Genomic DNA, 57,671 nt, shown 5'->3' on the forward strand with positions numbered 1-57,671 from the left:
ATCTTGCTGTTGACGATCAGGATGTACGGGTCGTCGAGGACGGCTTCCTGACGGTCGGCGTCGGTGACGAAGTACGGCGAGATGTAGCCCTTGTCGAAGCGCATGCCCTCGGTGAGCTCAAGCTCCAACCCGAAGGTGTTGCTCTCCTCGACCGTGACCACACCCTCCTTGCCGACCTTGTCGAGCGCCTCCGCGATCAGACCACCGATGGCGTTGTCGCCCGCGGAGATCGACGCCGTGGAGGCGATCTGCTCCTTGGTCTCGACCTCCTTGGCCTGCTTGGAGAGCTCCTCGGAGACGCGCTCGACCGCGACCTCGATGCCCTTCTTCAGGCCCAGCGGGTTCGCACCGGCGGCCACGTTACGCAGACCCTCGCGTACCAGGGCCTGGGCCAGGATCGTCGCGGTGGTGGTGCCGTCACCCGCGACGTCGTTGGTCTTCTTCGCGACTTCCTTGACGAGCTCCGCGCCGATCTTCTCGTACGGGTCCTCGAGCTCGATCTCCTTGGCGATGGAGACACCGTCGTTGGTGATCGTGGGGACGCCCCACTTCTTCTCCAGAACGACGTTGCGACCCTTGGGGCCGAGCGTGACCTTGACCGCATCGGCCAGCTGGTTCATGCCGCGCTCCAGGCCGCGCCGAGCCTCCTCGTCGAAGGCGATGATCTTCGGCATGGTTTCTGGGTCCTCCCAGTGGGATGGCAGGGTTCGATGGCCTGGCCACAACGACGCCCGCGACGGACGGTCCCCGACGGCACCAGAATGGGCGGATCGGGCAACCTCGCCGTTTCAGCCTTGGCACTCCCCAGGGGAGAGTGCCAAGTCCTGTTTAGCACTCGACATGGGAGAGTGCAAGCTCGCTCCCGTCGAGTGAGGCCTCGAGTCGCCTGCCTGTCACCCGCCCGTCACCCGCCCGTCGCTCCCGCCCAGTGGGGTACCGGGTCGCTCGATCGGGGGTGGTGGCGGTCGGTCAGTCGTCCCCGAGTCCCGCGGCCTCGAACGCACGCAGAGAGGGCTTGATCGTGGCGGTCGGGCCGCCGGTCTCGACGAGGGGGTCGAGGGTCTTCAGCCCGTCGCCGGTGTTGTAGATGACGGTCTCGGCGGCCGGGTCGAGCAGCCCCTCGCGCAGCAGGCGGCGCAGGTTCGCCACCGTGACGCCGCCGGCGGTCTCGCCGAAGACGCCCTCGGTGCGGGCCAGTAGCCGCATACCCTCGACGATCTCCTCGTCGGTGACGTCGGTGATCGCGCCGCCGGTGCGCCGCGCGACGTCGAGCGCGTAGGGCCCGTCGGCCGGATTGCCGATCGACAGCGACTTGGCGATCGTCGACGGCTTCACCGGGGCGACCGTGTCGCTCCCGCGGGCGAAGGCGGCGGCCACCGGGTTGCAGCCCGCGGCCTGCGCGCCGAACACCTTGTACGGCGTCGGCTCCACCAGCCCGAGCTTGCCGAGCTCGCCGAACGCCTTGTCCACCTTGGTCAGCAGTGAGCCGGACGCGATCGGCACCACGACCTGCTCCGGCAGCCGCCAGCCGAGCTGCTCGGCCACCTCGTAGCCCAGCGTCTTGGAGCCCTCGGCGTAGAACGGCCGGACGTTGACGTTGACGAATGCCCACTCGTACTCGCCGGCCAGCTCGCTGCACAGCCGGTTGACGTCGTCGTAGGTGCCCTGGATCGCGACGAGCGTCCCGCCGTACACGCCGGTGGAGACCGTCTTGCCCGCCTCCAGGTCGTGCGGCACGAGGACGACCGAGCGCAGCCCGGCACCGGCGGCGTGCGCGGCCACGGACTGGGCGAGGTTGCCGGTCGACGCGCAGGCCACGGTGGCGAAGCCGAGCTCGCGGGCGGCGCTGAGCGCCACCGAGACGACCCGGTCCTTGAACGAGTGCGTCGGGTTGGCGCTGTCGTCCTTGACGTACAGCGTCTTCATGCCGAGCTCGGCGGCCAGGCGCGGAGCCGGGCGCAGCGGCGTCCACCCGGCGCCGAGCGAGACACGCCGCGCCGGGTCGTGGCCCGCGGGCAGCAGCCCGACATAACGCCACAGGTTGCGCGGCCCGCGTTCGATGGACTCCCGGGTGACCCGGCCGAGCAGATCGGCGTCGTAGGAGATCTCCAGTGGGGCGAAGCACTCCACGCACACGTGGGTCGGGGAGAGCGGGTAGGTTGCGCCGCAGTGACGACAGGAGAGGCCGACGGCGGGATTCGCGACGTCGAGGGCGGAGGCGGAGGCGCGCTCGGGCGCGAGAGTCATAGAGGAGCTCCTCATCTTTCCCGCGTGGCGGTCTGCCGCGGGTCGGAATTAGCACCTGCCGCGCATCGGATGCGGGTGGTTGCCGGGGCTTCGCTGGGCCGTTCCCTCTGCCCCTCTGGATGAGCCAGATGAAGTTGTCTGTCCGTACTGTAGACCGTGTGCGGGCGATCGTGCAGCGGTGTTTCACGCTTCACGTTCGGGTAGGGCCTCACCGGCAGACCAAGGAGTCCATGACTGTGAGTATCCGCGTCGTCTACACCGATCTCGACGGCACGATGGTCGGCCCGAAGGGCTGCTTCTTCCGTGCCGAGGGTGGGGCGATCACCCTGGAGCCGGCGCGGGCGCTCACCGAGCTGCACGCGGCCGGCATCGCGCTGGTCCTGGTCAGCGGGCGGACCCGGCCTCAGCTCGTCGAGGCGGCGCAGATCTTCGGCGCGGACGGCTTCATCGGCGAGCTCGGCGCGATCGTCGGCTGGAACGACGGCCTGGACAGCGAACTGCTGCGCGGCGCGATGCCCCCCGAGTACGACCAGGTCCCCACCGAGCTGCTCGACCGGCTGATCGAGCGCCACCCCGGCCGGCTCGAGCTGCACACCCCCTGGCACGCCGGCCGGGAGGTCGACGTCATGCTCCGCGGGCGCATCGACGTCCCCGAGGTCGACGGCTGGCTCGCCGAGAGCGGCTTCTCCTGGCTGAGCATGCGCGACAACGGCCTGATCTCCCCCGCGCACATGCCCCACCTCGGCGGTTCGCCGCACGTCTACCATCTCGTCCCCGACGGCGTCGGCAAGGGCGACGCGGTCGCCCACGACCTCAAGCGCCGCGGCATCGCGCCCGCCGAGGCGATCGCGATCGGCGACTCGGCCAGCGACCTGGAGATGGCCGCGCACGTCGGCCGCATGCACCTGGTCGCCAACGCGCTGCGCCACCCCCACATCAGCGAGCACCTGGCCCGCTACGACAACATCACCGTCGAGTCGGGCCCGGTCGGCGCCGGCTGGGCCAGCGCCGTGCGCACCGCCCTCGCCGAGTAGGGTGCCGTCACGCTTTGTGATCTTTGTGTCGACCGCGGTGTCGGGTCGCTGTGGGTGAGGTCGCTGGTGGGGGTTGCAGGGCTGAGGGGCTACCTGTGTCGTTCTACCGGGTTCGGTGTCCGTTTCGTCCCGGCGATACAGGAGGACTCGTTCCCACGCATGCCCAGGAAATCTGGGTAACTCCGTAGCGATGTCCCCGGGACGCCTTCCGGACACCGGACGGACGACCTGCGGTCATGTCCGGCCAGCGCGGCGCCCGACGGGTGGGGCAAGCCCGGCCGGCGGGCCCGGCCACCCGCCCCGATGGCCTACCCTCCGCAGTGTGCAACGCATGCCGAGAGTCGAGCAGGGCGCACCCGCGCGCGCCTCGGCACAGGGAAGCAGGTCGCGGGGAGCCACGTCGCAGGGAGCTGCGGAATCGGGAACGGCCCGGGTGCTCGTCGCCTCCAACCGCGGCCCAGTGGCCTTCGCCGCCGGCGACGACGGGGAGCTGGTGCTGCGACGCGGCGCCGGAGGGCTGGTCAGCGGGCTGAGCCAGGCGGCGGCGGACGCGCCCGCCGAGGCGCTGCCGATGGTGTGGGTGTGCGCGGCCCTCGGCGACGCCGACCGGCGGGCCGTGCGCGCGACGCCGGGCGGCCGGCTCGACCTCGCCGGGCACGACACCGGCGGCACGGCCGTGCGGATGCTCGACGTCGAGCCGACGGTGTTCGACCGGGCCTACAACGCCATCGCCAACCGCACCCTGTGGTTCATCCAGCATCTGCTGTACGCACCGGCGACGCAGCCGGTGTTCGGGCCGGTGTTCCGTCGGGACTGGGCGGCCTACGAGGCGTACAACGACATGTTCGCGGAGGCCCTCGCGCACGAGGCCGCGCCGGGCGCCGCGGTGCTGGTGCAGGACTACCACCTGACCCTCGTCCCCGGGCGGCTGCGGGAGCTGCGACCGGACCTGCGCATCGCGCACTTCAGCCACACCCCGTGGGCGCCGCCCGAGTACTTCCGGCTGCTCCCGGACGACATCGGCGAGCAGATCCTGCGGGGCATGCTCGGCGCCGACCGCCTCGGCTTCCTCACCGACGCCTGGGCCGACGCCTTCGAGGACTGCGTGCGGGCCCTGCCGGGCGTCCGCGTCGAGCCACGGGAACTGCTCGTGGCGCCCCCGCCGGGAGGCTGGCCGTCCGGTGACCCCCAGGCACCGCGGACCGTGCGGATCGGTGTGCATCCGCTCGGGGTGGATGCCGACGAGCTGCGGGCGCGGGCAGGCGCGCCTGACGTCGCCGCCCGCGCCGCCGAGCTGCGCAGGGCGACGGCGGGCTGCCGGCTGATCGTCCGGGTCGACCGGACCGAGCTGTCCAAGAACATCGTCCGCGGCCTCGCGGCCTACCGCGAGCTGCTGCGCTCCCGCCCGCAGTGGCGCGGGAAGGTCACCCACCTGGTCTGCGCCTACCCGTCCCGGCACGATCTGCCCGAGTACCGCGAGTACACGGCCGCCGTGCTGCGCCTCGCCGCCGAGATCGAGGACGAGTTCGCCACCGAGGGCTGGCGGCCCCTGCGCCTGGAGCTCACCGACGACTACCCGCGCTCGATCGCGGCCCTCGCACTCGCCGAGGTCCTCGTGGTCAACCCGATCCGCGACGGGATGAACCTGGTCGCGAAGGAAGGGCCGGTGCTCTCCCACGACGGCGCGGCCCTGGTGCTGTCCCGGGAGGCCGGAGCCTGCGCCGAGATGGGCTCCGCTGCACTCGTGATCAACCCGTTCGACATCGAGGCGACCGCCGCGGCCCTGCACACGGCGCTGACGATGCCCCCCGCCGACCGCCGCCGCCGCGCAGACGAACTCGCCGCCGTAGCCGGCCTCCTCCCGCCGCGCATCTGGTTCACCGACCAGCTCGCCGCCCTCACCGCCGACTCCTAGCCCGTGCCTCGGGTTGCGATCTTTGCGTCGGCGTGTCGCGTCAGCGGTTCGAGGCCGTTCGCGGCGGCGGTCGGTGACAGCGTTCTGGCACTGTCACGGCGTTCCCTGCCAGAAACCTAGGGACAAACCGGACACGACACACGGGGAAACTGGCATCACGCTGCCTTCCCCGGCGGCCACTCCCCCTCCACGGGAAGTCCCCCGCCTCCTCGGCGTTCCGGTCGCCCCCCACACCGATATTGATCATGAACGGGTGGTGTCGGGATGCCGTAGGCGGGCGGCGGATGGCGGGCGGCGGGCGGAGGCGTCCACGCGAGGACGGCCCGACGGATCACACCTCGACACGCGGCCGAGGTGGACTGCCGACGGAGGTCGGTGACGCCGCCGCTGAGGCCGGCGGTGAAGTGGCCGCGGGCTGGCGCAGGTCGGCGGCGAAGCGTGCCGCCAGCTGGTGGCCAGGACGTTGCCACGACGACGTCCCGGCGCGCCGGCCGGTCGTTCGGGTCAGCCGCCGAGGCGGTCGAGGAGGACCTCGAGCAGGGTGACCATGCCGGTGGGGCCGGGGACGACGAGGTCCGCCGCCTCCCGTAGTACGTCCGGCACCTCGGGGCTGTCGCTGCACACGGTGATGCCGGGGATGCCGGCGGCGCGCAGCTCGTCCACGGCCGTGAAGGCCGGCAGGTCGCCGTAGTCGTCGCCGGCGACGAGCACCGAGCGGGCGCCACGGGCCGCGACGAGCTCACGCAGCGCCCCGCCCTTGTCGTGACCGGGCGGGCGCAGTTCCAGGACCTTCTTGCCGGGTGCGGCCTCCAGGCCGTGCTCCTCGGCGAGCGTCGTCAGCGCGGGGGCGAGCGCGCCGAGCGCCGCGTCCGGGTCGGCGGCCCGGCGCACGTGCACGACCAGAGCCTGGTGCTTGTCCTCGACGACGGTGCCGGGCGGGGCGTCGCGCAGCAGGTCGGGCAGGGCGGCGCGGACGGCGGCCACCCCGGGCAGCGGATCCGGACTGGTGATCTCCCGCGACCGCGAGTCCCATCGCTGCAGCCCGTACTGGCCGAGGATGATCAGTTCGCCGAGGTCAGGCAGCTTCTCCGCGCCGGTCAGCTCCAGCAGCGCGTCCACCGGCCGCCCGGTGATGATCGCGAGGGTGCCCACCCGGCGGGACAGCCCGCGCAGCGCCTCCAGCGCGCCCGGTGCGGGCACCGCGTCCGACGGGCGCGCGACGATCGGGGACAGCGTCCCGTCGTAGTCCAGCGCGATCAGGGCGCGGTCCGGCGCGGTAAGCAGGGCGGCGAGGCCGGCGCCACCGGCGGGGGTGCGCGGTGCGGGTGCGGGTGCGGACAGGCTGTGCGTGGATTCGGTCACGAGGCCTTCCCGGGTCGATGATGTCCGTCGAGATGGTCAGGGTTCGGCGGGGCGATCACGAGATCATTTTTCCGGGTCGGCGGGGAAGTCGCGAGTGATGACGAGGATGAGGGCACCGGGGACGACGATCCGGGTCTGCGAGCGGGGCACGATCTTCTCGATCCCGGGGACGGCGGCCTGCAGGGCCTTCGCGGCGTCCTCGTGCGTGTCGTCGTAGAAGATCGTCGAGACCGGGACGTCGTAGACCGACACGTAGTTGCCTTTGCGCTCGACCGGGAAACCGGCTGCCGCGACGCGGCGCGCCGCCACGTCGGCGAGCCCGGTGATCCGGGAGTTGTTCAGCACGACCACCGGGGCCGTGGGGCCTGGCTGACCCCCGGCACTCGCCGGGGCGGGCGGCGGCGTGTCGGTCGGTCGCGCCGCGCTCGATGCCGGCGGGCTCGGTTTCGGCGAGGCGGACGTGGGCCGAGCCGACGGCGTCGCCGACCGGGACGGCTCCAGCGTGGCGGCGTCGGGGGAGCGGGTCGGCGCCGCCACCGGCCCGCCGGAGCGCCCCGGGTCCGAGCCGCCGTTGACCAGGTTCACCAGCAGGATGCCAGCGAGGACGGCGAGGATCGCGACGGCAGCCGCCCACAGGCCGCGCAGCCGGTCGGAGCGCCGCGCCGGGGCTCGTCGCCGCCCCGGCGTGCTCGTGCCATGCACCATCCCCCGAACTACTCCTCGCTCCGGTCCCGCCGGTCCGATCGGGCCGCTCGACGCTGGTCGCGCAGCCGCCGAAGCCGGCGGACGAGCATCGGATCGGCGATCATCGCCGCCTCCGTGTCGATCAGCCGGTTGAGAATCTGGTAGTACCGCGTCGACGACAGGCCGAACTCGGCGCGGATCGCCTCCTCCTTGGCGCCGGGATGGCGCCACCACCCCTGCTCGAAGGCGAGGATGCGGCGGTCCCGCTCGGAGAGCTCCGCGCGCGCGGCGGCGCCCCCGGGGTGGGGTTGCTCGCTGGGCTGGGGAGCAGCCTGCACAGCGCGACCTCCTCAAGACGCGGCCGGGACGACGGGCACGGCCGGACGCACTGGTGCCACGCCCGGTATGGTTCGCCGCCCACTATTTCATCCTGTGGGTCCGACATCCCCGGTCGTCCCCGTCAGCACACGTTCCGGACCGTCTCGACCACGCCGCGGGCGACAGGGCACGGCACGCCCGTCGACGCCGGACCCGGTGTGCCGGCGCATCGGGGTCGGGCCGGCGCGCCCGGGCATCGGTGGTCGACTCCGTTCCAGGTCGCGTCTCGAGGTGAGATCTACTGACCGTCCGTGGCGACGGGCTCGCCGGGGCTGTCAGTAGGCTGGCGGGGTGAGCCGGCGCTTCACCCGTGTCACCGAGGACTTCGACTGCCTCGTCTGCGGGGCGGCCGTGCGCGGTGACGGCTACACCAACCACTGTCCCAGCTGTCTGTGCTCGCGCCACGTCGACGTGCACCCAGGCGACCGCGGGGCGGGCTGCGGCGGGGTGATGCGCCCGGTGGGCGTCGAGTTCGGCCCGCGCGAGACCGTTCTCACCCATGCCTGTGAGCGGTGCGGCGAGCGCCGCCGTTGCCGGACCTCGCCGGCGGACGACCGGGACGCGCTGTTCGCCGTCGCGTCCGCTGCGGCGACCGCGACGACTGGGATCTTCGCCCATCCCCGCACCCCCGTGGCACCCCCGAGGCGCCGCCGACGGGCGCCGGGCCACTGACGTCCCGCCAAGTCGCAGGCCGCGGGGTCCCGGCGGGCCCGCCGACGTCCCGCCGGGCTGGCGTCCCCAGGCCGCAGGCCACTGGCGACCCGCCAGGCCGCTGGCGTCCGGCGGCACCGCTTCACGTCGCGGATGCGCCGCACTTCGCGCCGCGCCGTGTTCCGGGTTCCGCCGCATCTCGCGGGACGCGGTGCGGTCGGGTGGCGCCGCTCGGATTGCCGAGGGTTCGCGCGGCCGGTGGCCGTGACCGCCGTCCTCCTCGGCAACCCGGCGACCGTACCGGCCGGGTCATCCCGGCGCGGCCGACCTCGGGGGTACCTCGGGGTGCCCGCGTGTCACCCGCGGGCACCCACGGGTGCCCGGCCTCGTCAGGGGTAGAGGCCGCGGGTGCGGTGCGCCTCGGCGACCCGGCTGACGCCGATGATGTGCGCCGCGCCGCGCATGCTGATGCCCTGTGTCGTGGCGAGCATGGCGACCTCGCCGTAGGCGCGCTCCATCAGCGCGCGCAGCCGGTCGTTGACCTCGTCCTCCGACCAGAAGTACGCCTGGATGTCCTGGACCCATTCGAAGTACGACACGGCGACGCCGCCGCCGTTGGCCAGGATGTCCGGCACGATCAGCACGCCCCGGTCATCGAGGATGCGGTCGGCCTCGGCGGTCACCGGGCCGTTGGCGCCCTCGACGATGATCGAGGCGCGGATCCGGTCGGCGTTCTCGACGGTGATGACGCCCTCGAGCGCGGCGGGGACCAGCACGTCGACGTCGAGCTCCAGCAGGTCGTCGTTGGTGATGGTGTCCGTGGCGGGGAAGCCGACGACGGTCTCCGCGCCGTCGGCGAGGTAGCGGATGAGCGCCGCCGGGTTGAGTCCCTGCGGGTTGTGGACGCCGCCCTTGACGTCGGACACCGCGACGACCTTGCACCCGGCGTCGTGCAGGTACTGCGCGGCCAGCGCGCCGACCTTGCCGAAGCCCTGGATGGCCACCGTCGTCGCGTGCGGGTCGCGGCCGGTCTGGCGCAGCGCGGCGAACAGCGCGAGCTGCACGCCTCGGCTGGTCGCCCCGGCCCGCCCGGCGGAGCCGCCGATCGACAGCGGCTTGCCGGTCACCACGCCGGTGGCCGTGTGGCCGGTGTGGGTCGAGTAGGTGTCCATGATCCAGGCCATGGTCTGCTCGTCCGTGCCCACGTCCGGGGCCGGGATGTCCTTCTCCGGCCCGATCAGCGGGACGAGCTCGGCCGCGTAGCGGCGCGTCATCCGCTCGCGCTCCTGACGGGAGAGCATCCCGGGCTCCACCGCGATGCCGCCCTTGGCGCCGCCGTAGGGGATTCCCATCAGCGCGCACTTCCAGGTCATCCACATCGCCAGCGCCTTGACCTCGTCGAGGTCGGTGCTGGGGTGGTAGCGGATGCCGCCCTTGCCGGGCCCGCGGGCGAGGTTGTGCTGCACGCGGTAGCCGGTCAGCACCATCATCTGGCCGTCGTCGCGTAGCAGGGGCACGCTGACGGTGATCGACCGTCGGGGCGTGCGGAGCAGTTCGTGCAGTCCGTCGTCGAGGCCCAGATGCCGGGCCGCGTTCGCCAGTTGAACGCAGGCCGTGTCCCATGCTGAGCCGGATCCGAGGATCACAGGCACCTCCGCGGCGCGTTTCGAGCCACCCTCCGCCGCCGGACGCGCCGCCGGGTCCGCCGGCCACGACACGCTCCGTTGCGTGCCATGGCAGTGACTCGATATGGCGGAAACAATAGGTGACACTGGCGGGCCCCCGCCGGGCGCATCGAGGGTGAGCCTCGACCCGCCCGGACGGGCGGGTACGGTCGCCCTCGTGCGCGCGGACAGGTCGCTCCCCCCGCCCGTCGCGGGCGGTACTCGGGGGGTGGCGCGCCCGGTGCCACGCGCGGTCGCGAGCGGCCCGGACGAGCCGGTGGCCACAGCCCGGAGTGGTCCGGGCACCGCCGGTCCCACCTTCGGGCGGCTGTGGGCGGGCTGGCTGGCGACCCGCGCGCTGCTCGCCGCCATCGTGCTGACCGGCCAGATGGTCGGTACCCAGCAGAACGTCCAGGGTGATCTCGACATCTACGCGGGCTGGGCGCACGGCCTCGCGCACGGCGGCGGGCTGCCGGCCGGCGATGACCGGTGGCAGTACCCGCCCGGCGCGGCGGTGGCGTTCGTCCTGCCGGAGCTGGCTCACACCCTTACGGCGGTGCCCTATCGGGCGGCGTTCGTCGTGCTGGCGCTGCTCGCCGACGCCGCGGCGACGGCCGCACTGGCCCGGCGGGACCGGCGGGCCGCGCTGGTCTGGGTGCTGGGGATCATCGCGCTCGGCCCGGTGGCGCTGGCCCGGTTCGATCTGCTGCCGGCGGCCGCGGCACTCGCCGCGCTGCTGGCGGTGGCGGCCGGCCGGCCGGGGCGGGCCGGGTTCGGCGTCGGGGTCGGCGCCCTGCTCAAGGTGTGGCCGGTGCTGCTGCTGGTCGCGCTGCCGCGGCCGGGCGCGCGGGTCGCGGCCCGGCTGGCCGGCGGGTTCGCGGGCGCGGTGGCGGCGCTGGCGGCGATCCTCGCGGCCACCGGTGCCCTCGGGGGCGTGTTCGGCTTCGTCGGCGCACAACGGGCCCGCGGGCTGCAGGTCGAGGCGGTCGCCGCGACGCCCTTCGTCGTCGCGCACATGCTCGGCGGGCCGGCACCCCGGTACTCGTATGGTGCCCTGCAGTTCGACGGTCCGCTCGCCCGCCAGGTGGCGGCCGTGTGCTCGCTGGTCGAGGTGGCGGTGATCGTCGCGGCGGCGGGCTGGTGGTGGCTGCGCGCGCGGGGGAGCACGGGGGCGTCGCCGGCCTGGCGGTCACTCGCGCTGGTCACTGTCGTGGTGGTGACCGCCCGGGTGCTCAGCCCGCAGTATCTGGTCTGGCTGCTGGCGCTGGCCGCCGCGGCGCTCGCCACCGACGCCCGCCCGCCGGGGTCAGGGCCGCCGCCGGGGTCAGGCCCGCCGCCGGAGTCAGGCCTGCTGCCGGCGTCGGGGGCGGACTCCGCGTCCGGGATGGAGCCGGCGCCGGGCTGGTGGCCGGGATCAGGGCGGCGGCTGGTGGTGGCGCTGCTCGCCGTCGCCGTGCTGTCCCAGGTCGTCTACCCGTGGCGGTATAACGACCTGATCCAGGGACGGATCGTGCTGTGTCTGGTGCTGGTGCTGCGCAACCTGGGGCTGCTCATGGTGTGCTGGTGGGCGGTGCGGGCCGCCGCCGCGCCGCGACAAGCGCCGCCGAGCCGGCCACGGCCGCGAGCCCCAGCAGCGTGACCAGCCCGGTCGCCCCGGCCCGGCCGAGCAACCGCCAGGTGGCCGCGAGCGGCGGCAGCGTCGCCAGGCACAGCCAGGCGGAGACGACGGCCGTGCCGGCGGCGGTGACGGCGCGCGCCCGGCCGGCCAGCAGCGCGGCGAGCAGCGCCAGCGCCGGCAGGCAGGACGCCAGGTACCACGGGTAGACGACTGGATTGCCCAGGGCCACCGCCAGCCCGCCGAGGCCTAGGACGGCGAGATCCGGCCGGGTGTCCAGCGCTGACGTCTCCTGCGCAACGGGGCCGCCGCCGCGGCGCCAGGCGCGCAGGACGAGGGCGGCGACGACGGCGGCCGCGGCCAGCAGGCACAGCGCCCGCGTCACCCGCAGCGTCGGGCCATGGCCGGGATGCGCGCCGACGAGGCCGAGCAGGCCGTTCACGAGCGTCGCGCACAGGGAGGCGGGGGCGATGCCGGTGCTCAGGGTGCCGGAGGTGGACAGCGAGTGGATCCAGGTCGGCCCGAAGCCGGCGGCGGCCGTGCACAGCCCCGTCGTGGCGGCGACGGCCACCAGGTCGCCGGCCAGGCGGGTGGCGCCGGCGTGCAGCGGCCGCGGCTCACGCCGGGCGGCCAGCAGATGGGCGACCATCAGCCAGCCGACGGCGAGCAGCGCGGTCGCCTTGACGTTGAAGGCCAGCGCCGCCAGCGCGGTCGCGGCGGCGCCGGTCAGTGGGTTCGACCCTGGCGGATCGCCCGCGCGGTCCACCACCAGCGCGGCGACGACCGCGGCGGCGACGAGGGCGTCCAGGTGCGCGCCGCCGACGAGGTGGATGACCACGACGGGATTCGCCGCCACCAGCACGGCGACCGCGGCGCGTGGCCCGGGCGCCGGGCCGGCGAGGCGCAGCGCCAGGGCGATCAGCGCGAGGGTGGCGAGCACCGCGACGATCCGCAGGACCACGACCGTTCCGGTCGGCCCGCCGCCGATGATCGCGGCGGCCCGCTCGACGGCCACCGCGGCGCCGCCGTACGGACTGTGGGTGAGCGACCAGCGCGGGTCGACGGCGTGGACGAAGGCGGGCCCCGACCCGTCGGCCGCGCCGGCGGTCAGCAGCGTCGCGATGCCGTGCGTCGCCGGGTCCAGGCCGAGTCGGGCCAGCTCGCCCTGACCGGCGTAGGCGTAGGCGTCCCGGCTGAACAGCGGCGGCCCGACGGCGAACGGCAGGCTCCAGGCCGCCGCGGCGGCGAGGCCCGTGCGGGTGCCGACCCGGCCGGCCAGCACCGCCCGGACCAGAACGGCCCAGCACAGGCCCAGCGTGATGACGCTCAGCGCGGAGACTCCGGCCAGAACGCCCCTCGTGGTCTCGCCAGGTGGTGCCGATGGAAGAATTCCCCACCAGAATGAGGGGTCGGTAACGTTCGGATCGCGTGGTCCGAGGCGTCCCTCGGCCACCATGGCCGCGAGCGCGGCGACGGCGCCGCCGACGACGAGGAGCAGGGAGGTCGAGTGTGACAGCACTCGCGGCAGCCGGTGCGCCCACCGAGGCGACGCCGGCGGAGCCTCGCGTGGCTGCACCACCGCAGACCCCCTTCATCGCTGTCGAACCTCCGCGGCGGCGCGGACCGCTCGCGCGGGGCGCGTTCGCCGTGGTCGCGGCGGTGCGCCGCTGGCCGTGGACGCTGACGGCCGCCCTGTGCCTGCTGTGCGCCGGGCTCGGCGTGACCGGCCCGGACACTCCCGCCCAGGACTACCGGGTGTGGCTGTTCCGCCATGGCGGGCCGGTCCTCTGGGACGATCAATGGTACGGCGGCCACACCATACCCGGGTACAGTGTGCTGTTTCCGCCGCTCGGGGCGCTGCTCGGGGTCGAGGTCATCGGCGCGCTGTCCTGCGTCGCCTCCACGATGATCGTCACCCGGCTGCTGCGCGGGCCGGGCCGGCGGCGGGGGCACGACCTCGTCCTGGTCTGGTTCGCCGTGGCGACGGTGGCGAACCTGGTCGTCGGCCGGATGCCGTTCGCACTCGGGATGGCCTTCGGCGGGCTGGCGCTGCTCGGCGCCCGCGAGCGACGCATCGCGCTGACCTGGACCGGGGCGGTGCTGTCGTCGCTGGCCTCGCCGCTGGCCGCCGGGTTCGTGCTGCTCGTCGGGTGTGCGCTGCTGCCGACGATCGGCTGGCGGCGGGTGCTGCCGTTCGCCGGCGCCGGCGCCGGCATCATCGTCGCGCTGGCCTTCCCCGAGGACGGCTACCAGCCCTTTCCCGCCCTGACCTACCTGTCGCTGCTGACCCTGATCGGCGTCGGTCTGCTCGTCGTCCCGCGCGAGGCCCGGCCGATCCGGCACGGTCTGCTGCTGTGGGCGGCCGCCGCCACCGTGTTCTTCGTGGTGCCGTCGCAGGTCGGGGGGAACATCACCCGGCCGGCGACGATGCTGGCAGGGCCTGCGGCGGCGCTGCTGCTCGCTGACCGGCGCCGGGTGCTCGCCGTGGTCGCGGTCCCGCTGATCGGCTGGCAGATCGGGCCGATCCACGGCGCGCTGCTCACCCAGGGCGATCCTTCGGCGAAGGCGTCGTACTACACCGGCCTGCTCGACTACCTGGACCGGGGCTCGCCGGTGCCGGCGGGACGGGTCGAGGTGCCGTTCACCCGGGCCCACTGGGAGGCTCGCTACGTCGCGCCGTCCGTGCCGATGGCCCGCGGCTGGCAGCGGCAGCTGGACAGCAAGTACAACGCGCTGTTCTACGACGGGACGCTGAACGCCCAGACCTACCACCAGTGGCTGCTCGCCCGTGGCATCCGCTACGTGGCGCTGCCCGACGTCGACCTCGACCCGTCCGCGGTCGCCGAGGCGAAGCTGCTGCGGGCCGGCCTGCCCTATCTCGACCTGGCCTGGCAGGACGCGCACTGGAAGGTGTGGATCGTCACCGACTCACCCGGCCTGGTGCGCGGGCCGGCGAGCCTGACCGAGCTCGGGGTGAGCTCGGTCGCGGTCGACTTCCACGCCCCCGGCATCGCCACCGTGCTCGTCCACTTCACCCCCTACTGGCGGCTGACGGACGGCCGGGCCTGCGTGTTCCGCGCCGCCGGCGGGTGGACGGGCATCCTCACCGAGTCGTCCGGACCGGTGCGGCTCTCGGCGCGGCTCTCGGTCGACGGGCTGACCCGGGCCAGCGCGCTGGACTGCACGGCGGGTCAGCGCATCGCCTGACGGATCGTGCGCCGCCGCCGCCGCCGCGCCCGCCCGCGCCCGCCCGCCCGCACCCGACGGCCGGATCGGCCCGGATCGGCTTGATCGGCTCAGGTCGGGTCGTTGAGGCGGACGATGCGCAGGCCGGCGTGGGCGAGAATGGTCGGCAGGACGCGGACGGCGCGCCGGGCGCGCTCCTGGTCGGCCTCCGCCAGGGCCGACCAGTCGACGAGGGCGGGGTGGCGGCGGTCGATGCCGTCCTGGCGGACCGGGCCGAGCTGGTAGCCGCGGGTGGACCGCTCGCGGCGCCAGCGGTCGTGCTCCAGCAGGGCGAGTTCCTCCACCTCCGCCTCGGTGAAGGCGAAGTCGGTCTCGGCGGCGTCGACCGGCATCAGCATCAGCGCCTGCGCGCGCAGGATCTCGCCGACGTGCGCGGCCTGCGCCCGGTTGGCGTCGCGCAGGTCGTCGGGCAGGTCGGCCCAGGGCACCATGGCCTGGCGGCTGCCCATCTCGATGCCGGCGCGCAGCTCCGCCTCGACATAGTGGGCGTGGCTGGCCTGGGCGAGCCGGTCGACGAAGTCGGTGTCGCCGAGATCCAGCGGCAGCGCCTCGTCGTTGACCGCGAAAAACCGTACGCCGTCGCGCAGATTCGCCAGCAGCGGCCCGGCCACGGCCGGTGGGCGCCGTGACGCCGAACCGCCGAAGACGTCATGCAGGCTGCGCTGGCGACCGGTGCGCACGACGATGGTGGTGCGGGCCACGCCGAACCGGCGGTCGAGGGCCTGCGCGGCGTCGAGCCCGGCCAGCAGCGCCAGCTCCTCGTCTCCGTCGCAGACGTAGACGAACTCGGGCGGGGGCTGATCGCCCGGCGGGTCGGTGACCGCGGGCGGCAGCGCGCCGCGCCGGGTGTCGTGCGCGGTGAGCCGGACGCGGCCGAGTGCCGGCTCGCGCTCCCGCATCGTGGTGACTGCCTCGGTCGCGTCGGGGCCGGACACGGCGAGCGGCAGCAGCGGCCCGTCGGCACCGACGGCCGCCTGCCAGCGGCGCGCCAGCTCCGTCACGAGCGCCCGGCCGAGGCCGGACAGCCCGATCACGACGAGGGGGGCGGCCGGGCTGGTGGGAGGTCCCGTCCGCTCCGGGCTCGCCCAGGCGGGCGGATGGCGCTGGAGCAGCGCGTGCGCGCCGAGGACCTCGATCGCGAAGAAGTCCAGCCGGAAGCCGGGGTCGTCGGTCAGCCCGATTCGCCGGGCCCGCAGGTGCGGGATCAGGGACAGGTCGCCCACCTGGGCCAGGCAGCGCAGGGGCGATTCGGCCCGGTCGACGGCGAGGCGCCGCGCGGCCAGCGCGATCCCCAGGTTCGACGACGTGTCCGGCAGGCAGCCGTAGATGACCTCCGCCCGGGCCACCCCCGCCTGGGCCAGCACGAGCGGCTCCACCGGGTCGCCGACGACCCGCAGCAGCCCGGGCGGCAGCTCCGCGTCGGGATACTCCCGCTGCGCGTCCTCGGCGACGAGCACCACCTGCTTGGCCCGCGACAGCTTGTCGACCAGCGCCGACGCCGTCGGCCCGGTGCCGCAGACGACGACGTGCCGGCGGGCGCGCCGGGCCCGGAAGCGTTCGAAGCGCTGGGCGAAGACCGTGCTCACCGCGTCGGCGACACCGACGGTGGTCGCGATCGGCGCGAGGAAGCGGGCGATCTCCAGCGACAGCGGGTAGTGACCGAGATTCTGGAAGATCGTGCCGTCGGCGATGAACAGCGTCGCCGTGAAGAAGACGACGTTCGCCCAGGAGAACGTCTGCGGATCGGCGCGGAACTCCCGGTAGGTCCCGACCAGGCCGAGGGTGAACGCGACCACGCCGAGGACGGCGAACACCCCGAGCAGATGGTGGCGCAACCACCGGGCCAGTCGGCCGACCAGGGTTCCCCGCCGGCCCACGGCCGGGCTCACCGTGTGGCGGGCTCGGACACCAGGTCGCCGACGACGATGGTGGTGTCATCCCGGGCACCGGCCAGCAGGGCGGCCTCGACGAGGGCGTCCGCGGCCCGCTCCGGGGGCTCGGAGCCGAGCTCGCCGAGCAGGCCGTCGAGCTGCTCGGGTGTCATCACCTTGGTGATGCCGTCGCTGGCGAGGACGACCCGGTCACCGGCCCGGACAGGCTCGGCGAAGATGTCGGCCTCGATCTCGTCGGCGAGGCCCACCGCGTTGAGCAGCGGACCGTTGCGGATCGCGTGCGGCGTGGTCAGCGCGCGCGGGCGCCCGCGGCCCGGCTGCAGCCACACCGAACTGTCCCCGACATGCGCGATGGTGAGGTGCTCCCCGGTGTTCTGCTGGCGGCCGAGGATCACGACATCGAGCGTGCAGGCCATGCCGAGCCAGGTGGGCTCCTCCCGCGCCCGGGTGCGGACCACCCGGTTGGCGCGTTCCACCGCCCTGCGCAGGCCCTCCATCGGGTCCTCGGCGTACTGCGGGCGGAAACCGGCCACGGTGGTGACGGTCAGCGTCGAGGCGATCTGCCCGGCGGCCTCGCCGCCCACCCCGTCCGAGACCGCGAGCAGGCCGTCGACGACGACGAACGCGTCCTCGTTGGGGCCGCCGCGCTTGCCGCGCCGGGTCCGCCCCGCCGCGGCGAGGCGCAGCGGGGCCGCCGTGGTCTGCTCCGGCTCGGTCGCCACCAGGTCCGCAGCGTGCTCGCGCGAGCCGCCGGGCGCGGCCATGGGAGGGGCCTGCGGCGCGGGCGCCGCGCTCACGAACGTCGCCGCGGCGGCCGGTGCCGGCGGCGTCGCCGGGACGGGCGGGACGATCGCGAAGTCGCCCGTCTGCGGGTCGAAGTAGCGGGTGGCGTTCTCCCGCTCGTCCTCGTAGACGGGCACCTGGTGCGGCGGTGTCGCCGGCGGTGGCGTCCAGCCGGTCGCGTCCGGATCGCGGTCACGGTCGCCGCGGTCCGCCGGTACCTTCGCGGTCACGTCCCCTCCCCATGCTGCGCCCGTGTCCGGGCCGTCGGCCGCTGCGGCCAAGGGTGCCTGCGTGGTCACCGGCTCCGGTTCGTCGAAGCCGGGGACGATGTCCTCGGCCCGCTCGGGCTCGTCGGGTACACCGGGATCCTCGGTGCCGGGGGTGTCACGGACTGGCACCGTACCGGATCGATGCCGTTGGTGGTTGAGCCCGCGGCCGTTGCGCTGGCTGCCCTGCCGGACCGGCCGGTTGTTCAGGACCACGAAGATCGCCAGGGCGACCAGCAGCACCACGATGAGCATGATTGGCACCAGCGAGCTACCCATGGCCTCCGTCCTCGCCGAGCCAGTCACGATCACGCTGTGGGACGTGTCGCCAGCCGTCTTCCTTCATACCCAAGGCCATCGCCGCGCTGCGGGCCCCGAGAGTGTCGCGACACCGACATACCGGTCCGTTGGGTGTGGGTCCGGTCCTGGTGCGGGTCTGACACGGGTGCGCGTCATTGTTCCAGACTCGACCGATCCCGAGTAGGGAGAACGGTCTCCTGTGGACGTCAACGGACCAGCGCGACGAGGGCTACAGCCGCGAGGGCCAGCGTGAGGGTGACCACGGACAGCCCGAAGGGGCGGCGGCGCCGCCGGTTCGGGCCCCCCGCGGTGATCCCCGCGACGATGCGGGACTCGACCACCCTGGGCAGCTCCCCGGCGGCCTGCAGACGGGGGTCGTCCGGCAGGTAGAGAGCGGCCAGGCGGCGGGTGGCGCGTTCCAGGTCGGCGGGATACGGCCCACCGGCGTCGGCGTCGGTGGCGTGCACGGCCCGGCGGAAGTACCGCTCCGCCGCGGCGGCCAGCGCCGCCCCGGTGGGGGGTGGCCCGGCGCGGCGCGCGGCGCCGTCCCGCCCGACCGTGCCCCACCGCCAGATGGCCTCGTGCAGGTCCGGCTCGCTCTCCCAGGTCGGCACGTACCGGGCGAGCAGTCCGAAGGCCCTGGCCGCGTCCGGCTGGCCCGATCCGCAGGCGGCCAGGAAGGCGATCGCCGGATCGGGCTGCGGCTCCGGCTCATCGGGAGCGGTCAGGCGCGCGGTGATCTCGGCGTCGAGAACCCGCAGCTCGGCTGGGGTCGAGCGGGCCGGCACGGCCGCGGGCGTCGAGGCGGGCGCGGCGCCGGTGACAGGGACGGCGGCCCGGCCCGGACCGTCCTGCGGCCGGTAGAGCGCGAGGACGCGGCGGGTGACCTCCAGTGCCCGTTCCCGCCCCCGCCCGACCGGGCCCGTCATGGCCAGGCCCTCGAGGAAGGGGCGCGCGCCCGTTGCCAGCGCCGCCGGCCCCCCGCCGCCTCCCACTGCCGTGCGCTGGCCGCCCGCCGTGCCGAGGGCACCCGCTGTGGACCGGCGATGCGGCGCCGCGTCGGCGATGGCGGCCCGCAGGTCGTGCGCGCCGTCCCAGTGCGGGGCGTAGAGGACGAGCAGGCGGAAGGCGTCCGGTCCCCAGGCATCGGTCTCGCGGAGCAGGCGCATGACGATTCCCGCCGGCGAGCCGGAGTCCGCCCGGGCGAAACCGGGCGTCACGGATCCGAACGCCACGAGCTTCGGCGCGGTCGCCGCCGACCTGGCTGGCGCCGATCTGGCTGGCGCAGACGTGGTCGGTGCCGGAAGGGCCCGAGGCGCAGCGGCCGCTGGTGGTGTGGCTGGTGGTGATGTGGCTGGTGGGGATGCGGGTCGAGGGAGAGCGGGGGGAGGTGGCGACGACGCGGCGGGAAGCGCGGCAAGTTCGGCGGCCAGGGCGGCGGCGTAGTCGAACCCCTCGGGCAGTCCGAAGCGCTCGAACAGCCCGTGCAGGGCGGTGCGCAGCAGGGCCGCCACCCGGGCCGGATGATCGCGCTCGCCGGTCATGGCCGCGGGCGGCGCGCTCAGGTCGACGATGAGCGTGGCCAGCGTCTGGACCAGCTCCCGCTGGGTGGCCGTGACCGCGCCGTGTACCGCGCTGACGTAATCGGCCCGGTCGACTCCGGGGCTGTTCGCGTCCGGCGCCAGCCGGCTGATCGCCTGGGTGACGTCGCTGGCGGCTCGGGCCAGCAGATCCGCCCGGCGCCCGGGCGCGCGGCTGGCGTCCGGCCCGGACGGCGCCTGCGCCGGAGCGAACAGTTCCCGCAGCGTGGCCAGCTCGCGCAGTTCGGTGGGGAACTCGAGCGGATCCGTCAGGGGATCGTGCGGGGCATCCGCCAGCGAGATGCCCAGCGGCACGCCGAGCACGGCCAGCAGGCGGTCCGCCGGGTGCAGGAGGTCGTCCCAGTACGCCCACTCCTGCCGGTACGCCTCGGCGATGTGCCGCGTCACCACCGCCAGCGCCCACGGCGGCGGAGGCTGCCGCGCGGAGGCGGTGACGGTCGGAGTCCACCCGGCGGGTGGACCGGGCGGCGCGGACACCCCGGGCGGCGCGGACACCCCGGGCGGCGCGGACACCCCGGGTGGCCCACCGCCCGCCGGGTGGGGCTGCCCGGCGGGCGGTGAGGTCGATCGGGCCGCGCGCAGCGCGTCGAGGGTCGTTGTCGCGAGGCGCAGGGCCCGGTCGCCGGCGTCGGGCAGCCGCACGGCCGAGAAGAGTGACTCCAGCCCGGCGGCGAGCGACGGGACCGCCTCGCGCACCGACTCCTCGACGCCGCGCGCGGGCGACGGCCCCCGCACGGCCGCCAGGTCGTCGGCCAGCGCGACGATCGTCCCCTCGATCCGGCGGGCCCGGGCGGCGACGACGGCCTCGACCTCGGCGGTGCCACGCTCGCGCGCGGACGGATCGGACCTCGCCAACCGGTCGAGGACCCGGGTGGTGATCTCGCCGCGGGTGGGCTGGGCGTCCGTGGCCCGCAGCGGGCCGGGTCGGCCGCGCGGCGCGGTCAGCAGGCCGGCGACGCGGCGTAGCTGGCCCTCGAGCCGCCCGGCGGCCGGCAGCTCGGCGGGCGGCCCGATCGGCGCGGTGAGGATCGAGAGCAGGGCGCGCACCGGATCGAAGGACGCGTCGCCCGCCGGGGCCAGCAGCAGCTCATAGGCCGCGCGCAGATGGTCGTCGACCGCCTGCTCGGCCGTGGCCGGCCCGCCGCCTCCCCGGTGGCCGACCGCGTCGCGCGGGCCGGCGGGCCCGCCGCCCGCGAAGGTCATGCCGCTGCCCGGGCCGCATCGGGTCACCAGCCGCCGGCACCAGCTCTCCGGGTCGCCCGGCTGGAGGATCTCATCGCCGACCAGGGCCAGCATGGCGCTGACCCCACGCATCCCGCTGCGTCCGTACACGTCGACGAGCAGGCGCGCGGCCTCGTAGATCGTCGGTGGGACATACGGCCGGACCCGTGGATCCACGTGAATCGATGACGGGTCGATGCCGGGTGCGAGCTCCGGCGGGACCGGGACGAACAGGAACCGGGGATCGGACCGTCCGGGCGCGTCCGTCGTCGCCAGGGCGATCGCGTCCGTCCGCGCCGCCGGGGTGACGGCGGGGGCGGCCTGGGCGGTGACCGCCGTGACCTGGCTGGGGCTCGAGGTGACATGGGAGGAGAAGGTGAGCCGGTACGGAAGCACCTCCTCCAGCATCTCGACCAGCGCCCACATCAGGGTGACCGCCTCGTCCGAGCCGGTGTGCGACACCGCGAACGGGCGCTGCGCCCAGGACCAGGCGAGCACCGTCGCGACCAGGTTGGCCAGCCGGTGCCGGCGGGCCGCGGCCCGGGCGGCCTGCCGCAGCGACCGTTCGCCGCTGCGGCGCTGCGCGGTGAGGTCGTGCAGGTGCAGCGGAGCCAGCCGGGGGGTGGTGCGGGGCGCGGCGGCAGGACTGTCGCCGGCGGCGTGCAACGCCAGGGCGACCCGTTCGGTCAGATAGTCCGCCCGGCCGATGAGGACGTGCGCCCGCAGCCGGCCGCGCCCCGGCCCGCTGCGGCCGGGGATGCGGACCCGGTGGACGAGCGCGGCCTGTGGCACCGCGTCCGCGTCGGCCGCGCCGGGATGATCGGGCCTGCCGACGATGTAGGCGAGCGAGGACGGCGGATGGTCGACGCGTGTGTCGCCCCGCTCCACCTGGCCGGCGAGCAGGTCGTTCCAGGAGCGGGTGGCGGCGGAGCTCAGCGAGCTGGCGATCGGGAAGTACCCTTCCCCACCGGCCCGGGTGCGCCGGGACCAGGCGTAGACCACCTGGTCGATGCGCGTGGCGTCGGTCACCCAGCCCGAGCGGGGCGCCGGCGCGGTCGGGATGCCGGTCATGCCAGTTTCCGCCGACCCGCCGGGGTCACGTCGGCGAGCCCGGGAACAGGACGTCGAGGACGTCGGCCGTCCGCGCCGGGGTGAGCCGCAGGACGCCGGCGACGAGGGTCGACGCCGTCCAGACGACCGCTTCGGGCGCCGGCGGGGCCTGCGGGACGGGCGGGGTCTGCGCGAGCGGCGGGGTTCGCGGGTCCGCCCGCCGCGGGCTGCCACCGGCCTCCCGCGGCGGGCGGGCGGCGTCGGGCGCGAAAAGGATCAGCCGGGCGGCCTCGGGTCGGGGATCGAGCAGCCCCGCCTGCCCGGCGCTGGCGAGCTGATGGATCGTCGTCCCGAGCGAGCCTGTCCCACTGGTCCCGGGGATGGCGTCGGACCGGCCGCGTTCGCCGACGCCGCGGGCGGTGGTGGCCTGGTCGCCGTCGCCGTCGCCGTCGCCGTCGCCGTCGTCGTCGCCGTCGTCGTCGCCGGGTCGGCGGGCCGCCGCCTGCCAGACCCGGCGGGCGAGGTCCGCGCGGGCGTCGGCGGATGACCCGAAGGCCGGCGCGGCGAGGACGCCGGCATCGCGCAGGTGATCGCCGTAGCTGTCGAGAAGGTCGTTGGCGAGGCGGCCGAGCGCCGTCACGGTGGGCGTCGGGCCGGTACCGGCCAGCCCGGCCCACACCGGCAGGAGCGCGGTGATCGCGAGATCCGCGAGGTCGGCGTTGAGCAGCGCGGACAGTTCGTCCTCGTGCTCGGCGAGCGCCGCCGAGACGGCGTGGCTGACACCCGGCTGCTCGCCGGCGGACGGGAAGGGCCTGTCCCCGGCAAGCGTGTCAGCGTACGCGCGGACCTCGTCGAGGAGCTCGGCGGTGTGTCCGGCGAGCAGGCCCACCGGCGCCCGCCCGCGCCGCAGCCGCCGGGCCACCCGACGGATCGGCCGGCGGACCGGGTGCGGCAGCCGGTGGGCGAGCCCGGACAGGCGGTCCGCGCGGGCTGGGCGGACCGTCCGGGCCAGCCGGCCGTGCACGTCGGCGAGGGGCAGGCCGCCGGCGAGCGCCGCCTCCACCTCGCGGCGCAGCCGCACCCCGTCCACTGGCACCGACTCGGTCGGTCCGTGGCGTTCCGTCGCGCTGACGAACCGCCGGGCAGCGTGGATCCGCAGCGTGCGCAGGGTCTCGTCCGGCACCCGGCCGACGATGACGTTGACGCCGGGGAACGCGAGGCGGCCGGGCATCGCCGCCACCTCATGACACACCCGGTCGAACACCTCCGGTCCGCGCAGCGCGTCGAGCAGTGCGCGTAGCGCCGGCGGGTCATGGCGGTCCGCGTCGCAGCCACCCGCACCGGGCGGGGTGGCGGCCCCGACCGCCGCCTGCGTGGGTCGTGGTCGGCCCTCGTGGTCCCCGACCCACAGGATCGCCGGGATGACCGCGCCCGGCGCCCCGGACGCCGCCGGGCTGGGCGGCGCCCCCGTGGCCGTCTCCGACGACGTCGACGAGGCCGGAAGCCCGGGCTCGTCGGAATGGTGTTCGAGGAACGTGTACAGGGCCGGGTCGTAGGCGGCGTCGAGATCGTGCAGGGAGTCTCCGTCCAGGGCGATGTCGAGGGGCTCACCGCAGACGCCGGTGTCCACCGCGGCGACCACCTCCGCCGGCGGGGCGGTGTCCGCCTGGTGGGTGATGTCCGTCGGTGCGGTCGGGCCGACCAGGACGAGCAGCACCGACGTCGGGGAGCGGTCGGCGGCCAGCGCGGCGAGGCCCGCCCGATGCGCGGGCGCCGACCGGGCGTCGTCGACGAGCAGCAGCCGGGGCGCGTCGCGCACCTCGAAGCCGGCCTGCCGGGCCAGCAGGGCGCGGACCATGCTCGGGTCGACGACGTCGCGCAGGACGCGGGACCGGCAGCACGGGCGCAGGTCGAGCGTCGCGACCATGGCGGCCGGGTCGTTCATCGTGTGCTTCCCGACGGGGCGGCCGCACCCACACGCGCATTCCGGCGGCGGCCGCGGCGGCTGCCGGCATCGATGTTCCGCGTCGTGTGTGTCGGGTGGTGGTCAACCTCCGGGTGACATTGTGATCCGTTTTGCCGAGAGTTATGGCAATGCTGTTCGTCTACCAATGCGGTTCCCCCCGGACACGATCCACCAGGCGACGACGATGGTGTAGTCGTCTGATTACATCCTCTGGCGAAAGTTATTCCTCTATGCCAGTCGGAGTCCAGAGGAGGACGGAAAAATCCTTCGGGCCGGGTGACCTCTTCCCCTGTGGCACACCGCATGTCCAGGCGCCTCGTTGGTGGCCGTGCACCCGCATGTGCAGAATGCCGTGCAATGTTGCGCGGGCGCATCGGCCGGCGACTTGGCGGCGATTACGACCGTGTGGTTCGGGTAGCGCGGAGCCGCGGATGTGACGACACCGGCCGAGGGCGGCGGAGGTGGGGGTCTTGTCCCGGTGTCATTCGCCCCGCGTGGTCGCGTGACCGGTGGGCGGGGCGCGTTCAGCCGGGGGTGGCCGCGTCGCCCCGGGGGCGCATCAGCGTCACCCGGTCGAACGGCTCGCCGGCGAGATGCGGCGAGCCGGAGTCGTACACGGCGATCCGCAGGCTGGTCGGCCCGCCCGGTTCGCCGGGATCGACCTCGACGGCGGCATAGGCGTAGGGATGGTCGGGTGCGCGGGTGGCGAGCCAGGCCGCGTCCTCCCGCTCCCGCCTGGCCCGCCGGCGCCGCCGTCCCGGCTCGTGGTCGTGCAACCCGACGATGACGCGCCCGGCCGGGGGATCGAGCAGCGCCCCCGCCGACGGCGACGACGAGCCACCCGTCCCGACCAGCAGATGCACCCGGCCCAGCGTGGCGTCGACGAGATCGCCCGCGCCGGGTGCCGACCCTCGCGCAGCGCCCGCCACCGGCCGGGGTGTGAGCAGCGGGCTGCCCGCCTCGGTGCCATGGACCGGACGGCTGCGCTCGTAGTGGTGCTCGTGTCCGTGCAGGACGAGATCGACGCCGTAGCGGTCGAACAGCGGCAGCCAGGACTTCCGGATGCCGAGGTCCGCGCCGTGGTGCGCGGCCGAGGTCGACATCGCCGTCTGGTGCATGACGACCACGATCCAGTCGACCGCCGGATCGGCCCGGGCGTCCGCCAGGGTCCGCGCGAGCCAGGCGGTCTGCCGCCCGGCGCTGAATCCCCGCAGGTAGACGGGACTGGCATGTTGGTAGGAGACGTCCTCCGCGGTGAGCACGACGAAGCGGACGCCGCCGACGGTGATGGCGTACCAGAGCCCGGCCAGATGGCCGTCGGTGTCGCCGGGGGGCAGCTCGAAGTAGGCCTGGTACGCGGCGAGGCCGAGGGCGCCGTTGCCGGCCTCGACCTCGTGGTTGCCGACGCAGGGCATCCATGGCCGGTATCGGGCCGACGCGCTCGTCATGTCGAACCAGTCGGCCCAGGCCCGCACCGGATCGTCGCGCTGGTTGGCGTAGGACAGATCCCCGCCGGCGAGTGCCAGCAGCGGGGCTTGCCGCTCGATCGCGGCCACGGTGAGCGCGGAGGCCGCGGATCCGAACGGGTCATACGGACGATCGGTGCCCAGATCGCCGACGAAGGTGAAGGCGAACGGTGCCCGGGCGTCCGGCGCGGTGCGAAACGAGCCGTCGGCCTCCTGCGGTACGCCGTCGTGCTCGATCGTGAACGCGTACAGGGTGTCCGGGCGCAGTCCCCGCAGCGACGCGTGGTGGACCACGACGTACTCGCCGGTGGCGGCGTCCCGGTAGGAGCGGGTGGCCGCCGCGACGGGCCTGCCGGGGTGGGAGCCACCATCACCGCCGCCGCCGCATCGCACCCGGACCGCGGGTGCCGTGACCGCGGTGCTGGTCAGCCAGGACACGACCATGCTGGTCGCGGGATCGGCGCCAAAGGCCAGATGGACGCCCCGGGCGTCGTCGGTACCCCCTGCCACCCGGCCGATCTGACCCCCGTCTCGGACGCACCGTCGGCGTTCTCGCCGAACAGGGAGGATTTTCGCACATCTCCAGTAGCCGCCGCCGTTCGTTCGGCCAGTGCGGGTCCGGCGGCCGGTGCGTACCGTCCCAGATGGCGTCGTCACCGGACATGTGGGGGGTGCGCAGTTGACCGCCGCCGACGTTGCGCTGCTACTGGTCGCGGGGGTACTCGCCGGGATCACCAGCACTGTCGCCGGCCTGGCCTCGCTGGTGTCGTACCCGGCGTTGCTCGCGGTGGGGTTGTCGCCGCTGGCCGCCAACGTCACGAACACCACCGCGCTGCTGTTCGTCGCCGTCGGGGCGGCGGCCGGCTCCCGCCCCGAACTCGCCGGCCAGGCCGGGCGGGTGGCCAGGTTCGGCGGGATCGCCCTCGCCGGCGGCGCGGCCGGGGCGGCACTGCTGCTGGCGCTGCCCGCGTCGGCCTTCGAGCGGGTGGTGCCGGTGCTGATCGCCGGGGCGGCCGGGCTGCTGTGGGCGCAGCCGCGGATCCTGGCCCGCCGCGGCGCGCGGCCCGCCGAGCGCGGCCCGGCGGTGCTCGGCGCGGTACTGCTCACCGGCGTGTACCTGGGTTACTTCGGGGCCGGTGGTGGGGTCGCGCTGCTCGCGGTGCTCGCGGTGGCGATCCCGGAGCCGCTGGCCCGGGTCAACGCGGTCAAGAACGTGTCGTCGGGCTTCGCGAATCTGGTCGCGGCGGTCGGGTTCGCGGTGTTCGGGCCGGTCCGGTGGGCCGCGGTCGCGCCGCTCGCGGCCGGGCTGCTGGTCGGCGGCGCCCTTGGCCCGCTGATCGTGCGCCGGCTGCCGGCGGACCTGCTGCGGGTGCTGATCGCGCTGGCGGCGCTGGGCCTCGCCGCGAGCCTGGCCTGGGGCGCCTACACGTGACCGGCGCCGGCCGCCCACACATGCGACGAGCCCCGGAACCGGTCGCGGTTCCGGGGCTCGTCGACGTGCGGCCTAACCGGTCAGGTCACTCGCTGGACTTGGCGAGGTCGACCGGAGGGGCGTCGGGGACCTGGTTCGGCTTGGTCTCGCCGCGGAAGACGAACTTCGCGTCCTCCCCCTCACCCTCGACGTCGCCGACCACGATCTCACCCGGCTTGAGCGTGCCGTACAGGATCTTCTCGGACAGGACGTCCTCGATCTCCCGCTGGATCGTCCGGCGCAGCGGCCGGGCGCCGAGCACCGGGTCGTAGCCCTTCTTCGCCAGCAGAGCCTTGGCCGCCGACGTCAGCTCCAGGGCCATGTCCTTGTTCTTCAGCTGGATGTCGACCCGGGCCAGCATGAGGTCCACGATCCGGATGATCTCGTTCTCGGAGAGCTGGTGGAAGACGATGATGTCGTCGATCCGGTTGAGGAACTCCGGCCGGAAGTGCTGCTTGAGCTCGTCCTGGACCTTTGCCTTCATCCGCTCGTAGTCGACCTGGCCCTGACCGGTCGCGAAGCCGATGCCGGGGCCCTTGGAGATGTCCCGGGTGCCCAGGTTCGACGTCATGATCAGAACGGTGTTCTTGAAGTCGACCAGGCGGCCCTGGGAGTCGGTCAGGCGACCGTCCTCCAGGATCTGCAGGAGCGTGTTGAACACGTCCGGGTGGGCCTTCTCGACCTCGTCGAACAGGACGACCGAGAACGGCTTGCGCCGCACTCGCTCGGTGAGCTGGCCGCCCTCCTCGTAGCCGACGTAGCCGGGCGGGGAGCCCACCAGCCGCGAGACGGTGTGCTTCTCCATGTACTCGGACATGTCGAGCTGGATGAGCGCGTCCTCGTCACCGAAGAGGAACTCGGCGAGCGTCTTGGACAGCTCGGTCTTACCGACACCGGACGGGCCGGCGAAGATGAACGAGCCGCCGGGGCGCTTGGGGTCCTTCAGGCCGGCGCGGGTGCGCCGGATGGCCTGCGAGACGGCCTTGATGGCCTGCTGCTGGCCGATGACGCGCCTGTGCAGCTCGTCCTCCATGCGCAGCAGGCGGGCGGTCTCCTCCTCGGTGAGCTTGAAGACCGGGATGCCCGTCCAGATGGCCAGGACCTCGGCGATCTCCTCGTCGCCCACCTCGGCGACGACGTCCATGTCGCCAGCCTTCCACTCCTTCTCGCGCTTCGCCTTCTCCGACAGGAGGGTCTTCTCCTTGTCGCGCAGCGAGGCCGCCTTCTCAAAGTCCTGCGCGTCGATCGCGGACTCCTTGTCGCGCCGGACGGTCGCGATGCGCTCGTCGAACTCGCGCAGGTCCGGCGGCGCGGTCATCCGGCGGATGCGCATCCGCGAGCCGGCCTCGTCGATCAGGTCGATCGCCTTGTCCGGCAGGAAGCGGTCGGAGATGTAGCGGTCGGCCAGCGAGGCCGCGGCCACGAGGGCGGCGTCCGTGATCGAGACGCGGTGGTGCGCCTCGTACCGGTCGCGCAGGCCCTTGAGGATCTCGATGGTGTGCGCCACCGACGGCTCCGCGACCTGGATCGGCTGGAAGCGGCGCTCGAGGGCCGCGTCCTTCTCCAGGTGTTTGCGGTACTCGTCCAGCGTGGTCGCGCCGATCGTCTGCAGCTCACCGCGGGCCAGCATCGGCTTGAGGATCGACGCGGCGTCGATCGCGCCCTCCGCGGCACCCGCGCCGACCAGCGTGTGCAGCTCGTCGATGAACAGGATGATGTCGCCGCGGGTGCGGATCTCCTTGAGGACCTTCTTCAGCCGCTCCTCGAAGTCACCGCGGTAGCGGGAGCCGGCGACCAGCGCGCCGAGGTCGAGGGTGTAGAGCTGCTTGTCCTTCAGGGTCTCGGGCACCTCGCCCTTGACGATCGCCTGCGCCAGGCCCTCGACGACGGCCGTCTTGCCGACGCCGGGCTCGCCGATCAGGACCGGGTTGTTCTTGGTCCGGCGCGACAGCACCTGCATGACGCGCTCGATCTCCTTCTCGCGCCCGATGACCGGGTCGAGCTTGGACTCGCGCGCCGCCGCGGTGAGGTTGCGGCCGAACTGGTCGAGCACCAGCGACGTGGACGGGGTGCCCTCGGCGGGAGCGCCGGAGGTGGCCGTCTCGCCCTTGCCCTGGTAGCCGGACAGCAGCTGGATCACCTGCTGCCGCACGCGGTTGAGGTCCGCGCCCAGCTTGACGAGGACCTGGGCGGCCACGCCCTCGCCCTCGCGGATCAGCCCGAGCAGGATGTGCTCGGTCCCGATGTAGTTGTGGCCGAGCTGCAGGGCCTCGCGGAGGGACAGCTCCAGGACCTTCTTCGCGCGCGGCGTGAACGGGATGTGCCCGCTCGGTGCCTGCTGGCCCTGGCCGATGATCTCCTCGACCTGCGACCGCACACCCTCAAGGGAGATGCCGAGGGACTCGAGGGCCTTGGCGGCGACGCCCTCGCCCTCGTGGATCAGGCCGAGCAGGATGTGCTCGGTCCCGATGTAGTTGTGGTTGAGCATCCTGGCCTCTTCCTGTGCCAGGACGACGACCCGACGTGCCCGGTCGGTGAATCTCTCGAACATGTGCGCTCCTTCGAGCTGCGACCGACCACACGACAGCCGGTATCCGCATGCTAGCTCCGCCGAGGCATGTCCTCACGCATCGAACAGAAACCTACCCGCCGGTTCCGCCCACCTCGTCGTGGACGGAGGACCGACCTTGCAGCCGGCCCGACCAGCGGAGACGCCTAAGGCAACCGTGGCCGACCAGCCATGATTCCGTCACGTCGTTCCGCCAAGAGCAGAACGACCCGATCCGCGCGGCGTCGGTGCCCCGCGGCCGTCGGGCGCCCGGCCGGGCGTCGCCCTGGCCGCCGAGCCGCCCTCGACGTTACCGACGGTAGTGTACGGCGGGATGCATTCTGCTGTGAGTCAGGCCACATCTATACCATTGTGTAATTGTCTTCTCACTCTATGGCGATCATGGATCGAAGGTGTAGCGCGGCATCGAGCTGTACGCCTCCGTACAACCACCTTACGTGTGCTACGGCTGGGGCGCGTCCGCGAAATCCCCTCACACCGCGAGACCGCCATCGCCCTGCGTGTCAATCCAGGTGCGCATCCGCTGCTCGCGCTCCAGATCGTCGGTGAACGGGCACGTGGTGCAGTACTCCTCGTCCATCCGATGGGCCAGGCAGCACGAGCCGCGCCGCATGCCGACGTACGACCGGCCGCGGTGGACGAACTCCTGCCACCGAGGCCGCGCGAGCATGGTCGGCGCGGCGAGCGCGAAGAACGCGTCCGCCTCGTCCCGGCCGAGCACCGGGTCGCCGCTCACCCGCTCGGTCAGCAGGAAGGACCGCGCGCACTGGGCGGCCACCGCCCCCCACAGCGCCGGGCGGCCGAGCCGCACCCGCGACCGCAGCTCCCCGACGAACGGGCGCAGATGCGCGAGCACCTCGTCGACGAGCACCGAAAGCAGCTCCGCGGGGTCCGCCACGACCCGGCCGGCCACGGCCCCGGGGGTCGTCGGCGCGGGGGTACCGGCGGAGCCGGCCGGGGACACGGCGGGGCCCGGGGCGGGGGTGGCCCACGGGTCGTCGGCCAGCATCGTGCCCGCGGGGACATGCAGGGCCGTCCGATCGAACCAACCGCTGTCCGGTACGTGTACTGACATGTGTGCCGGGTCCAGCAGCGGGACGCGGCGCAGAAGGACGTAGGAGGCGATGGCCGGCGCGACGACCGCGGCGGAGTACCAGTTCGCGAGGTAGCTGGCCGCGACCTCCGGGCTCGCGCCCGGATGGGCCCGGGCGACGAGCGCGAGCGACTCGGCGACTCCCCCCGGACCGGTCAGATGCGCGCAGGACACCCACTCCGGTCCCGTCGGCACGCCGAAACAGACCGCGCGGGGCAGGACGGCCTCGGCGACGTCCCGCGGCACGGCCCGCAGGCCGGCGCCGACCGGCCCCTGAGGGGAGGGGCCCGGTGCCGGCTCGCGCCGGGCGGCGGGCTGGGGCCCGGTCGCCGTCATCGGCAGAGGAGAGCGCATGAGATTAGGTAAGGCTAACTTCATGCCCGCTGTCAAACCGGCAGCGCCGAAGGGGCATGCAGACCCGGCATTTGCTCGATGACCTGACTACCGCCAGCTGTCATCGACACGCCAGCTGTCATCGACAGGAGTACGACCAGACCGGACGCCGGCTATCGCACGGACTGCCCGGATCCCGGCGGCCACCGGGCCGTGAGCCGCCGAAGCCGGGAGCCCGTCGACCCGGAGCGTTCACCGGAGTCCGGCCTGCTCGGCCTGCTCGGCCTCTCGTCCACCCGTCCACCCGTCCACCCGACCACCCGACCACCCGCGCGATTGCGGAACGTACTCGATTCTTGCCGCACCGTCCGCATGCCGCACCCGCTGGACGTCGTGTCCCGCGTCGCATCCCGGCCAGGCCGCATACCGAGCGCGGCATGCCGCCGCGCTGGGCGGCGGGCCGTCAGCGGCTGTCGTGCCTGGTGAGGTACGTTTCGATGGCTTGGGCGATGGCCTGCTGGCCCTGGGCGGTCGGGTGGGCGCTGAGGTCGCGGGCAGGGGAGAACAGGCCCACCGGGGCCACCCAGGAGTTCCTGGTGCACATCTCGTGACCGCGCAGCGCCCGGGCGGTGGGCACGTACTCGACGTCGGCGTCGTCGGCCGCCCGCCGGACCACGCGGTCGAGCAGGCTGTTCAGGCTGCTGACCTGCCGGCGCTCGGTGCTGTTCAGCCACTTGCAGATGTTCTTGCTCTGGCTGCTCGGAAATATGCTCGGATACCCCACGACCAGCACCCGGGCGCGCGGAGCCGCGGCTTTCACCGCCCGGTAGTTCGCCGTCAGCAGGTCCGGAAGTTCCTTGTTGACGCGGTCGCGCTCACGCTTGTCCTTGCCATCCCAGAAACACTTCCAGGTGAAACAGCTGACGATCACGTTGGAGAAACCGGCGTCGTTACCGCCGATCGTGATGGTGACGATGTCGGGGGCGGGTCGAAGCTGCCGCAACTGGGTCAGCTGTGGATTCTCGCCTTTGAACGACTCGTTCAGTGCGTCCGTGGTCGCGCCGGCGCAGGCGGCGAACAGCGAGATCGACAGGGTCGGATCCAGCCGGGTCAGCTCCCGCGGCCAGGCGTTGCTGCTGCGCCGGCAGCGCGGATCGAGGGTGTCGAACGGCGGGCTGCCCTCGCCGGAGGAGTACGAGTCGCCGAGAACGGCGATCGTGCGGTGCGCGGGCGCGGCGAGAACAGGATCGCTCCAGCCCGCGGAAACTGTCACCGTTGCGGCCAGAACTGCCACCGCCAGCACGATCTGGATCGGTCGGCACGCGAATCCGCGCCGACCGGATCGGCGACCCCGCGAGGTCACCGAGTATCGGTCCCGCATGACATGGAAGCGTAACCCGTCCGGCCCGGTGCGCACTCGGAATCAGACCGCCTGTCGGGTGCACGACCTCTTCCTGTGACGGCACATTTCCTGTGTGCTCACCCGTGCCGGATCCATGCCGGGACGGGGGCGGCGGCGGAAGGGTCCGGATCCGTCCGTCCACACCTGCCCGAAACAACGGCAGATGTTGTCGTCCTGCGGTGTTCGAGTCGTCCAGTGGCGGAATTCAGAGGTTCTTCTCGAAGACGAGCCGCAGGCCGATGAGCGTCAGATGCGGCTCGTGGTGGTCGAGGGTCTCGCTCTCCTTGATGACCAGGGACGCGAGGCCGCCGGTGGCGATGGCGGTCGCGTGCGCGCCGAGCTCGGTCCGGATCCGCCGGACCAGCCCGTCGACCTGGCCGGCGACCCCGTAGATCATGCCGGACTGGAGCGCCTCGACGGTGCTCTTGCCGATGACCGACCGCGGCGCGGTCAGCTCCACCTTGCGCAGCTGCGCCGCCCGCGACGCGAGCGCGTCGAGCGCGATCTCGATACCGGGTGCGAGCGCCCCGCCGACGAACTCGCCACGAACGGACACGACGTCCAGGTTCGTCGACGTGCCGAAGTCGACCACGATGGCCGGTCCGCCGTACAGGTGGTGCGCGGCCAGCGTGTTCATGATCCGGTCGGCGCCGGCTTCCTTCGGGTTGTCGATGAGGATCGGCACCCCGGTGCGGGTACCCGGCTCCACGATGACCGCCGGGATGTCGCTGAACGCCCGCACCACCATCCGGCGCAGCTCACGCAGGGCGGCGGGCACCGTCGAGCAGATCGACACGCCGGTGATCCGGTAGTCGCCGAGCAGGCCGCGGTAGAGCAGCACCAGCTCGTCGGCGGTCGCCTGCGGGTCGGTGCGGACCCGCCAGGAGTCAACGAGGTCCTCGCCGACGAACACGCCGACGACGGTGTTGGTGTTGCCGACGTCGATGGCGAGCAGCATCAGGACTCCTCCACGATCGGACCCGCGGGTGCCAGGCCCACACCGGCCGATCCCGCGGGGCGGCCATGGTCCGCCGGACGGCCCGGATCAAGGTCGAGACCGAGGTCGAGGGCGGGCGCCGAGTGGGTCAGGCCACCGACCGCAAGATAGTCCACCCCGGTCGCGGCCACGTCCGCCGCCACCTGGAGCGTCAGCCCGCCGCTGGCCTCCAGGCGCACCCCCGCCGGCCGGGCGACGGCGACGCAGGCCCGCAGGTCGGCTTCGGACATGTTGTCGCAGAGGATCAGGTCCGCGCCGGCGCCGACCGCCTCGACGACCTGGTCGACGGTGTCGCACTCGACCTCCACGGGCAGGTCGGGGAAGCGGTTGCGCACCGCGGCGAACGCGGCGGCCACCCCGCCGGCGGCGACGACGTGGTTGTCCTTGATCAGGGCGGCGTCGGTCAGCGACATCCGGTGGTTCACCCCACCGCCCTGGCGCACCGCGTACTTCTCCAGCGCACGCAGGCCGGGCAGCGTCTTGCGGGTGTCGCGGATCGCCGCGCCGGTGCCGGCGACGGCGTCCACCCAGGCGCGGGTGAGCGTCGCGACGCCGGACAGGTGGCACAGCAGGTTCAGCGCGGTGCGCTCGGCGGTGAGCAGGCCGCGGACCGGCCCGCTGACCGTGGCCACCGCGTCACCCGGCCTGATCGCGTCGCCGTCCTGGGCGAGCGGGGTCACGGTCACCGCGAGGCCGAGCAGGCACTCGAACACGGCGGCGACGACGGGCAGCCCGGCGACCGTGCCGGCGGCGCGGCTGACCAGCGCGCCGTGCCCGACGAGCGCGGCGTCGACCGTCGCCGCCGAGGTCGCGTCCACGGCTCCGACGGCACCCGTACCGGCGGTGCCACCCGCTTCCCAGCTCGGCAGGTCCTCGGCGAAGGCGCGGGCTATCACGGCGACCACGGCGTCCGGATCCAGACCGGCGGCGACGAGCGCGCTGCGGGTGGCCGGGGACAGCCGCGCCGGCGTCGGCGCGGTCATGAGGCGGCCTGGACGATGGTGGGCCGGATCGGCTCCGTGTCGAGGACGAGTTCGCCCTCCGGGCCGAGCCGGGTGAGCACGCGGCCGAGCCAGTGCGCGTCGTCGCGTTCGGCGAAGTCCTCCCGCCAGTGCGAGCCGCGGGTCTCCGTGCGGGTGGCCGCGGCGGCGACGAGCGCCGTCGCGACGGTGCGCAGGTTCGTCATCTCCCAGGCCGGCGGGCCGGCGGTCACCGTCGCCCCGCTGACCCGCAGGTCACCGAGGCCGGCGAGCACCTTCGCGGTGGCCCGCAGACTGTGCGCGCTGCGCAGCACCCCGGCGCCGTCCGTCATCGCGCGGATCAGCTCGGCGCGCTCCGCCGGGTCGGTCAGGCCGCTGCCTCGCCCGACGACCGGAGCGGCCGGGACGGCGTCGCGCCGCCTGGTGGCGCCCGTGTCCCCGGCGATGTGCGCGGCGATGCGGGCCGCGAAGACCAGGCCCTCCAGCAGGCTGTTCGACGCGAGGCGGTTGGCGCCGTGCACGCCGGTGCAGGCCACCTCCCCGCACGCGTACAGGCCGGGGACGGTGGTGCGTCCCCACAGGTCGGTGCGCACCCCGCCGGAGGCGTAGTGGGCGGCCGGTGCGACCGGGATCGGCGTGGTCACCGGGTCGACGCCGACGGAGCGGCAGCGGGCGGTGATCGACGGGAAGCGCCGCTCGATCGTCTCCGCACCGAGACCGCGTGCGTCGAGGAACAGATGGTCGACGCCCCGGGCGGCCATCACTCGGGACATCTGCTTCGCGACGACGTCGCGGGGGGCGAGGTCGGCCAGCGGATGGGCGCCCGTCATCACCCGCTCGCCGGCGGCGTCGACGAGGACGGCGCCCTCTCCTCGCATCGCCTCGCTGACCAGTGGCTGCTGTCCATCGAGCTGGGCGGCGACGCCGGCGCTCGACGCCGGCGGCAGCCACAGGGCGGTCGGGTGGAACTGGACGAACTCCAGGTCGGCGACGACGGCGCCGGCCCGCAGGGCGAGCGCCACGCCGTCCCCGGTGGACACGCCCGGGTTGGTGGTCGACGCGAAGATCTGCCCCATCCCGCCGGTGGCGAGCACCACGGACGGGGCGGTGACGGCGCCGACGCCGTCCTGGCTGCCCTCGCCGAGCACGTGCAGCGTCGCCCCGGCGGCCCGGCCGTCCACGTCCAGCAGCAGGTCGAGGACGAGGGCGTTCTCGATCACCTCGATCGCGGGGTCGGCACGCACAGCGGCGATCAGTGCGCGTTCGACCTCCAGGCCGGTGGCGTCCCCACCGGCGTGGATGATCCGGTTGCGCAGGTGGCCGCCCTCCCGGGTCAGCGCGAACGAGCCGTCGGCGGCCCGGTCGAAGCGGGCGCCGAGCTCGGCGAGCTCACGGACCCGCGTCGGTCCCTCGTCGACGAGCACCCGCGCCGCGTCCTCGTCGCACAGCCCGACGCCGGCGACGAGGGTGTCGGCCAGGTGGTCGGCGGGGGAGTCCTCCGCGGCGAGGGCGGCGGCGATGCCGCCCTGGGCCCAGCGGGTGGACCCGGCGTCCAGGTGCGCCTTCGTGACCAGCAGCACCCGGGCCGCGGGCAGCTCGCGGCGCAGGTGCAGGACCGCCGTGAGGCCGGCGATGCCCGACCCGATGACGACGACGTCCGCGGCGCGGCTCCACCCGGGGCGGGGCGCGCCGAGCCGGCAGGGCAGCATGATCACTGGCTGGTCACGACCGTCCGGCCCGCGCCGACCGTGACGGGGTCCAGAGCAGCCGAGTCCATCGCGGTCGGGTTCAGGATGGTCGGGTTGAGGGGGACGCCCGGCGCGCGGGACGGCGCGGGGATGTCGCCGCGCAGGCTCGACGGGTCGTTGGGCAGGGCCTCGGCCGGGTCGTCGCCGCGGCCGATGATCCGGTTCTCGGCGTCGACGAACAGGACGCGGGGCGTGCGGCTGCGCGCCTCGGCGTCCTCCATGATCCCGTAGGCGATGATGATGACGAGGTCACCGGGGTGGACCAGACGGGCCGCCGCGCCGTTGATGCCGATCACGCCGCTGCCCGCGGGCCCGGGGATGGTGTAGGTCTCCAACCGGGCGCCATTGTTGATGTCCACGATCGTGACCTGCTCGCCGGGCAGCAGGTCGGCGGCGTCGAGCAGGTCGGAGTCGATCGTCACGGAGCCGACGTAGTTCAGGTCGGCCTGGGTCACCGTGGCCCGGTGGATCTTGGCGGTGAGCATGGTGCGCAACACGGTCAGGCCCCCTGACGGTCGGCGGGGAGGGTGAGGGAGATGTTGTCGATCAGCCGGGTGGAACCCACCCGGGCGGCGACGAGCATTAGGGCGGGACCGGCGGTGACCGGCCCCAGATCATCGGGACTGACGAGCTCCAGGTAGTCGACGTCAACGCCGTCGGCCTGGTCGAGGACGGTCCGCGCCGCCGCAAGCACCGCCGCGGCCGGCCCGCTCGCCGTCGGCGGATCCGCCACGGTGGCGTCGGTCAGATCCGCGTCGGTCAGATCCGCGTCGGCCGGGGCGGTGTCGGCCGGGGCGGTGTCGGCCGCGGCCGCGCCGGCGCGCAGGGCGCGGGACAGGGCGAGTGCCTGCCCGCGCTGCTCGGGCGTCAGGTAGACGTTGCGGCTCGACAGCGCCAGGCCGTCGGGCTCGCGCACCGTCTCCACCCCGACCACCGTCACGCCGAAGGCGAGGTCGGCGACCATCCGGCGGATGCAGACCAGTTGCTGGGCGTCCTTGCGGCCGAAGAAGGCGAGGTCCGGCCGGGTCAGGTGCAGCAGCGTGGCGACGACGGTGAGCATCCCGTCGAAGTGCCCCGGGCGGGACGCGCCCTCCAGCACCTCGCCGAGCGGACCGGCGGACAGCCGGACCAGCGGCTTCGGATCGTGGATGATCGCGGGGGCGAAGACGACGTCGACGCCCTCCCGCGCGCAGATCGACAGGTCCGCGTCCAGCGTGCGCGGGTAGCGGTCGAGGTCCTCGCCGGCACCGAACTGCAGCGGGTTGACGTAGATGGTGGCGACCACCTGATCGGCCCGCTCACGGGCGGCGCGCAGCAGGCTCGCGTGACCCTCGTGCAGCGCTCCCATCGTCATGACGACGGCGCGGGTGCCGCGGCCGGTCGGGCCGGCACGGCGGTCGAGCGCGTCGAGGGCCGCCCGCAGCTCGTCACGGTCGCGAGCGAAGGCGACCGCCGGTCGAGCGGGTGCGGAGGGGGCGATGCGGAGGGCGGATCGCGCTGCGTCGGCGCGCTCGGGCGCGCTCGGCAGGACAGTGCTCATGGGCTTCCGTTCCAGTCCTCGGGAGGGGTACCGGACGTCGAGCGCCACTGTAACGCGCCTGCAACGCCTCCCGCGACTCGCTGTGACCCGCGCACCTTCCGCCCGCGCCGCCCGCGGCGACCGGCGGACCTGTCCTGCGGCAGCAGGTACCGTAGGTACGTACCTACATTTCGGAGGTGATGGATGTGAGCGTGATCTCGGCCCGAGAGTTCAATCGCGATGTGAGCGCGGTCAAGCGGGCCGCCACCCACGGCCCGGTCATCATCACCGATCATGGGCGCCCTTCGCACGTGCTGCTGACCTTTGCCGACTATCAGCGGCTCACCGGCGCTGGAACGAGCCTGGGCCAGGCGTTCGTCCTGGCTGAGGAGGTCGACTTCGAGCCGGTGCGCCCACGGGACTCGCTGCGTGAGATCGACCTGTGATGCTCCTGCTCGACACAAATGTCGTTTCGGAGCTGCGCAAGCCCGCCATTCGTCGGGCTGATCAGTTCAATGCGTGGGCCGAGACGCTGTCTCCGTGGGACACGTACCTGTCAGTGATCACGTTGCTCGAGTTGCGGGCCGGAATCGAGGCCAGGCGCCGGAACGACCCACGACAGGCGGAGCTACTGGACGCGTGGCTCGACAACGCGGTGCTGCCCTCGTACGCCGGCCGGGTCCTCGACGTGGACCAGCACGTGGCTGATACGGCCGCGCGGTTGCACGTACCGGACCGGCGTCCGGCGCACGACGCGTTGATCGCCGCCACCGCTCAGGTGCACAACCTCGTTCTGGTCACCCGGAACGAATCCGACTTCGATCCCATGGGCGTTTCTCTCGTGAATCCCTGGCGGGAGCGGGCTTGACCGGACGTCGGGAGGAGGTGTCGGCTGCCCAGCGCAATGACGAAAGCCACTGGTCGGACCGACATGATGCTCGGTCCGACCAGTGGCACTTCGGGGCGGGCGGGGACGGCGCGGTCGAGGGGGCGGGGGTGCGTCAGGCCGGGGGGAGGGTCCAGCGTGGCGTCGGGTAGTCCGGCCGGGGCCGGGTCTGCGGCTGCTGGTGGGGCTGGAGCGGGGACCAGGATCGCGGCTCGGACTGGGGGCGCGGGTCGCGGTCGGTGACCGACTCGCCGGCGGCGTAGCTGAACTCGCCGGCCTGGCCGTATCGGGCGTCGATCCGTCCGGCGGACGCGCCGACGGGCTGGGCGGGCAGGTTCGGCCGGGTGCGGTCGTCCAGGTCGGTGCCCGGGCCGGGCCGGCGGTCGGTCCAGATCCGCTCACCGAGCAGGGTGAGCACGGCGGGCATCAGGATGACCCGGATCAGGGTGGCGTCGAGGAGGATCGCGGCGCCGAGGCCCACGCCGAGCTGCTTCATGCTGACCTGCGACAGCGTCGCGAAGATCGAGAACACCGCGACCATGATGACGGCCGCGCTGGTCACCACCCCGGCGCTGCGCCGCACGCCGACCGTCGCCGCCTCCCGCATGCTCAGGCCGTCCTCGCGGGCCTCCTTCACCCGGCTGAGCACGAAGACCTGGTAGTCCATGGACAGCCCGAACAGGATGACGAACAGCATCAGCGGCAGCCAGTTGGTCACCGCGCCGGTCGAGGTGTAGCCGAGCAGGCCATCGGCCCAGTGGTGCTGGAAGACGGCGACGAGCAGCCCGTAGGCGGCACCGACCGACAGCAGGTTCAGCCCGACGGCGACGGCGGCGACCAGCGCGTTGCGGAACGCGGCGAGCAGCAGCGCGAACGCCAGCACCATCACGAAGCCGATGACCAGCGGGGTGCGGGACTTCAGCTGGGCGTTGAAGTCGGCGGAGCCGGCGGTCATGCCGGTGACGTCGGCGCGCAGGTTCGGGACCTTCTTGACCGTCTCCGGGATCACGGTGCCGCGCAGCGTGTGCAGCGCCTTGATCGACTCGTCGTCCGTGCCGCTGCCGGCGAGCGGGATCGCGACCCGGGCCGCCTGACGGTCCGGGGTGAGCGTGACGGTGACCGGGTCGAACATCCGCCCGGAGGCGACCGCCCGGGTGCGCAGCGCGTCGATGGCCTGGGCGGCCGCCGGGCTGGTCACGGGGCTGCCGTCGGTGGTGGACACGACGACGACGGCGGGCACCTGACCGCCGGGGAAGGCCGCGGACAGCCGGTCGTACGTCTTCATGATCGGCAGGTTCTTGGGGATGTCGTCGACGCCGGGCTCGGCGGTGTGCATGCCGAGGGCGGGCAGGGCGAGCAGGAGCAGCAGGCCACCGGTGATCGCGGCGACCGGCGCGGGCCGGCGCAGCAGCCGTCCCATCACGCCCGGCCGGGCCAGGTGCCGCTGGTAGCTGCGGTGCCGGGCGGCCACCTCGTCCTGCGGCCCGAGCTCCGGCTCCCCGGCCGGCTGCGCGCCCCGGCGGCCACGGCGGCCCCGCCTCCCGGCCCGGCCGGCACCGACGCGCCGCCGCCACGGCAGGCGCAGCAGCTCCACCCGGTCGCCGAGCATCGACAGCAGCGCTGGCAGTGCGGTCAGCGACCCGAGGACCGCGACCAGAACCACGAGGATCGTGCCGATCGCGATCCCGCTGAACACCGACATGCCGGTGATGAGCAGCCCCGCCATGGACACGGCGACGGTGAGGCCGGAGGTGAGGATGGTGTGCCCGGACGTGTCCGCCGCGATCTGCAGAGCGCGCTGCGGCCCGTGCCCGGCGGCCCGCTCCTCGCGCTCCCGGCGGATGTAGAACAGCGCGTAGTCGACGCCGACCGCCAGGCCGATCAGCAGCATCACCGAGGTCGCGGTGTCGTTGGTGGGCAGCGCCTTGCTGATCAGCGCGACCAGGCCCAGCGAGCCGATGAACGCGGTCAGCGCCAGCCCCATCGGGATGACGGCGGCGACCACGGCGCCGAACACGGCCAGCAGGATGCCCAGGGTCAGCGGGATGGCGAGCAGCTCCGCGCGGTGGAAGTCCTTGCCGACGGTGTCGCCCAGCGCCTTGTCGGAGCTCGCGTCCCCGAACTGCTCGACGGACACGCCGGGATGGGCCTTCTGGACGGCCGCGGTGGCGTCGAGCGTCGGGTCGACGGAGGCGTGGTGGTCCTCATCGCCCTTCAGGTCGAACGTGAGCAGCACGGAGCGGCGGTCGTGGGAGACGAGCCCCGGATCGGTGGTGACGCCCTGGACGGGCAGCGGTGCGCGCATCCCGGTGGCGACCCCGCTGTCGCGGACCCGGGTGGTGATGTCGGCGAGGGCGGCGCGGATCTGTGGGTCGGCCAGCAGCGCCGCCTCGTCGGCGGCCGGGGTGCGCCGCTGGATGAGGATGTTCTCGCTGTCCGCGGCGACGAAGCCGTGGTCGTGCAGGGTGTGCTCCGCCCGGGCCTGCTCGCCGACGCCGTAGTCGTCGTTGCCCAGCTTGTCGGTGCCGGCGATGTTGCCGAGCACCATCGCCAGGGCGATCCCCACCAGCCAGCCGATGACCGCCAGCTTGCGGTGCCGGACGCTCCAGCGTGCCGCGCGGGCGGCCAGGTGCGTCGGGTGGTGGCTGCCCGGCGGATCGGGCGGCGAGCCGGATCCGGCCGTCTGACCTGGGGAAACTGGCGTCGTGCGAGGCGTCCTGGGCATGGAACGACGATCTCGTTCCAGCCGTTGAAGGTCACTGCGGCGGGCTACCGAGTTCCCCCTGCGGCCATCCGCCGACCTGCCGCTGTGGACATCCGCATGGCCGGGGTGGGGCTACCCCCACCCCGGCCGTGCGTTCCGCGCTCGCGGCCCGGGTCCCGCGGCACCGACCGACCGCGTGAGTGTCGCCGTCGGGTGCGCTCAGCCAGGGCCGAGGACGTCAGGCGGTGGCCAGGTAGTCCTTGAAGGAGATGCCGGTCAGCCGCTCGTAGGCCTCGACGTAGCGGGCCCGGGTGGCCTCGACGACGTCCTCGGGCAGCTCGGGGCCGGGCTCGGTGCGGTCCCAGCCGGTGCCGATCAGGTAGTCCCGGATGTACTGCTTGTCGAACGACGGCTGCGCGCCGCCCGGCGACCAGGTGTCCTCCGGCCAGAACCGCGAGGAGTCCGGGGTGAGCACCTCGTCGGCGAGGCGCAGCGTGCCCTCCGCGTCGTGGCCGAACTCGAACTTCGTGTCGGCGAGCAGAATGCCCCGCTCGGCGGCCAGGTCGGTGGCCCGCCCGAAGATCTGCAGGGTGAGCCGCTCCAGCTCGGCGGCGAGCTCGTCACCGATGCGCCCGGCGGCGTCGGCGCGGCTGATGTTCTCGTCGTGCTGGCCGATCGGCGCCTTCGTCGACGGCGTGTAGATCGGCGCGGGCAGGCGGCTGCCGTCCGCCAGCCCCGCGGGCAGCGGGTGGCCGCTGACGGCGCCGGTGCGCTGGTAGTCCTTCAGCCCGCTGCCGGTCAGGTAGCCGCGGGCGACGCACTCGATGAGCACCATGTCGAGGCGGCGGCACAGCATCGACCGCCCGCGCAGCTGCTCGGTGTACGGCGCGAGCTCCGCCGGGTACTCGTCGACGTTGGAGCTGATGACGTGCGACGGGACCAGGTCGGCGAGCTGGTCGAACCACCACAGCGACAGCCCGGTCAGCACGGCCCCCTTGTCGGGGATCTCGGTGGGCAGGACGACGTCGAACGCGGAGATCCGGTCGCTGGCGACCAGGAGCACGGCGTCGTCCCCCACGGCGAACAGCTCCCGGACCTTGCCGGAACCCAGGTGGGTGAGCCCGGCGAACTCCTCATGTGTCAGCGGCATGCCCCGACCGTACCCACCTGGGACAACGCCCGCCGCCCACTGCGCCACACGCCATGCGCCCGACATGCGGAACCGCTTCCCGCCCCCGAGCATGGTCCGCGTGGGCACCCCGAGCGACCCGGACGGCGGCGCCCGCGACCCCGCGCGTCCACCGGCCACCCCCGCGCCGCCTCCGCCGGCGCTGAGGCCCGCCGCGCCGCCTCCACCTGAACCGCATCCCCCTGTGTTGAGGCCCGCCGCCTCTGGGACCGACCTGCCTGGGACCGACCTGTCTGAGATCGCTGAGGCCACTGCTTCCCGCGGGTCGAACGGTCGGAGGCTCGGCGGTCGGGCGGAGCCCGGGATCTACGGGGTGGTTCTCACCGCCGGCCTGATCGCGGCGCAGGATCCCCGGCACGAGCCGCTCGCCAACATCGTCTCCGACGTGCTGGTCACGGTGGCAGTCTTCTGGCTCGCCCACGGCTACGCGCACGCGCTCGGGCGGCCGCTCGAACCGGCCATGATCGACACCGGGACGTCGCTGTCCGCGGCAGGGTCGTCCGCGCCGGCATCCTCCGCGCCGGGGTCGGCATCCCGGACGAGACCGGCGCGGTGGTCCGGGTTTGAGACCGCCCGAACGGCGCTGATGGCGAACTGGCCACTGGCTCGGGCCTGCTTGCTGCCGGTGCTGGCGCTCGTGCTGGCCCGGCTCGCCGGCGCCTCCGTCGACAACGCCCAGGAAGCGTCCCTGTGGACCTGTGTCGTCCTGCTCACCCTGTGGGGATACCGCGCCGGCCACGCCGCCGGTCTCACCCGCTGGCGCCTCGCCCGCTACACCACCGGCAGCGCGCTGCTCGGCATCATCCTCATCCTCCTCGAAGTCGCCATCCACTGACGCGGCGCCTGGCCACGTCGATGGCGACTGAGGCCCGACGGCTGACCCACGTTGATCCGGTCCGCTTCGCGGAGCTCGCGGCGGCAACTCCGTTACCCGAAGGACTGGCCGGTGGCTCCAGCACAGGAAAAGGGCCTGGACGCCGCCGACTACGACGCATGCAGGGACAGCTCCGACTACACGGCGGACTGAGCTCGACTCGGTCGGTCGACTGCTGGTCCAGGCCGGCCGGGGGCGCTGAGGACCTCCCCGCACAGGGTGCGGACCGTCTCCGGGCTCAGCGCCAGTCCTCTGATCGCGTAGTCGTGGATCGAGCCATAGGACATGTGGACCTGGTCCAGTGCGGCTCGCGCTGCGGATTCCGCGAGGTCCGGCAGTTGGTGCAGGAGCGCCGTGTGGCCGGGAAGCAGCGTGGCGAGTTCGTCCTGGACACCCGGGGACTCGAGGAAGGTTCGCCCGTGGTCCAGGAGATACCCGATCACGGAGTTCTCGTCGATATCCCGTCGGGGTGTCGTGGTGGTCGGCGGCGCCTTTCCGTCGGCGTGCCCGTCCGGGTGGCCTGGAGCAGGCTCTCCGGCGAACCGTGTGAGCGGTGTGCCGGCCGCCTTCCCGGCCGTCGGGCTGAGGACGAACGCCCGGGCAGCGTTGTCGATGACCTGCTCGAACTCGGCCGGCGTCCGGGGGACCTTCCCGGCCGGCGTCCGCAGGTCGAGGCCGCCGACGAAGGTGACCAGCTCGCCGATGGATGATCGAGTCGCCTTGTCGGTGAGGAGCCACGCTGGGATCGACTCCAGGGCGATATCGGCCAGGTCGCCGTTGTCCGCCGGGGAATGGCCGGAATGTCGGGTGGGGTGGGTCGCGACGGAATGCGGTCGCGTGCCCGCGACGGCCATCGTGGGCGCGGCGCCGAACGCGACCAGGGTTCCCGAAATCGCGATCGCGCTCAATGAGGCGACTGATCGGCCCCATGCGGACGAGGTAGTCATGATCATGCAGGTTAGGCGGTTTTCATAACTGCAGCAAGATCCTTCCTTTGGGTGGAGTTGGATTTTTTCAGATGGGCTTCGGCGGTCGCGGGAAATCAGCGCAAGGGCGGCTGAAATGGGTGAAGCGGGATTTTCCTCGTCAGAACGAGGGCGGCGGAACTCTGGAGATCGAATCCCGATGCGCAGGCTGATCCTGGGCCTGCCCCCCATCACGCCGACCGTGGTCCGGTACTCGTATCCGTTCACGGTGACGATGACGGCGGGCCGCCGGCCAGCCCCCAGGCGCTCGATCACATCGTCGGGCGCGACGATTCCGGTGTTGTTGGAACGGTCCGGTCGCCGTGATGGTGACCGCGCCGGACCGTTCCGCGGTGGGCCGGGTCAGGTGAGGACGGCGAGGGCGTCGAAGACGGGGCCTAGGCGTTCGGTGTAGCGGTCGGGGCGGCTGACGGCGTCGAGGCGGGCCTCGTCGAGGGGGAGGCCGCGGTCGGCGGCGTGCTTGCGCAGCGTCTCCCGGAACGGGACGGAGGTGCGCCAGGTGTCCATCGCCGCGGCCTGGGTGATGGCGTAGGCATCCTCGCGGGACAGGCCGGTCTCGACCAGTTCCAGCAGGACGGCCGAGGTGTAGACCAGCCCGCCGGTGGCGTCGAGGTTGGCGCGCATCCTCTCGACGTCGACGACCAGGCCGCGGACCAGCCGGGTGGTCAGCTGCAGCAGGTAGTCGACGCCGGCGGAGGCGTCCGGCAGGGCGACGCGCTCGGTGGACGAGTGGGAGATGTCCCGCTCGTGCCACAGCGGCACGCCCTCCAGCACGGGGACGTACTGGGCGCGGACGATCCGGGCGAGGCCGGCGATCCGCTCCGACATGATCGGGTTCTTCTTGTGCGGCATCGCGGAGGAACCCTTCTGCCCGGAGCCGAACGGCTCGGACAGCTCCCGGACCTCCGTGCGCTGACCGTGGCGCACCTCCAGCGCCACCGCCTCGCAGACGGTCGCCAGACCCGCGAGTGCGGCTACCCAGTTCGCGATGCCGTCGCGCAGCACCACCTGGGTCGCCACCGGCGTGGGGCGCAGCCCGAGGCGCTCGGCGACGTACGCCTCGACGTCCGGCTCGATGTTCGAGTACGTCCCGACCGCGCCGGAGATCTTGGCGAGCGCCACGTCGGCGCGGGCGGCGCGCAGCCGGTCGCGGCAGCGGGCCAGGCCGAACGCCAGGTCGGCGACCCGGTGGCCGAAGACGGTCGGCTCGCCGTGGATGCCGTGGGTCCGGCCGACGCGCAGGGTGCCGCGGTGCTCCAGGCCCAGGTCGCGCAGGGCCGCGACCAGCGTGTCCGCCTTCGCCAGCAGGATGTCGGTGGCCTCGACGAGCTGCAGCGCGAGCGCCGTGTCCAGCAGGTCCGACGACGTCATGCCGAAGTGGACGTAGGCGGCGGCCGAGCGCGGCTCGGTGCGGTCCGCCCAGGCGGTGAGGAAGGCGATCACGTCGTGCTGGGTGACGGCCTCCACCTCGGCGACGGCCTCGGGCGTCGGCGCGGGCGCGGCCCGGACCGGCTCCACAGAGTCGGCGGGGATCCGGCCGGCGGCGGCGTGCGCCTCCATGACCAGCACCTCGACCTGGCACCACAGCTCGTACTTGTGCGCCTCCGACCAGACCCGGCCCATCTCGGGCAGGGTGTACCGGCCGATCACTGACCCGCGCCGGCGCCGGCGGTCTCCGCGGCGAGCGCGGCGAGGCCCTCGGCGGCGTTGCGCTCGAAGTCGTCCTTGAACTCGGCGAGCCTCAGGCTCAGGTCCGGGTCGGACAGGGCGAGGATCTGGGTGGCGAGGATCGCCGCGTTCGTGGAGTTGTTCAGCCCGACGGTCGCGACCGGGACGCCGGGGGGCATCTGGGCGATGGCAAGCATCGAGTCCATGCCGTCGAGCGCCCCGCCGGAGATCGGCACGCCGATGACCGGCAGCGCGGTGAGGGCGGCGACCGCGCCGGGCAGCGCGGCGGCGAGACCGGCACCGGCGATGACGACCGAGATGCCGCGGGCGCGCAGCTGGCCGACGTAGTCGGCGAGGGTGCGCGGCGCGCGGTGCGCGGACAGCGAGACCTGCTCGTAGGGCACGCCGAAGCGTTCCAGGGTGGCGCCCGCCTTGCTCATCGTCTGGGCGTCCGACGGCGAACCGAACACGATGGCCACCCGGGCACGGTCGGTCCCGATGCTGCTCTGCGACACGCTCTGCTCCTTACTCCCTGTTGCCATACTTCCTGTTGCCTTACTGGCTGGTGCCTGTCCCGCTGGTGCACGTCCTGCCGGTGCACGTCCTGCCGGTGCACGTCCTGCCGGTGCGCGCCGCCTGGCCGGTGCGGCGTCCCGTCGTCCGCCGGGCCGCGCTGGTGCCGCCGGGCGGCTAGTGCCGCGGCGGGCCGTCCCCGGGCGCGGAGTCCGCGCGGCGCACGTCGGCCGCGTGGCGCATCCGCGCCGGATCGCCGATGTCGGTGCGGTAGTGCGCACCGGCCAGCGAGATCCGGCTGATGGCCTCGTAGGCAGATCCTCGCGCGGACTCCAGGTTGGAGCCGATCGCCGTGACGGACAGCACGCGGCCCCCGGCCGACACGATCCTGCCATCGATGTCCCGCCTGGTCCCGGCATGCAGGACATCGACACCGGTGAGCGACCCGGCGGCGGCGAGCCCGAGGATCGGATCCCCCAGTCGCGGTGACGCCGGGTAGCCGTGGGCGGCCATGACAACGGTGATCGCCGCCCCCGAGCGGAACCTGGGCTGCGACCGCCCGGTCAGCACGTCGGTCAGGGGAGTGGCGAGCAGGGCGAGGATCGCCTGCGTCTCCGGATCGCCGAAGCGGACGTTGAACTCGATCACGCGGGGGCCACGGGTGGTCAGCGCGAGCCCGGCGTACAGCAGTCCGCTGAACGGTGTGCCGCGCCGGGCCATCTCGTCGACCGTCGGGCGGATCACCGTGGAGACGATCTCCGCCGCCAGGCCGTGCGACGCCCACGGCAGGGGCGCGTAGGCACCCATCCCGCCGGTGTTCGGGCCGGTGTCGCCGTCGCCGACCCGCTTGTGGTCCTGCGCGGGCAGCAGCGGCAGGATCGCGCCGGCCTCGGTGACCACCGCGAACAGCGACACCTCCGGCCCGTCGAGGTACTCCTCCAGGACCACCCGGTCGTCCGGTCCGTGCAGGCTCGCCCGCACCGCCTCGACCGCGGCCTCGCGGTCCTCGGTGACGGTGACGCCCTTGCCGGCGGCCAGCCCGTCGTACTTCACGACGTACGGGGGGCCGAAGGTGTCCAGGTCGGCGAGCGCCGGCTCGATCTCGGTGTGATCACGGGCGGCCGCGGTGGGCACCCCGGCGGCGCGCATCACCTGTTTGGCGAACGCCTTGCTGCCCTCCAGTCGGGCGGCGGCCGCACTCGGGCCGAACACCGCCAGGCCGCGGGCCCGCAGCTCGTCCGCGGCGCCGGCGACCAGCGGCACCTCCGGACCGATCACGGTGAGGTCCGCGCCGACCCGCTCGGCGAGCACCGCGACGGAGTCGGGATCGGCGACGTCGAGTGGGTACGGCTCGGCGAGCTCGGCGGTGCCGGCGTTGCCGGGCGCGCACACCAGCGCGTCCACCCGCGGGTCGCGGGCGAGCGCCCGGCACAGCGCGTGCTCGCGTCCGCCGGAGCCGACGACCAGGACCTTCATCTCGTTCACCTCGGGACGCAGACGGGGGCGGCGCGGCGCGCGCGATGTCGGCCGACCGGTTCGGCTCGACCGTGCCGACGACCGGCACCGCGCGTGACCGGATCGGCGTGCTGCCAGGGGTGGGCGGGAACCGTCCCGGCCGTCACCGCGGGTCGACGGCGCGCGGCGCCGAGGCCGGGCGCGACGAGGATACCGGCGACGGAGAACCCGACGGGCGGTCCGATACCGCGGGCACCGCCGGACGGCACCGGAGGTGGCGGGGGCCGAGTCGGGTCACGGTCCCAGAGTAGCGCGCGCGCTGATCATCATGTGGTGCGTCCCGGTTCCGCCCGCGTCACCCGGCATGCCGGCCGGCGGTGCGGCTCAGAGACCGACGCCGGCGCGCCAGAGCAGGTGGGCCATGCCGTGGACGAGCTGCAGCGCGCAGCGGCGCGCGTCCACCTCGGCCATCTCGGCGACGATCGCCGCCGCGTCCACCGGCCAGACCCGGACCTCCCGGCCGAGCACGGTCAGCGGCGCCGGGTCGTCCCGGCCCTCGAAGGCCCGCCCGCCCGGCTCGACGAACAGGTGCAGCGACCGGCCGGCGACCGGGAAGGACTCGCACCGCCAGTACAGCAGCGGCCAGGCCTGGAGCCGTTCGCGCCGGTGCGGGCGGCGCCGGCGGGCCGCGCCGTGGTCGTCCACGCCGGGGCGGACCGCCCGCCGGTCGAGCCCGTCCCGCTCGCCCCTGCCGTCCGGACCGCCGTGACCGGGCCGGCGGTCATGACCGCCGCGACCGTCGGAACCGCCTCGCCGGCCATGCCGGCCGCGCCCGGCTCGCCCGTCCGGGCCAGGACCGTCGGCGTCCTGCTCGGGCCACTCGTCCCGGGGCGCGGTCTCGGCCCGCAGGTGCGCGTCGATGCCGGGCAGCGGATGGTCGGCGTATCGGCTGGCGGCCGACCGGCGCGAGCGTGCGGAGCTGGCACGCACGGTGACCGGTGGGGTGAGGTGCTCGGCCGCGCAGAAGTCGAGGAAGTCGCGGATCTGGGCGTCGACGTGATGGGCGACGGCGGCCGCGCGTTCCAGCCGCTGCGCCTCGGCGCGCTTCGAGCTGCGGATGGCGTGGCTGCCGCGCAGCAGCACGTCGGTCAGCGTGTCGGGCAGCGCCTCGCCGGTCGGGGAGAACCCGACGTGCCAGGCGTCGGAGTCGGTCGGGCGCAGGAAGCGATGGCGCACCGCCGGCGCCAGCAGCGCGGGCCGGGACTCGACCGGCGCGGACACCGGCGCGGCGGGCCCGGAGCCGGGCCCTGGCGCGGAACCGGACGTGGACAGCGGCGGCACCTGGCCGGGCACGGAGCGATCGTCGCCGGATGGCCGGGAGCCGGCATCGGCCACCGTCCTCACCCCCCACCCGCTCTTGCAGTGTGTGACCATCCAAGCCTGGATGGTAACTCTGCGTAACGCAAGTGGGGGCGGGACGTGCCTGGGCCTACACCAGTTCGTTGATGACCAGGGTCTGGTCCCGGCCAGGGCCGACGCCGATCGCCGAGACCGGCGCGCCGGACAACTCCTCGAGCGCCCTGATGTAGTCCTTCGCCGCCGCCGGCAGGTCGGCGTACGAGCGCACGCCGGAGAGGTCCTCGTGCCAGCCGGGCAGCTCGGTGTAGATCGGCTTGGCGTGGTGGAACTCGGTCTGGGTCATCGGCATCTCGTCGACGCGCTCGCCGCCGATGTCGTAGCCGACGCAGATCGGCACCCGGTCGAAGCCGGACAGCACGTCCAGCTTGGTGAGGAACAGGTCGGTCACGCCGTTGACCCGCACGGCGTAGCGGGCGATCACCGCGTCGAACCAGCCGGTGCGCCGGGAGCGGCCGGTCGTCACGCCGAACTCGCCGCCGATGCGGCGCAGCTCCTCGCCGACCTTGTCGTCGAGCTCGGTGGGGAAGGGCCCCGCGCCCACCCGGGTGGTGTACGCCTTGATGATGCCGATCACCCGATTGATCTTCGTGGGGCCGATGCCGGCGCCGGTCGCCGCGTAGCCGGCGGTCGGGTTCGACGAGGTCACGAACGGGTAGGTGCCGTGGTCGACGTCGAGCAGCGTGCCCTGCGAGCCCTCCAGCAACACGACCTGGCCGGAGCGCAGCGCCTTGTCCAGGACCAGGCCGGTGTCGGCGATGTGCGGGCCGAGGCGCTTGGCGTAACCGGCGTACTCCTCGCACACCTCGTCGAGCTCGATCCGGCGCCGGTTGTAGACCTTCGCCAGGACCTGGTTCTTCTCCCGCAGCACGAGTTCGAGCTTCTTGCGGAAGATGCCCGGGTCGAGCAGGTCCTGCACCCGGATGCCGGTGCGAGCGACCTTGTCCCCGTAGGTCGGGCCGATGCCGCGGCCGGTGGTGCCGATGCGGGACTTGCCGAGGTAACGCTCGATCACCCGGTCCAGCGCCCGGTGGTGCGGCATGATCAGATGCGCGTTGGCGCTGATCAGCAGCCGGGACACGTCGATCCCGCGGGCGGCCAGCCCGTCCATCTCGCTGAGCAGGACGCCCGGGTCGATGACGACGCCGTTGCCGATCACCGGCACGCAGTCGGCGCGCAGGATGCCACTGGGAATCAGGTGCAGCGCGTAGTGCTCCTCCCCGATGACCACCGTGTGACCGGCGTTGTTGCCGCCCTGGTAACGGACGACGTAGTCGACGGCGCCGCCGAGGAGGTCGGTCGCCTTTCCTTTTCCCTCGTCGCCCCACTGGGCGCCGATGAGGACTAGAGCAGGCACCGGGCGAGGTTACTAGGGATGACCGCCGGGTGTGGCCGGTGCGCGGATCCTTGTGCGTACGCAGCCGCAGGCCGGACCGCCTTGCTCACGCTGAGCCCGGGTTGCGGTCACTCACCGCGGCAACGGTCACGCCGCGCGGCGGCCTTCGCGCGCCCACGTGGCGCGGGTCGCCGAAGGCGTCCTCAGGCGTCGAGGCCGAGTTCGCGGGCCGCGGCCGGATCGCTGTCGGCCAGGAAGGCACGGCAGCGGTCGGCCTCCTCGGACTCGCCGATGGCGCCGGCGGCCCGGGCGAGCGCGGCGAGCGCGCGCAGGAAGCCGCGGTTCGGCTCGTGCGACCAGGGGATCGGGCCGGTGCCCCGCCAGCCGGCCCGGCGCAGCGCGTCGAGCCCGCGGTGATAGCCCGTGCGCGCGTACGCGTAGGCCTCGACGGGACGGTCCGCTTCCAGCGCCTGCTCGGCGAGCGCGGCCCAGGGTGCGCTCAGCGCCGGCGCCGCCGCGGCGACGCTCACCGGCGCCTCGCCCGCCGCGAGCGCGCCGGTGGCCGTGGCGTCCGAGGGCAGCAGCGTCGGGGGTGGCCCGGAGAACAGGTTGCGGCCCTGGCCAGGCTCGGACGACGTCGTCATGGGGTCATCCTGCCGCATGGGCGGTGACGGGCCGCATCGGGGGCGTCCCGTGCGGTGCCGTCAGGAGCGGACGCTGGCGTTCCAGAGGCTCTGGCCCACGGCGCCGGGCTGGCCGTCGTCGACCCGGGTCAGGTACCCGTAGAGCGCGGCGATGCCCTGCGACTGCGGGCCGAACTTGCCGTCGACGGTGAGCACGAAGCCCTTGTTGCGCATCGCGGCCTGCCAGACGAACGCGTCCGGGCGGACGTCGTCGCCGTACTGGGCGGACAGGACGGTGCCCTTGTAGGAGTTGTCGCCCATCTCCTGGCGGGCGCGATCCAGCGTCATCGGCGGCTCGGCCGGAGTGATGGCCTGCTCGATGACGTCGCCGCCCGAGCCGACGGAGGCCGGACCATTGTTGACGAGGCCCATCTTGCGAGAACAGGACGGCCAGGGCGACCAGCCTCGGGAGTTGTACAGCTTGGCGGCGGCCGCGTCCTGGGTGGCCGGCGCTGCCTGGTGCGGGAGGCCGGAGTAGCCGAGCCCGTGCCATGTCTGGGAGTCGAACTGGTAGGCACCGTAGAACCCGTTGCCGGTGTTGATGGAGTAGTTGCCGCCGGACTCACACTGTCGGAGCTTCGAGAAGTCATCCGCGGTGGCGGCCCCGGCGGGGGCCGCGGCGACCGTGCTGACCGCGAGCCCGCTGCCGACGATGGCCGTCACCGCACCGGTGGTGCGCAGAATGCGGCTCGCGGCCGAAGGAGCCTGCGGAGCCCGGTGTCTGCCTCCACGCCGACCTGACGGCATGCCAGTCCAATCCCGTTCGCCTGCGGGGTGAGCTGTCGGGTGCGGGCTGGGATGGCCCGGCCGGACCGGCCGCGGGTCTTCGGTGGCGGGATAACGATCTCCCCATCGAAAACGCTGGGTCGAGCCGACTTAACCCCGAGGACGTCCGAGGACGTCCGGATGGTGGGTCCCCCACTCCTGCCCTCTGCGGTGCGTTCTCGTGCGAGCCGCCTGGCCGGTGGGCAGGACTCGGCGTCCGTCCGGGCAGCCTCGCCGGGATGGCGAGTGATCGGCACTCTAGCGATACCGGCGCAGGGCACGCAAACCGGGGTGGTTCGGAGTAACCAGATGGGACGCGCAAACTGCGGGGCCCGGGGGTGCCGCCCCGCCGGGCGGCGCGGGTGTGCCCGGCGGCGCCGGCGGGCACGGGGTGGAGCGGGAGTGGCGCGGGTGCCGGCGTCGGGCAGGTGACGCCGGCCCGACCGGCCCGTTTCTCCACATGGCGCTGCGCTGCGCCGGGCGGCGGCGTGGGCCGGTCGGTTCGAGCGGAAGTGCCCCCCTGCCCGGTGCACCGGGTGGGGAACGTCGGTCCGGGGCCAGGACGCGCGTCCCCGCGTCGGCGGCCGGGTGGACCTGATGGATGGGGTGCCGCCCGGCGGCGCGCCGACCGGTCGAACGGGCGCGCTCGCGTGGCGTGGGACTCAGCCGAAGGTGGCGTGCCAGGTCGCCGGGCCGACGATGCCGTCGACGTGAAGACCCTTGGCGGTCTGCAGGGCGCGGGCGGCGGCGGCGGAACGTGGGCCGTAGTGGCCGTCCACGGCGATCGGATAGCCCAGCTGGCTCATCCGGGTCTGCCAGGCGCTCACGTCGGCGCGGTTCTGGCGGACCAGCGCGGTGGTGAGGTTGCGGGTGAAGTTCGGGCTGGTCGCCGCCGCGGGGGCCACGGTGAGCCCGCTGCGCTGCGCCGAGCGGGAGGCCTGCGCCGCGCCGCCCGAGGACGATCCACCCGCGAGCTGGTCGGCGCCCATGCCACGGCCGCAGACCGGCCACTGCCCGAAGCCGGAGCGCTGGGCGAGGCGCAGCGCGGCCTCGTCCTGGACGGCCGGCGCCGCCTGGTGCGGCAGCCCGGAGTAGCCCAGGCTGCGCCAGGTGCCGGCCGAGAACTGGTAGGCACCGTAGTAGCTGTTTCCGGTGTTCGTCGTGTAGTCACCGCCGGACTCGCACTGCCGCAAACCTGCCCAGGTGGTGGCGGCCTCCGCCGGCTGGCTGACGACGATGGAGCCGCCTACCGCCGCCGCGAGGACCGGAGCCACCATGAGGGCCCTCGTCCGGAGGCGGGTTCCGGCGCTCCATTGTCGGCCACTGGTACGTGCGTCGGACATGTGTTTGTGGTCCTTCCCCACGCCTGCGAGGTGAGCTGTCGGATTCGGGCTGGGAACTGCCCGGCCATGCCAGGGATTTCCTGGGGACGTGTGGTCGCACCGAATCACGGTCCGGTGCCCGTCGCTCACGGCTTCACCCCGAGAGCATCGAATCCTTTCGATGCTCGGAGATGGTTCCCCCGTTCCTGCCGCCTGTGGGTGAGAAATCGTCGACCGGGGGCAGGATTCGGCGTGCCGCCCGACGAATGCCGCACGTTGTTGAGCGGCACGGCGAAGACCATAACCACGCCGCCCGGCGAGTCGCCAAGCATTGAATAGGGCGCGTGAAAAAGAGCACAGTCGGCGCGCCTGCTTGAGGGGGCCATGGTGCGGCTGGTATCGCGCGTGCGCGCCCGCTCATCAACCTGGCGGCATGGCGGAGAGTGGCATTTGTACGCGCCTGATCACCCTGCTTGCCGATGGGTTATGACAAGCGGAGCGTGGTGAAGCGCACTGAATGCGTGACATGGAGGTGCTGGTGCTTGCTGGGGTCCGCGACGGCTTCTGGGAGAGATGACCCGTTACGTCGCTTCGTCCCGTTCAGCCTACCTGTGTGAGAAAAGCAACGGAAATCGGGTCGCTACTTACATTGGTGTCGTTTGGCGACCCCCTGTGTCCAGCTGAGTGCACACAGTGGCATCGGGCGCAGGAGGTGCGGGGATAGGACCAGATGCCCTCCTTGGGAGTCCGATGGTCCTGTGGGCGGAACGTCTGGGACGTGACGGTTGATCTGCAGGAAACGTGCTGGTCATGAGCGTGAACCGCCATCGGACCCGGAGTGGACCACTCGGCGAGAAACAGTGGTCCCCCAGTCGCGGCGTGCGGCTGGGGGACCGAGAGGGGCGCGCATCATATGGGACGCCGGCAGGTTCCGGGGCGTGGCGAACGGGGTCCGATGTCCGTTACGTGTGGGCTGACCGGGTGCGGGACGGGCGTCCCGCCGGGAGAACCCGGGCGGGCCCCGAATCGGCGCAGGGAACGCGAGAAGCGGTCCGTGCGCCCATCGGCGGCCGGCGTGTGGGGGTGGCCCGGCGAAATGCTCGTCCCGCGTCAGGCCGACCTGGCCTGACGCGGTCGGATCGGTCCGGACGGTGAACCCGGTGGCCTCCCGGCGGGGGACGGCCGGCCGGGCGGCCGACGGTCCTCCTCCGGGTCGTGACGGTTCCGATGGTTCATGTCCGGCGAGTGCCAGGGAGCGCGTGGCGTCGGAGTCTTCCCGCGCCCGCGCCTCCCGTCCCGGTGGTGTGTCTTCCGGGGACTGTGCCTTCCGGTGTCTTCCGGTGCCTCTAGGCCTTGCCGAGTGCGCGCCCGGCCGAGCGGAGGTCCTCGCAGGCCTGCGCCACGCGGTCCGCCATGCCCTTTTCAGCGAGCTTTCCGTAGGTGCGCGGGTCGTACGCCTTCTTCACGCCGACCTCGCCGTCCACCTTGAGAACACCGTCGTAGTTCCTGAAGGTGTGGTCCACGATGGGGCGAGTAAATGCGTACTGGGTGTCGGTGTCCACGTTCATCTTGACGACGCCGTAGTCCAGTGTTTCCCGGATCTCGCTGAGGTCCGAGCCGCTGCCGCCGTGGAAGACGAGGTCGAACGGCTTCGCCCCGGCCGGCAGGCCGAGCTTCTGGGCGACGTGCTCCTGGCCGTCGCGCAGAATCGTCGGCCGGAGTTTCACGTTGCCCGGCTTGTAGACGCCGTGCACGTTGCCGAACGTGGCGGCCAGCAGGTAGCGGCCCTTGTCCCCGGAGCCGAGGACCTCGGCCGTCCGCCACATGTCACCGGGCGTGGTGTAGAGCTTCTCGTCGATCGCGCCGACGACGCCGTCCTCCTCGCCGCCGACGACACCGATCTCGACCTCGAGGACGATGCGCGCGGCGGTCGCGTCGGCGAGCAGCTCCTCGGCGATCTTGAGGTTCTCCTCGAGCTCCACCGCGGAGCCGTCCCACATGTGCGACTGGAACAGCGGGTCGCGGCCGGCGGCGACGCGATCCTTCGAGATGGCGATCAGCGGCCGGATGTAGGTGTCGAGCTTGTCGGCCGGGCAGTGGTCGGTGTGCAGGGCGATGTTGACCGGGTAGGCCTTCGCCACGTGGTGGGCGAACTCGGCCAGCGCCTCGGCACCGAGCACCATGTTCTTCACCGTGGAACCGGACAGGTACTCGGCACCGCCGGTGGACACCTGCACGATGCCGTCGCTGCCCGCCTCGGCGAATCCCCGCAGGGCGGCGTTCAGGGTCTGCGACGACGTGACGTTGATCGCGGGATAGGCGAAGGACTCCGACTTCGCCCGGTCGAGCATTTCGGCGTAGATCTCTGGCGTGGCGATGGGCATCGTGGGGCTCCTTGTCGAAGCTGTCGGGGCGCCGATCAGCCATGTACGGCGGCGCAGTACAACCCGATCGGGCCGAAGCCCGCCGTCGGACTGTTGGTGGGCGAAGGGTATGACGGCCGGCGTCGTTCGGGTGCTCGGATGCGGCGGACGTCGCCGGGCAATCTGCCGGCACCGCGCCGAGCCGCCGGTCACGGACCCATGACCCGGCGGGGTGGCCCGCGGGGAGCATGCCGGGGATGGCCCGTCGTGGCCGGCCCGGCTCCGGCGGGGCGTGGTCCGTGACCGCGTCGCGGCGCGGCGGTGATCCCCGCACGGACGGATCGCCCGGCACACTGGAGGGGTGGATGTGGCCAGCCTGTCCGGGACGACCCTCTACGCCGTACTGTTCGCGGTGATCTTCATCGAGAGCGGGGTCCTGGTCGGCTTCTGGCTGCCCGGGGACACGATCCTGTTCGCCGCCGGCCTGGTCGCGGCGGACGGTGACGCCGGCGTCTCCATCTACGTCCTGTGCGTCGGGGTCGCCATCGCCGCGAGCCTCGGTGCGATGGCGGGCTACTACACCGGGGTTCGGCTGGGCCGGCCCTACCTGGAGCGGCGGCATGCCTCCGCCCTGGCCCGCACGGAGCAGTTCTACGGGCGGTACGGCTCGGTCACCCTCATCGTCGCGCGCTTCGTGCCCTGGGCGCGTACCTTCGCCCCGGTACTCGCCGGAGCGGTGGCGATGCCGTGGTACCGCTTCCTCGCCGCGGTCGTGTCCGGTGCGCTGGTCTGGGGTACCGGCCTGATCCTGCTGGGCTACCTGGCGTCGGCGATCCCCGGGCTGCGTGACGCCGCCGGCTGGCTCGCCGCGGTGGTGGTGGTCGTCTCCGTCGTGGCCGGAGTGGGCGGTGAGCTGCTGCGCCGCCATCGCTCCCGGCACGAGGCCGGAGATCCCGGTACTGACGGGACGGCCGTCGGCGAGGGCGGATAGGCCCGGGCGAGGCCGGTCCGGTGAGCGCGAGGCCGGTCCGGCGGGGCGGTGGTGGGTAAGAGGGGCGCTTCCGGGCGTCGGCCGTGACCCGGTCGCCGGGCCGCTGGGCGTCGTCCCCGCGTGTCTCCCGCCGTCGGTCCGGTGAGTGGACGGCCCGATCGGGGGGTCCCCGGGTAGCCTGCACCGCGTGATCATACGATCGCATCAGGCGAGAACGTTATGGTGGCTGGCCATTTTGGGCTACCACTGACTAGCCTGGTCGGATCCAGCACTTAGGTCGGGGGGGCCGACCAGGCGAAGGATCCCATGTATCTCACGCGTAACCGGCGCCAGATCTCCCCGCGCCGGGCCGTGCCCGTTCCCGTCCATCCGGCGGGTGCCCTGCTCCTCCCGGTAGCGATCGCGGCCCTGCTGTTCGGCGCGGCCGGCTGCAAGGCGAACCCGGTCGGCGCCGGCACGGCCGGTGCGCCCGGCGCCACCACCCCGGGCACCCCGGGCACCGCGGCGTCGCCAGCCGCGAGCACCGGCCAGACGCCGGCGCAGCCGATGTCGGCACCCCTCGGCACGACGCCGACGCCGTCCTCGGTTCCGGCGACCACGACGCCGGTGACCCCGGCGTCGTCGGCCCCGAGCGGTCCGGCGAGCACACCCGGCGCGACGCCCTCGCGCCCGTCGCCGCGACCCGTCTGGACCCTGCCGCCGATCACCATCCCGGCCCCGGCGGGCGGCCTCACCCCGAGCGCGGCCCCACCCGCGCCCACCACGGCCCCGCCCGCCACCGTTGCGGCCCCGCCGGCCACTGTGCCGGCCCCGCCCGCCACCGGGCAGAGCGCGTTCGCCACCGCGGTGGTCGCGGCGACGAACCAGCAGCGACGGGCGGCCGGCTGCGGCGACCTGACCGTCGACGCGGTGCTCACCAGCGTGGCGCAGGCGCACAGCGCGGACATGGCCACGGCCAACTACTTCAGCCACAACAGCCAGGACGGCCGCACCCCGTTCGACCGGATCACGGCGGCGGGCTTCTCGTTCTCCGTCGCCGCGGAGAACATCGCCGCCGGCCAGCGGGA

44 protein-coding genes and 2 riboswitches (1 of these 46 running past the window's edge) are annotated in these 57,671 nt (G+C 73.5%); of the genes, 12 read left to right on the top strand and 32 right to left on the bottom strand.

Translation table 11 applies throughout. The annotated features are described in order from the left end of the window. Positions 1-674, bottom strand: a 674-nt coding sequence (gene groEL, locus AC6EXY_RS11000) for a chaperonin GroEL (protein ID WP_499817299.1), incomplete at its 3' end; no start/stop codon positions are given. A 295-nt stretch (positions 675-969) separates the two neighbouring features. Beyond that, positions 970-2,247, bottom strand: coding sequence for a threonine synthase (thrC, locus tag AC6EXY_RS11005; protein WP_101833032.1), 1,278 nt, complete (start codon positions 2,245-2,247; stop codon positions 970-972). Between the two features lie 8 nt (positions 2,248-2,255). Next, positions 2,256-2,373: riboswitch (SAM riboswitch) on the bottom strand. 110 nt (positions 2,374-2,483) lie between these two features. Between thrC and AC6EXY_RS11010 the strand changes: the two genes are divergently transcribed. After that, positions 2,484-3,281: an HAD family hydrolase gene (locus AC6EXY_RS11010; RefSeq protein WP_101833031.1), complete on the top strand. Its 798-nt coding sequence runs from the start codon at positions 2,484-2,486 to the stop codon at positions 3,279-3,281. 433 nt (positions 3,282-3,714) lie between these two features. Further along, the gene (locus AC6EXY_RS11015; RefSeq protein ID WP_101833030.1) at positions 3,715-5,196 is read left to right on the top strand and encodes an alpha,alpha-trehalose-phosphate synthase (UDP-forming); all 1,482 of its coding nucleotides are present in this window, start codon (positions 3,715-3,717) and stop codon (positions 5,194-5,196) included. A 504-nt stretch (positions 5,197-5,700) separates the two neighbouring features. Here the strand turns inward: AC6EXY_RS11015 and otsB are convergent. From otsB to AC6EXY_RS11030, 3 genes are all read right to left on the bottom strand, one after another. Beyond that, on the bottom strand, positions 5,701-6,558 hold the full coding sequence (gene otsB / locus AC6EXY_RS11020) for a trehalose-phosphatase (protein ID WP_499817300.1): 858 nt from the start codon (positions 6,556-6,558) through the stop codon (positions 5,701-5,703). A 63-nt stretch (positions 6,559-6,621) separates the two neighbouring features. Further along, entirely contained in the window at positions 6,622-7,263 is a 642-nt protein-coding gene (locus AC6EXY_RS11025; RefSeq protein ID WP_101836333.1) for a LytR C-terminal domain-containing protein, read from the bottom strand. A gap of 8 nt (positions 7,264-7,271) precedes the next feature. Further along, positions 7,272-7,580: a DUF3263 domain-containing protein gene (locus AC6EXY_RS11030; protein ID WP_499817301.1), complete on the bottom strand. Its 309-nt coding sequence runs from the start codon at positions 7,578-7,580 to the stop codon at positions 7,272-7,274. A gap of 331 nt (positions 7,581-7,911) precedes the next feature. Here AC6EXY_RS11030 and AC6EXY_RS11035 point away from each other — a divergent pair, with 331 nt between their 5' ends. Then, entirely contained in the window at positions 7,912-8,292 is a 381-nt protein-coding gene (locus tag AC6EXY_RS11035; RefSeq protein WP_101836335.1) for an RNHCP domain-containing protein, read from the top strand. Between the two features lie 368 nt (positions 8,293-8,660). Here the strand turns inward: AC6EXY_RS11035 and AC6EXY_RS11040 are convergent, their stop codons facing one another. Continuing rightward, complete coding sequence (locus AC6EXY_RS11040; RefSeq protein ID WP_101836343.1) at positions 8,661-9,917, bottom strand: Glu/Leu/Phe/Val family dehydrogenase; 1,257 nt, start codon at positions 9,915-9,917, stop codon at positions 8,661-8,663. A 259-nt stretch (positions 9,918-10,176) separates the two neighbouring features. Here AC6EXY_RS11040 and AC6EXY_RS11045 point away from each other — a divergent pair, with 259 nt between their 5' ends. After that, on the top strand, positions 10,177-11,574 hold the full coding sequence (locus AC6EXY_RS11045; protein ID WP_243408160.1) for a glycosyltransferase 87 family protein: 1,398 nt from the start codon (positions 10,177-10,179) through the stop codon (positions 11,572-11,574). Here the strand turns inward: AC6EXY_RS11045 and mptB are convergent. Continuing rightward, entirely contained in the window at positions 11,486-13,129 is a 1,644-nt protein-coding gene (mptB, locus tag AC6EXY_RS11050; protein ID WP_499817302.1) for a polyprenol phosphomannose-dependent alpha 1,6 mannosyltransferase MptB, read from the bottom strand. The genes AC6EXY_RS11045 and mptB overlap by 89 nt on opposite strands. On the opposite strand from mptB, the gene AC6EXY_RS11055 reads away from it, so the two are divergent. After that, complete coding sequence (locus tag AC6EXY_RS11055; RefSeq protein WP_499817303.1) at positions 13,117-14,757, top strand: hypothetical protein; 1,641 nt, start codon at positions 13,117-13,119, stop codon at positions 14,755-14,757. The two genes, mptB and AC6EXY_RS11055, sit on opposite strands and share 13 nt — an antisense overlap. Positions 14,758-14,846: 89 nt before the next feature. On the opposite strand, the gene AC6EXY_RS11060 is transcribed toward AC6EXY_RS11055, so the two are convergent. The 5 genes from AC6EXY_RS11060 to AC6EXY_RS11080 form a co-directional block, all read right to left on the bottom strand. Further along, positions 14,847-16,685 carry an NAD-binding protein gene (locus AC6EXY_RS11060; protein ID WP_499817304.1) on the bottom strand — a complete coding sequence of 613 codons (1,839 nt, stop codon included), beginning with the start codon at positions 16,683-16,685 and terminating at the stop codon, positions 14,847-14,849. After that, complete coding sequence (locus tag AC6EXY_RS11065; protein ID WP_101836339.1) at positions 16,682-18,016, bottom strand: PP2C family protein-serine/threonine phosphatase; 1,335 nt, start codon at positions 18,014-18,016, stop codon at positions 16,682-16,684. Before AC6EXY_RS11065 ends, AC6EXY_RS11060 begins: the two co-directional genes overlap by 4 nt. Before the next feature lie 227 nt (positions 18,017-18,243). Continuing rightward, positions 18,244-21,930 (bottom strand): hypothetical protein, encoded by a 3,687-nt coding sequence (locus tag AC6EXY_RS11070; RefSeq protein ID WP_499817305.1) that lies wholly within the window; start codon positions 21,928-21,930, stop codon positions 18,244-18,246. 25 nt (positions 21,931-21,955) lie between these two features. Beyond that, complete coding sequence (locus AC6EXY_RS11075; protein ID WP_499817306.1) at positions 21,956-23,854, bottom strand: hypothetical protein; 1,899 nt, start codon at positions 23,852-23,854, stop codon at positions 21,956-21,958. 545 nt (positions 23,855-24,399) lie between these two features. Next, a complete protein-coding gene (locus tag AC6EXY_RS11080; RefSeq protein ID WP_101836341.1) occupies positions 24,400-25,851 on the bottom strand; it encodes a purple acid phosphatase family protein in 1,452 nt (483 codons plus the stop codon). Positions 25,852-26,020: 169 nt separating this feature from the next. Between AC6EXY_RS11080 and AC6EXY_RS11085 the strand changes: the two genes are divergently transcribed. Then, entirely contained in the window at positions 26,021-26,773 is a 753-nt protein-coding gene (locus AC6EXY_RS11085) for a sulfite exporter TauE/SafE family protein (protein ID WP_165818694.1), read from the top strand. Between the two features lie 85 nt (positions 26,774-26,858). Here AC6EXY_RS11085 and AC6EXY_RS11090 read toward each other — a convergent pair whose 3' ends face one another. The 8 genes from AC6EXY_RS11090 to panC form a co-directional block, all read right to left on the bottom strand. Next, positions 26,859-29,363 carry an ATP-dependent Clp protease ATP-binding subunit gene (locus AC6EXY_RS11090; RefSeq protein ID WP_101836342.1) on the bottom strand — a complete coding sequence of 835 codons (2,505 nt, stop codon included), beginning with the start codon at positions 29,361-29,363 and terminating at the stop codon, positions 26,859-26,861. A 490-nt stretch (positions 29,364-29,853) separates the two neighbouring features. Continuing rightward, on the bottom strand, positions 29,854-30,828 hold the full coding sequence (locus AC6EXY_RS11095; RefSeq protein WP_499842334.1) for a (2Fe-2S)-binding protein: 975 nt from the start codon (positions 30,826-30,828) through the stop codon (positions 29,854-29,856). Between the two features lie 442 nt (positions 30,829-31,270). After that, positions 31,271-32,101: an SGNH/GDSL hydrolase family protein gene (locus tag AC6EXY_RS11100; RefSeq protein ID WP_499817308.1), complete on the bottom strand. Its 831-nt coding sequence runs from the start codon at positions 32,099-32,101 to the stop codon at positions 31,271-31,273. A gap of 313 nt (positions 32,102-32,414) precedes the next feature. Beyond that, a complete protein-coding gene (locus AC6EXY_RS11105; RefSeq protein ID WP_101832262.1) occupies positions 32,415-33,167 on the bottom strand; it encodes a type III pantothenate kinase in 753 nt (250 codons plus the stop codon). Then, on the bottom strand, positions 33,167-34,189 hold the full coding sequence (gene nadC / locus AC6EXY_RS11110; RefSeq protein WP_101832261.1) for a carboxylating nicotinate-nucleotide diphosphorylase: 1,023 nt from the start codon (positions 34,187-34,189) through the stop codon (positions 33,167-33,169). The genes AC6EXY_RS11105 and nadC overlap by 1 nt, the downstream gene beginning before the upstream one ends. Beyond that, a complete protein-coding gene (locus AC6EXY_RS11115) occupies positions 34,186-35,901 on the bottom strand; it encodes an L-aspartate oxidase (RefSeq protein ID WP_499817309.1) in 1,716 nt (571 codons plus the stop codon). Before AC6EXY_RS11115 ends, nadC begins: the two co-directional genes overlap by 4 nt. Next, entirely contained in the window at positions 35,898-36,431 is a 534-nt protein-coding gene (gene panD / locus AC6EXY_RS11120) for an aspartate 1-decarboxylase (RefSeq protein ID WP_243407598.1), read from the bottom strand. Before panD ends, AC6EXY_RS11115 begins: the two co-directional genes overlap by 4 nt. A 2-nt stretch (positions 36,432-36,433) precedes the next feature. Continuing rightward, complete coding sequence (gene panC / locus AC6EXY_RS11125) at positions 36,434-37,474, bottom strand: pantoate--beta-alanine ligase (protein ID WP_499817310.1); 1,041 nt, start codon at positions 37,472-37,474, stop codon at positions 36,434-36,436. Positions 37,475-37,653: 179 nt separating this feature from the next. Between panC and AC6EXY_RS11130 the strand changes: the two genes are divergently transcribed. Both AC6EXY_RS11130 and AC6EXY_RS11135 read left to right on the top strand, forming a co-directional pair. Then, positions 37,654-37,899: a type II toxin-antitoxin system Phd/YefM family antitoxin gene (locus tag AC6EXY_RS11130; RefSeq protein ID WP_101832258.1), complete on the top strand. Its 246-nt coding sequence runs from the start codon at positions 37,654-37,656 to the stop codon at positions 37,897-37,899. Next, positions 37,899-38,321 carry a type II toxin-antitoxin system VapC family toxin gene (locus tag AC6EXY_RS11135; RefSeq protein ID WP_243407597.1) on the top strand — a complete coding sequence of 141 codons (423 nt, stop codon included), beginning with the start codon at positions 37,899-37,901 and terminating at the stop codon, positions 38,319-38,321. Before AC6EXY_RS11130 ends, AC6EXY_RS11135 begins: the two co-directional genes overlap by 1 nt. A 133-nt stretch (positions 38,322-38,454) precedes the next feature. On the opposite strand, the gene AC6EXY_RS11140 is transcribed toward AC6EXY_RS11135, so the two are convergent. Further along, on the bottom strand, positions 38,455-41,064 hold the full coding sequence (locus tag AC6EXY_RS11140; protein WP_243407207.1) for an MMPL family transporter: 2,610 nt from the start codon (positions 41,062-41,064) through the stop codon (positions 38,455-38,457). A gap of 217 nt (positions 41,065-41,281) precedes the next feature. After that, positions 41,282-42,193 (bottom strand): phosphoribosylaminoimidazolesuccinocarboxamide synthase, encoded by a 912-nt coding sequence (locus AC6EXY_RS11145; protein ID WP_101830354.1) that lies wholly within the window; start codon positions 42,191-42,193, stop codon positions 41,282-41,284. 352 nt (positions 42,194-42,545) lie between these two features. On the opposite strand from AC6EXY_RS11145, the gene AC6EXY_RS11150 reads away from it, so the two are divergent. Further along, positions 42,546-43,067, top strand: coding sequence for a hypothetical protein (locus AC6EXY_RS11150; RefSeq protein ID WP_165818235.1), 522 nt, complete (start codon positions 42,546-42,548; stop codon positions 43,065-43,067). Positions 43,068-43,243: 176 nt separating this feature from the next. Here AC6EXY_RS11150 and AC6EXY_RS11155 read toward each other — a convergent pair whose 3' ends face one another. The 3 genes from AC6EXY_RS11155 to purE form a co-directional block, all read right to left on the bottom strand. Continuing rightward, positions 43,244-44,347, bottom strand: coding sequence for a hypothetical protein (locus AC6EXY_RS11155; protein ID WP_207770170.1), 1,104 nt, complete (start codon positions 44,345-44,347; stop codon positions 43,244-43,246). Between the two features lie 87 nt (positions 44,348-44,434). Beyond that, positions 44,435-45,742: an adenylosuccinate lyase gene (gene purB, locus AC6EXY_RS11160; RefSeq protein ID WP_101830351.1), complete on the bottom strand. Its 1,308-nt coding sequence runs from the start codon at positions 45,740-45,742 to the stop codon at positions 44,435-44,437. Beyond that, entirely contained in the window at positions 45,739-46,275 is a 537-nt protein-coding gene (purE, locus tag AC6EXY_RS11165) for a 5-(carboxyamino)imidazole ribonucleotide mutase (RefSeq protein WP_101830350.1), read from the bottom strand. Before purE ends, purB begins: the two co-directional genes overlap by 4 nt. Before the next feature lie 50 nt (positions 46,276-46,325). On the opposite strand from purE, the gene AC6EXY_RS11170 reads away from it, so the two are divergent. Further along, positions 46,326-46,454, top strand: a complete 129-nt coding sequence (locus tag AC6EXY_RS11170; protein ID WP_499817311.1) for a hypothetical protein — start codon at positions 46,326-46,328, stop codon at positions 46,452-46,454. Here AC6EXY_RS11170 and purD read toward each other — a convergent pair. The 7 genes from purD to fbaA form a co-directional block, all read right to left on the bottom strand. Further along, positions 46,451-47,749: a phosphoribosylamine--glycine ligase gene (purD, locus tag AC6EXY_RS11175; protein WP_101830349.1), complete on the bottom strand. Its 1,299-nt coding sequence runs from the start codon at positions 47,747-47,749 to the stop codon at positions 46,451-46,453. The two genes, AC6EXY_RS11170 and purD, sit on opposite strands and share 4 nt — an antisense overlap. A gap of 363 nt (positions 47,750-48,112) precedes the next feature. After that, positions 48,113-49,123, bottom strand: coding sequence for a hypothetical protein (locus AC6EXY_RS11180; RefSeq protein ID WP_101830347.1), 1,011 nt, complete (start codon positions 49,121-49,123; stop codon positions 48,113-48,115). Between the two features lie 94 nt (positions 49,124-49,217). Then, positions 49,218-50,501 carry an adenylosuccinate synthase gene (locus AC6EXY_RS11185; RefSeq protein ID WP_101830346.1) on the bottom strand — a complete coding sequence of 428 codons (1,284 nt, stop codon included), beginning with the start codon at positions 50,499-50,501 and terminating at the stop codon, positions 49,218-49,220. Between the two features lie 182 nt (positions 50,502-50,683). Continuing rightward, on the bottom strand, positions 50,684-51,124 hold the full coding sequence (locus tag AC6EXY_RS11190; RefSeq protein ID WP_101830345.1) for a DUF3151 domain-containing protein: 441 nt from the start codon (positions 51,122-51,124) through the stop codon (positions 50,684-50,686). Between the two features lie 60 nt (positions 51,125-51,184). Further along, on the bottom strand, positions 51,185-51,910 hold the full coding sequence (locus AC6EXY_RS11195; RefSeq protein WP_499817312.1) for a transglycosylase family protein: 726 nt from the start codon (positions 51,908-51,910) through the stop codon (positions 51,185-51,187). A gap of 680 nt (positions 51,911-52,590) precedes the next feature. After that, positions 52,591-53,271, bottom strand: a complete 681-nt coding sequence (locus AC6EXY_RS11200; RefSeq protein ID WP_101830343.1) for a transglycosylase family protein — start codon at positions 53,269-53,271, stop codon at positions 52,591-52,593. A gap of 7 nt (positions 53,272-53,278) precedes the next feature. Then, a riboswitch (cyclic di-AMP (ydaO/yuaA leader) is annotated at positions 53,279-53,493 on the bottom strand. A 1,103-nt stretch (positions 53,494-54,596) separates the two neighbouring features. After that, positions 54,597-55,634: a class II fructose-bisphosphate aldolase gene (gene fbaA, locus AC6EXY_RS11205; protein WP_101830342.1), complete on the bottom strand. Its 1,038-nt coding sequence runs from the start codon at positions 55,632-55,634 to the stop codon at positions 54,597-54,599. Between the two features lie 346 nt (positions 55,635-55,980). Between fbaA and AC6EXY_RS11210 the strand changes: the two genes are divergently transcribed. Then, the gene (locus AC6EXY_RS11210; protein WP_341477187.1) at positions 55,981-56,604 is read left to right on the top strand and encodes a DedA family protein; all 624 of its coding nucleotides are present in this window, start codon (positions 55,981-55,983) and stop codon (positions 56,602-56,604) included. Positions 56,605-56,910: 306 nt separating this feature from the next. Continuing rightward, positions 56,911-57,671: the 5' portion of a CAP domain-containing protein gene (locus AC6EXY_RS11215; RefSeq protein ID WP_499817313.1), read on the top strand. Its footprint extends 151 nt past the window's final position; 761 of the gene's 912 nt are visible here — the first part of the coding sequence; its start codon is at positions 56,911-56,913; the stop codon falls past the right edge of the window.

Source organism: Frankia sp. RB5 (genome assembly GCF_059816245.1).

Bases quoted from the DNA above. Each gene is read 5' to 3' on its own strand.
- thrC (WP_101833032.1), bottom strand. From the start codon at position 2,247: ATGACTCTCGCGCCCGAGCGCGCCTCCGCCTCCGCCCTCGACGTCGCG.
- AC6EXY_RS11025 (WP_101836333.1), bottom strand. From the start codon at position 7,263: ATGGTGCATGGCACGAGCACGCCGGGGCGGCGACGAGCCCCGGCGCGG.
- AC6EXY_RS11065 (WP_101836339.1), bottom strand. From the start codon at position 18,016: ATGGGTAGCTCGCTGGTGCCAATCATGCTCATCGTGGTGCTGCTGGTC.
- AC6EXY_RS11070 (WP_499817305.1), bottom strand. From the start codon at position 21,930: ATGACCGGCATCCCGACCGCGCCGGCGCCCCGCTCGGGCTGGGTGACC.
- AC6EXY_RS11075 (WP_499817306.1), bottom strand. From the start codon at position 23,854: ATGAACGACCCGGCCGCCATGGTCGCGACGCTCGACCTGCGCCCGTGC.
- AC6EXY_RS11090 (WP_101836342.1), bottom strand. From the start codon at position 29,363: ATGTTCGAGAGATTCACCGACCGGGCACGTCGGGTCGTCGTCCTGGCA.
- AC6EXY_RS11095 (WP_499842334.1), bottom strand. From the start codon at position 30,828: ATGCGCTCTCCTCTGCCGATGACGGCGACCGGGCCCCAGCCCGCCGCC.
- AC6EXY_RS11105 (WP_101832262.1), bottom strand. From the start codon at position 33,167: ATGCTGCTCGCCATCGACGTCGGCAACACCAACACCGTCGTCGGCGTG.
- nadC (WP_101832261.1), bottom strand. From the start codon at position 34,189: ATGACCGCGCCGACGCCGGCGCGGCTGTCCCCGGCCACCCGCAGCGCG.
- panC (WP_499817310.1), bottom strand. From the start codon at position 37,474: ATGAGCACTGTCCTGCCGAGCGCGCCCGAGCGCGCCGACGCAGCGCGA.
- AC6EXY_RS11130 (WP_101832258.1), top strand. From the start codon at position 37,654: ATGGATGTGAGCGTGATCTCGGCCCGAGAGTTCAATCGCGATGTGAGC.
- AC6EXY_RS11135 (WP_243407597.1), top strand. From the start codon at position 37,899: ATGCTCCTGCTCGACACAAATGTCGTTTCGGAGCTGCGCAAGCCCGCC.
- AC6EXY_RS11140 (WP_243407207.1), bottom strand. From the start codon at position 41,064: ATGCCCAGGACGCCTCGCACGACGCCAGTTTCCCCAGGTCAGACGGCC.
- AC6EXY_RS11145 (WP_101830354.1), bottom strand. From the start codon at position 42,193: ATGCCGCTGACACATGAGGAGTTCGCCGGGCTCACCCACCTGGGTTCC.
- purD (WP_101830349.1), bottom strand. From the start codon at position 47,749: ATGAAGGTCCTGGTCGTCGGCTCCGGCGGACGCGAGCACGCGCTGTGC.
- AC6EXY_RS11190 (WP_101830345.1), bottom strand. From the start codon at position 51,124: ATGACGACGTCGTCCGAGCCTGGCCAGGGCCGCAACCTGTTCTCCGGG.
- AC6EXY_RS11195 (WP_499817312.1), bottom strand. From the start codon at position 51,910: ATGCCGTCAGGTCGGCGTGGAGGCAGACACCGGGCTCCGCAGGCTCCT.
- AC6EXY_RS11200 (WP_101830343.1), bottom strand. From the start codon at position 53,271: ATGTCCGACGCACGTACCAGTGGCCGACAATGGAGCGCCGGAACCCGC.
- fbaA (WP_101830342.1), bottom strand. From the start codon at position 55,634: ATGCCCATCGCCACGCCAGAGATCTACGCCGAAATGCTCGACCGGGCG.